53 protein-coding genes, 1 tRNA gene and 1 pseudogene (2 of these 55 only partly in view) are annotated in these 56,161 nt (G+C 68.0%); 24 read left to right on the top strand and 31 right to left on the bottom strand.

The annotated features are described in order from the left end of the window. Positions 1-492, top strand: the 3' end of a protein-coding gene (locus tag GPX89_RS38025) for a dolichyl-phosphate-mannose--protein mannosyltransferase (RefSeq protein ID WP_407939543.1). It extends 1,116 nt beyond the left edge of the window; 492 of the gene's 1,608 nt are visible here — the last part of the coding sequence; the start codon falls outside the window, past its left edge; its stop codon occupies positions 490-492. A 12-nt stretch (positions 493-504) separates the two neighbouring features. On the opposite strand, the gene GPX89_RS38020 is transcribed toward GPX89_RS38025, so the two are convergent. Both GPX89_RS38020 and arcA read right to left on the bottom strand, forming a co-directional pair. Next, on the bottom strand, positions 505-879 hold the full coding sequence (locus GPX89_RS38020; RefSeq protein ID WP_157392591.1) for a GntR family transcriptional regulator: 375 nt from the start codon (positions 877-879) through the stop codon (positions 505-507). 7 nt (positions 880-886) lie between these two features. Beyond that, positions 887-2,116: an arginine deiminase gene (gene arcA / locus GPX89_RS38015; protein WP_157392590.1), complete on the bottom strand. Its 1,230-nt coding sequence runs from the start codon at positions 2,114-2,116 to the stop codon at positions 887-889. A gap of 75 nt (positions 2,117-2,191) precedes the next feature. On the opposite strand from arcA, the gene soxR reads away from it, so the two are divergent. Next, positions 2,192-2,695 carry a redox-sensitive transcriptional activator SoxR gene (soxR, locus tag GPX89_RS38010; protein WP_328602767.1) on the top strand — a complete coding sequence of 168 codons (504 nt, stop codon included), beginning with the start codon at positions 2,192-2,194 and terminating at the stop codon, positions 2,693-2,695. A gap of 202 nt (positions 2,696-2,897) precedes the next feature. Here the strand turns inward: soxR and GPX89_RS38005 are convergent. From GPX89_RS38005 to GPX89_RS37975, 7 genes and pseudogenes are all read right to left on the bottom strand, one after another. Then, positions 2,898-3,734, bottom strand: a pseudogene (locus GPX89_RS38005) (SDR family oxidoreductase); the annotation flags it as partial. A 164-nt stretch (positions 3,735-3,898) separates the two neighbouring features. Then, positions 3,899-5,722, bottom strand: a complete 1,824-nt coding sequence (locus tag GPX89_RS38000; RefSeq protein ID WP_235949052.1) for a putative bifunctional diguanylate cyclase/phosphodiesterase — start codon at positions 5,720-5,722, stop codon at positions 3,899-3,901. Positions 5,723-5,789: 67 nt separating this feature from the next. Beyond that, entirely contained in the window at positions 5,790-7,931 is a 2,142-nt protein-coding gene (locus GPX89_RS37995; protein ID WP_157392589.1) for an Rv1355c family protein, read from the bottom strand. After that, the gene (locus GPX89_RS37990; RefSeq protein ID WP_157392588.1) at positions 7,928-8,683 is read right to left on the bottom strand and encodes a hypothetical protein; all 756 of its coding nucleotides are present in this window, start codon (positions 8,681-8,683) and stop codon (positions 7,928-7,930) included. Before GPX89_RS37990 ends, GPX89_RS37995 begins: the two co-directional genes overlap by 4 nt. Before the next feature lie 255 nt (positions 8,684-8,938). Next, positions 8,939-9,373, bottom strand: a complete 435-nt coding sequence (locus GPX89_RS37985; protein WP_157392587.1) for a GyrI-like domain-containing protein — start codon at positions 9,371-9,373, stop codon at positions 8,939-8,941. Continuing rightward, positions 9,370-9,813, bottom strand: coding sequence for a GyrI-like domain-containing protein (locus tag GPX89_RS37980; protein WP_157392586.1), 444 nt, complete (start codon positions 9,811-9,813; stop codon positions 9,370-9,372). The genes GPX89_RS37985 and GPX89_RS37980 overlap by 4 nt, the downstream gene beginning before the upstream one ends. A gap of 101 nt (positions 9,814-9,914) precedes the next feature. Next, positions 9,915-10,586, bottom strand: coding sequence for a trimeric intracellular cation channel family protein (locus GPX89_RS37975; protein WP_157392585.1), 672 nt, complete (start codon positions 10,584-10,586; stop codon positions 9,915-9,917). Positions 10,587-10,725: 139 nt separating this feature from the next. Here GPX89_RS37975 and GPX89_RS37970 point away from each other — a divergent pair, with 139 nt between their 5' ends. The 4 genes from GPX89_RS37970 (at position 10,726) to GPX89_RS37955 (ending at position 12,764) form a co-directional block, all read left to right on the top strand. Further along, a complete protein-coding gene (locus GPX89_RS37970) occupies positions 10,726-11,436 on the top strand; it encodes a uracil-DNA glycosylase (protein ID WP_328602766.1) in 711 nt (236 codons plus the stop codon). Positions 11,437-11,461: 25 nt separating this feature from the next. Continuing rightward, complete coding sequence (locus tag GPX89_RS37965; protein WP_328602765.1) at positions 11,462-12,112, top strand: TetR/AcrR family transcriptional regulator; 651 nt, start codon at positions 11,462-11,464, stop codon at positions 12,110-12,112. 79 nt (positions 12,113-12,191) lie between these two features. Next, positions 12,192-12,264, top strand: a tRNA-Ala gene (locus GPX89_RS37960). A gap of 251 nt (positions 12,265-12,515) precedes the next feature. Then, complete coding sequence (locus GPX89_RS37955; protein ID WP_328602764.1) at positions 12,516-12,764, top strand: hypothetical protein; 249 nt, start codon at positions 12,516-12,518, stop codon at positions 12,762-12,764. A 69-nt stretch (positions 12,765-12,833) separates the two neighbouring features. Here GPX89_RS37955 and GPX89_RS37950 read toward each other — a convergent pair whose 3' ends face one another. Both GPX89_RS37950 and GPX89_RS37945 read right to left on the bottom strand, forming a co-directional pair. Further along, positions 12,834-13,715, bottom strand: coding sequence for an SDR family oxidoreductase (locus tag GPX89_RS37950; RefSeq protein WP_157392582.1), 882 nt, complete (start codon positions 13,713-13,715; stop codon positions 12,834-12,836). A gap of 91 nt (positions 13,716-13,806) precedes the next feature. Next, complete coding sequence (locus tag GPX89_RS37945; protein ID WP_157392581.1) at positions 13,807-14,130, bottom strand: hypothetical protein; 324 nt, start codon at positions 14,128-14,130, stop codon at positions 13,807-13,809. Between the two features lie 150 nt (positions 14,131-14,280). On the opposite strand from GPX89_RS37945, the gene GPX89_RS37940 reads away from it, so the two are divergent. After that, positions 14,281-15,576, top strand: a complete 1,296-nt coding sequence (locus GPX89_RS37940; protein ID WP_157392580.1) for an acyltransferase family protein — start codon at positions 14,281-14,283, stop codon at positions 15,574-15,576. Here GPX89_RS37940 and GPX89_RS37935 read toward each other — a convergent pair. After that, positions 15,573-16,763 (bottom strand): FAD-dependent monooxygenase, encoded by a 1,191-nt coding sequence (locus GPX89_RS37935; RefSeq protein ID WP_157392579.1) that lies wholly within the window; start codon positions 16,761-16,763, stop codon positions 15,573-15,575. The two genes, GPX89_RS37940 and GPX89_RS37935, sit on opposite strands and share 4 nt — an antisense overlap. Before the next feature lie 28 nt (positions 16,764-16,791). Beyond that, positions 16,792-17,853: an AraC family transcriptional regulator gene (locus GPX89_RS37930; protein WP_157392578.1), complete on the bottom strand. Its 1,062-nt coding sequence runs from the start codon at positions 17,851-17,853 to the stop codon at positions 16,792-16,794. A gap of 221 nt (positions 17,854-18,074) precedes the next feature. Here GPX89_RS37930 and GPX89_RS37925 point away from each other — a divergent pair, with 221 nt between their 5' ends. After that, on the top strand, positions 18,075-20,126 hold the full coding sequence (locus tag GPX89_RS37925) for a CocE/NonD family hydrolase (protein WP_235949011.1): 2,052 nt from the start codon (positions 18,075-18,077) through the stop codon (positions 20,124-20,126). Positions 20,127-20,175: 49 nt separating this feature from the next. Here GPX89_RS37925 and GPX89_RS37920 read toward each other — a convergent pair whose 3' ends face one another. The 4 genes from GPX89_RS37920 to GPX89_RS37905 form a co-directional block, all read right to left on the bottom strand. Continuing rightward, the gene (locus tag GPX89_RS37920; protein ID WP_157392577.1) at positions 20,176-20,400 is read right to left on the bottom strand and encodes a hypothetical protein; all 225 of its coding nucleotides are present in this window, start codon (positions 20,398-20,400) and stop codon (positions 20,176-20,178) included. 190 nt (positions 20,401-20,590) lie between these two features. Then, positions 20,591-21,088 (bottom strand): nucleoside deaminase, encoded by a 498-nt coding sequence (locus GPX89_RS37915; RefSeq protein ID WP_328602763.1) that lies wholly within the window; start codon positions 21,086-21,088, stop codon positions 20,591-20,593. Positions 21,089-21,299: 211 nt separating this feature from the next. Beyond that, the gene (locus GPX89_RS37910) at positions 21,300-22,661 is read right to left on the bottom strand and encodes an aldehyde dehydrogenase family protein (RefSeq protein ID WP_157392576.1); all 1,362 of its coding nucleotides are present in this window, start codon (positions 22,659-22,661) and stop codon (positions 21,300-21,302) included. Then, positions 22,661-23,719 carry an AMP-binding protein gene (locus tag GPX89_RS37905; RefSeq protein WP_157392575.1) on the bottom strand — a complete coding sequence of 353 codons (1,059 nt, stop codon included), beginning with the start codon at positions 23,717-23,719 and terminating at the stop codon, positions 22,661-22,663. The genes GPX89_RS37910 and GPX89_RS37905 overlap by 1 nt, the downstream gene beginning before the upstream one ends. 206 nt (positions 23,720-23,925) lie before the next feature. Here GPX89_RS37905 and GPX89_RS37900 point away from each other — a divergent pair, with 206 nt between their 5' ends. From GPX89_RS37900 to GPX89_RS37880, 5 genes are read left to right on the top strand one after another with little or no spacing between them, the layout of a single operon-like run. After that, entirely contained in the window at positions 23,926-24,390 is a 465-nt protein-coding gene (locus tag GPX89_RS37900) for an SRPBCC family protein (protein WP_157392574.1), read from the top strand. Between the two features lie 34 nt (positions 24,391-24,424). Then, positions 24,425-25,393, top strand: coding sequence for a cucumopine synthase-related protein (locus GPX89_RS37895; protein ID WP_157392573.1), 969 nt, complete (start codon positions 24,425-24,427; stop codon positions 25,391-25,393). Continuing rightward, a complete protein-coding gene (locus GPX89_RS37890; RefSeq protein WP_198347782.1) occupies positions 25,390-26,490 on the top strand; it encodes an NAD(P)/FAD-dependent oxidoreductase in 1,101 nt (366 codons plus the stop codon). Before GPX89_RS37895 ends, GPX89_RS37890 begins: the two co-directional genes overlap by 4 nt. Next, positions 26,435-28,234 (top strand): carbamoyltransferase family protein, encoded by a 1,800-nt coding sequence (locus GPX89_RS37885; protein ID WP_157392571.1) that lies wholly within the window; start codon positions 26,435-26,437, stop codon positions 28,232-28,234. The genes GPX89_RS37890 and GPX89_RS37885 overlap by 56 nt, the downstream gene beginning before the upstream one ends. After that, on the top strand, positions 28,231-28,869 hold the full coding sequence (locus GPX89_RS37880; RefSeq protein ID WP_157392570.1) for a histidine phosphatase family protein: 639 nt from the start codon (positions 28,231-28,233) through the stop codon (positions 28,867-28,869). The genes GPX89_RS37885 and GPX89_RS37880 overlap by 4 nt, the downstream gene beginning before the upstream one ends. Positions 28,870-28,937: 68 nt before the next feature. On the opposite strand, the gene xdhC is transcribed toward GPX89_RS37880, so the two are convergent. The 3 genes from xdhC to GPX89_RS37865 all read right to left on the bottom strand — a co-directional run bounded on the left by xdhC (position 28,938) and on the right by GPX89_RS37865 (position 33,838). Beyond that, complete coding sequence (gene xdhC, locus GPX89_RS37875) at positions 28,938-29,792, bottom strand: xanthine dehydrogenase accessory protein XdhC (RefSeq protein ID WP_157392569.1); 855 nt, start codon at positions 29,790-29,792, stop codon at positions 28,938-28,940. 1 nt (position 29,793) lies between these two features. After that, positions 29,794-32,274: a xanthine dehydrogenase molybdopterin binding subunit gene (xdhB, locus tag GPX89_RS37870; RefSeq protein WP_157392568.1), complete on the bottom strand. Its 2,481-nt coding sequence runs from the start codon at positions 32,272-32,274 to the stop codon at positions 29,794-29,796. A gap of 73 nt (positions 32,275-32,347) precedes the next feature. Further along, positions 32,348-33,838 carry a xanthine dehydrogenase small subunit gene (locus tag GPX89_RS37865; protein ID WP_157392567.1) on the bottom strand — a complete coding sequence of 497 codons (1,491 nt, stop codon included), beginning with the start codon at positions 33,836-33,838 and terminating at the stop codon, positions 32,348-32,350. 530 nt (positions 33,839-34,368) lie between these two features. Between GPX89_RS37865 and GPX89_RS37860 the strand changes: the two genes are divergently transcribed. Together GPX89_RS37860 and GPX89_RS37855 are read left to right on the top strand one after the other, a co-directional pair. Next, on the top strand, positions 34,369-34,569 hold the full coding sequence (locus GPX89_RS37860; RefSeq protein ID WP_157392566.1) for a hypothetical protein: 201 nt from the start codon (positions 34,369-34,371) through the stop codon (positions 34,567-34,569). Between the two features lie 44 nt (positions 34,570-34,613). After that, positions 34,614-35,852, top strand: coding sequence for a hypothetical protein (locus tag GPX89_RS37855; RefSeq protein ID WP_157392565.1), 1,239 nt, complete (start codon positions 34,614-34,616; stop codon positions 35,850-35,852). 1 nt (position 35,853) lies between these two features. Here the strand turns inward: GPX89_RS37855 and GPX89_RS37850 are convergent, their stop codons facing one another. After that, on the bottom strand, positions 35,854-36,672 hold the full coding sequence (locus tag GPX89_RS37850) for an SDR family oxidoreductase (RefSeq protein ID WP_157392564.1): 819 nt from the start codon (positions 36,670-36,672) through the stop codon (positions 35,854-35,856). A gap of 181 nt (positions 36,673-36,853) precedes the next feature. On the opposite strand from GPX89_RS37850, the gene GPX89_RS37845 reads away from it, so the two are divergent. Both GPX89_RS37845 and GPX89_RS37840 read left to right on the top strand, forming a co-directional pair. Next, positions 36,854-38,257 (top strand): lipase family protein, encoded by a 1,404-nt coding sequence (locus GPX89_RS37845; protein ID WP_157392563.1) that lies wholly within the window; start codon positions 36,854-36,856, stop codon positions 38,255-38,257. Positions 38,258-38,498: 241 nt separating this feature from the next. Beyond that, positions 38,499-40,160 carry a cutinase family protein gene (locus tag GPX89_RS37840; protein ID WP_157392562.1) on the top strand — a complete coding sequence of 554 codons (1,662 nt, stop codon included), beginning with the start codon at positions 38,499-38,501 and terminating at the stop codon, positions 40,158-40,160. A 75-nt stretch (positions 40,161-40,235) separates the two neighbouring features. Here GPX89_RS37840 and GPX89_RS37835 read toward each other — a convergent pair whose 3' ends face one another. Continuing rightward, entirely contained in the window at positions 40,236-41,186 is a 951-nt protein-coding gene (locus tag GPX89_RS37835) for an undecaprenyl-diphosphate phosphatase (protein ID WP_157392561.1), read from the bottom strand. Positions 41,187-41,360: 174 nt separating this feature from the next. On the opposite strand from GPX89_RS37835, the gene GPX89_RS37830 reads away from it, so the two are divergent. Continuing rightward, the gene (locus GPX89_RS37830; protein WP_157392560.1) at positions 41,361-42,233 is read left to right on the top strand and encodes an alpha/beta fold hydrolase; all 873 of its coding nucleotides are present in this window, start codon (positions 41,361-41,363) and stop codon (positions 42,231-42,233) included. Positions 42,234-42,274: 41 nt separating this feature from the next. Then, complete coding sequence (locus GPX89_RS37825) at positions 42,275-42,556, top strand: hypothetical protein (protein WP_157392559.1); 282 nt, start codon at positions 42,275-42,277, stop codon at positions 42,554-42,556. 3 nt (positions 42,557-42,559) lie between these two features. Here GPX89_RS37825 and GPX89_RS37820 read toward each other — a convergent pair whose 3' ends face one another. From GPX89_RS37820 to GPX89_RS37810, 3 genes are all read right to left on the bottom strand, one after another. Then, positions 42,560-43,270, bottom strand: a complete 711-nt coding sequence (locus GPX89_RS37820) for a GbsR/MarR family transcriptional regulator (RefSeq protein ID WP_157392558.1) — start codon at positions 43,268-43,270, stop codon at positions 42,560-42,562. A gap of 187 nt (positions 43,271-43,457) precedes the next feature. Next, on the bottom strand, positions 43,458-43,901 hold the full coding sequence (locus GPX89_RS37815) for a GDSL-type esterase/lipase family protein (RefSeq protein ID WP_157392557.1): 444 nt from the start codon (positions 43,899-43,901) through the stop codon (positions 43,458-43,460). Positions 43,902-44,036: 135 nt separating this feature from the next. Further along, positions 44,037-45,131, bottom strand: coding sequence for a substrate-binding domain-containing protein (locus GPX89_RS37810; protein ID WP_157392556.1), 1,095 nt, complete (start codon positions 45,129-45,131; stop codon positions 44,037-44,039). A 142-nt stretch (positions 45,132-45,273) separates the two neighbouring features. Here GPX89_RS37810 and GPX89_RS37805 point away from each other — a divergent pair, with 142 nt between their 5' ends. Continuing rightward, a complete protein-coding gene (locus GPX89_RS37805; RefSeq protein WP_157392555.1) occupies positions 45,274-45,930 on the top strand; it encodes a TetR family transcriptional regulator in 657 nt (218 codons plus the stop codon). Here the strand turns inward: GPX89_RS37805 and GPX89_RS37800 are convergent. Beyond that, entirely contained in the window at positions 45,879-46,829 is a 951-nt protein-coding gene (locus tag GPX89_RS37800) for an SMP-30/gluconolactonase/LRE family protein (RefSeq protein WP_157392554.1), read from the bottom strand. The genes GPX89_RS37805 and GPX89_RS37800 overlap by 52 nt on opposite strands. Before the next feature lie 217 nt (positions 46,830-47,046). On the opposite strand from GPX89_RS37800, the gene GPX89_RS37795 reads away from it, so the two are divergent. Then, the gene (locus GPX89_RS37795) at positions 47,047-48,492 is read left to right on the top strand and encodes a family 20 glycosylhydrolase (protein WP_198347781.1); all 1,446 of its coding nucleotides are present in this window, start codon (positions 47,047-47,049) and stop codon (positions 48,490-48,492) included. Here the strand turns inward: GPX89_RS37795 and GPX89_RS37790 are convergent, their stop codons facing one another. Further along, positions 48,493-49,395 (bottom strand): C40 family peptidase, encoded by a 903-nt coding sequence (locus GPX89_RS37790; protein ID WP_235949009.1) that lies wholly within the window; start codon positions 49,393-49,395, stop codon positions 48,493-48,495. It abuts the gene before it with no gap. Between the two features lie 321 nt (positions 49,396-49,716). On the opposite strand from GPX89_RS37790, the gene GPX89_RS37785 reads away from it, so the two are divergent. Both GPX89_RS37785 and GPX89_RS37780 read left to right on the top strand, forming a co-directional pair. Further along, positions 49,717-50,463, top strand: coding sequence for a ParA family protein (locus GPX89_RS37785; RefSeq protein ID WP_157392552.1), 747 nt, complete (start codon positions 49,717-49,719; stop codon positions 50,461-50,463). Next, positions 50,463-51,407, top strand: coding sequence for a hypothetical protein (locus GPX89_RS37780; RefSeq protein ID WP_157392551.1), 945 nt, complete (start codon positions 50,463-50,465; stop codon positions 51,405-51,407). Before GPX89_RS37785 ends, GPX89_RS37780 begins: the two co-directional genes overlap by 1 nt. 95 nt (positions 51,408-51,502) lie before the next feature. Here the strand turns inward: GPX89_RS37780 and sepX are convergent, their stop codons facing one another. From sepX to GPX89_RS37760, 4 genes are all read right to left on the bottom strand, one after another. After that, positions 51,503-52,591 carry a divisome protein SepX/GlpR gene (gene sepX / locus GPX89_RS37775; RefSeq protein ID WP_157392550.1) on the bottom strand — a complete coding sequence of 363 codons (1,089 nt, stop codon included), beginning with the start codon at positions 52,589-52,591 and terminating at the stop codon, positions 51,503-51,505. 204 nt (positions 52,592-52,795) lie between these two features. Next, positions 52,796-53,446, bottom strand: a complete 651-nt coding sequence (locus GPX89_RS37770; RefSeq protein ID WP_157392651.1) for a GNAT family N-acetyltransferase — start codon at positions 53,444-53,446, stop codon at positions 52,796-52,798. Positions 53,447-53,527: 81 nt separating this feature from the next. Further along, complete coding sequence (gene glp, locus GPX89_RS37765; protein WP_157392549.1) at positions 53,528-54,787, bottom strand: molybdotransferase-like divisome protein Glp; 1,260 nt, start codon at positions 54,785-54,787, stop codon at positions 53,528-53,530. A gap of 102 nt (positions 54,788-54,889) precedes the next feature. Next, positions 54,890-55,846 carry a UTP--glucose-1-phosphate uridylyltransferase gene (locus tag GPX89_RS37760; protein ID WP_157392548.1) on the bottom strand — a complete coding sequence of 319 codons (957 nt, stop codon included), beginning with the start codon at positions 55,844-55,846 and terminating at the stop codon, positions 54,890-54,892. A gap of 200 nt (positions 55,847-56,046) precedes the next feature. On the opposite strand from GPX89_RS37760, the gene GPX89_RS37755 reads away from it, so the two are divergent. After that, positions 56,047-56,161 carry the beginning of a purple acid phosphatase family protein gene (locus GPX89_RS37755; RefSeq protein ID WP_157392547.1) on the top strand. 1,565 nt of this gene lie beyond the right edge of the window, so only the first 115 of its 1,680 coding nucleotides appear in the window; its start codon is at positions 56,047-56,049; its stop codon lies beyond the right edge, outside the window.

The following is a 56,161-nucleotide window of genomic DNA, read 5'->3' as shown; positions in this document are numbered from 1 at the left end:
TCCAATATCACCGAATGCGGCCAGCCCAACTGTGTGAAGGCCGTCATGGCGATCGGCACCCCGGCACTGTGGTGGGTCTGCTTCCCCATGCTCGTCTGGGCCATCTGGCGCAGCGCGGTCCGCCGCGATTGGCGCTACGCCGCCGTGCTGGTCGGCTATCTCGCGGGCATCCTGCCCTGGTTCCTGGACCTGGACCGGCAGATGTACTTCTTCTACGCGGTGCCGCTCGCGCCGTTCCTGGCCATGGGCGTGGCCCTGGCCCTGGGCGACATCCTCGGCCACGCACCACCCAGCGGCCGACGCCTGTCGGGAGCGCCGGGCTGGCAGAGCTTCCTGCCGCGGAGCGAGCGACAAGGCTTGGGGCTCTTGCTGGTCTGCCTCTACCTGGCCCTGGTCATCGCCAATTTCATTTGGCTGTGGCCGATCCTGACGGGCATGCCCATCACCCAGGGCAGCTGGCACGACCACCTGTGGCTGCCCAGCTGGCGATAGGACCGGCGACGCTCACAGCGGGGTGTGCGCCTCACCGAGCGCCGCGTGCAGGTAACGCACCGCGGCGTCGTCGTCGAGGCCCAGCCGCCTGATCACCGCGACGTACTCGGTCGCCGCGCGGCCGGCCAGGTCCCGGGTCGGATCGCCGGAGGAGGCGATGAAAGAGCCCAGCCGCCCGCGGGTTTCGAGCACACCGTCCTGCTCCAGCTCGCGGTAGGCGCGCGCCACCGTGTTCGGGGCCAGCTTCAGCGTCGCCGCCAAGGCCCGGACCGTGGGGATCTTGGTCCCGGCGGCCAGCTCGCCGGAGCGCACCCGGGCGATGATGCCCTGGCGCAGCTGCTCGTAGGGCGGGACCGTCGAGTGGTGGTCGACCGGGATGTCCAGCATGGCTTCATCACACCTCGTCACGCGACAGCGGGCAGGACAGGCAGCGCGGACCGCCACGGCCGGAACCCAACTCGGAGCCGGGGATGCGCAGCACCTCGATTCCGGCGTCTTCGAGCCGCGCATTGGTGTTCTCATTGCGTTCGTAGGCGACCACCACACCGGGGGCCAGGGCGAGGGTGTTGTTGCCGTCGTCCCACTGCTCCCGCTCGGCGGTGACGCCGTCCAGACCGGTGTCGACCACGCGCAGCTTGCCGATGCCCATGGCCTCCGCGGCCACCCGCAGGAAGGGATCGGGGCCGGAGATGCTCACCCCGTGACCCTCCTCCTTGCGAATGGTGAAGGCGCACAGTTCATCCTGGATGGCCGGGTACATGACCACCGCGTCGACGTCCACCATGGTGCAGACGGTGTCGAGATGCATGGTCGCACGGGTCTGCTCGATCGGCACGACGAGCACGGTGTGGGCCAGATCGTCCTCGAAGAGACTGCGCGCCAAGGCTTCCGCGCCCGCGGCCGTGGTGCGCTCCCCCACCCCGACCGCCACCACACCGGGCGCGAGCAGCAGCACGTCGCCGCCCTCGATCGGCGCCTGGTGCGATTCGTAGGCCCGCCGAACGCCCAGGAAGCGCGGGTGGAAGGCGTAAATCAGGTCGGTGAGCGAGGTTTCACGCGCCCGCGCCGGCAGCGCGAGCGAGGTGATGGCCACCCGTGGCCCGACCCAGAACGAGGAATCGCGGGTGAACAGCAGATTCGGCAGCGGGTCGATGACGAAGTCGTGCCCGTGGTGCATGCGCCGCACCAGCGAGGTGGCGTCGGGGCCGAAGGGCAGTTCGTCGAATGTCATGCCGGACATGAGGATCTGCGCCAGCTCCGGGGCGGGCACCCCGCGCAGATGAGCGGCCAGCTCGTCGGCGAGCACGTGCCCGAGCCGCCGCGCGTCCACCGCGCCCGAAATGCCCTGAATGCGCGCGGCTCCGCTGGCCTGGAGGGTCTCGGTCAGCACATCGGCGAGCAGCAACACCTCGACCCCGCGCCCGCGCAACACCCCGGCGAAGGCATCGTGCTCCTGCTGCGCGCGCTCGACCCAGGGGATGGCGTCGAACAGCAGCTGATCGTTGTTGCGCGGGGTGAGCCGGCGCAGCTCGTCGCCCGGCCGGTGCAACAGCACCGTGCGCAGCGCGCCGACCTCCGAGGTCACGGAAAACGGTCGCGCCGTGGGTGCGGCCTTTGTTCCCATGACACGACGGTAGTTCCCTTCGGCACGGATGGCATGCAATTCGCACCGGCGAAAAACCTGGAGTAATGTTCAGGTGTGCAAACCGCGTCGTGGCAAGCCAAGGAACTGACCCCCGGTCAGCTGGCCCAGCGGGCCGGAGTTTCGGTGTCCGCCTTGCATTTCTACGAACGTGAGGGCTTGATCACAGCCCGCCGAACCAGCGGCAACCAACGCCGCTATCCGCGGGAAACCCTGCGCCGGGTCGCCTTCATCCGTATCTCACAGCGTGTCGGCATACCGCTGGCCGAGATCCGCCGCGCCCTGGACAACCTGCCCGACGGCCGCAACCCGAGCCGGCGGGACTGGGAGACCCTGTCCACCGTCTGGCGCGAGGACCTCGACGACCGCATCGAACAGCTGATCCGGCTGCGCGACAACCTGACCGGCTGCATCGGCTGCGGCTGCCTGTCACTGGGCGTGTGCAAGATCTTCAACGCCCACGACCACCTCGGCGACGAGGGACCGGGCGCGCGCGTGCTCGACACCCACGCCGCCGAGAACTGCAAGAAGCCGGGGGTCTGCGCCCCCGAGTCTTCCTGAGCCTCCGCTATTCCGGCGCGCCCGCCGCCTCGGTCACTCCGGCCGTCTTCGCGACTCCGGCGGTCTCCGTGGCTCGGGCCGTCTCCGCAACCTCGGCCGTCGCCGCAACCTCGGCCGTCGCCGCGACCTCGGCTGCCTCCGTGGCCAGAGCCGCTTCCGTCATTCCGGCATGCTTTTGGCCGGAATCCACCGTCTCCCGCGGCAGGAACGTGGTGAACAGATCGTTCGCGCGGCGCATGACGAACTCGTAGGGCCAGGCCCACTTGCGCGACCACCAGTAGCCGAAGCGGATGTCGAACTGGGTGTGGATGAGATAGGTACCCTTCTCCACCCCGCGCAGAATGGATTCGGCCACCTGATCCGGCGACTTGGCGTGGCGGCGGAAACGCTTGATCCAAGCCTGGATTCGCGGATCGTCACGGTCCACGCCGACCACGTCCACGGTCTGCACCAGCGGCGTGTCGACCGCGCCCGGGACCACCAGGTGCACGGAGATGTCGTGGCGCTCCAGATCGAAGCGCAGCACGTCCGAAACACCGCGCAGACCGAACTTGCTCGCGCTGTAGGCGGCATGCCAGGGGAAGGCCAGCAGACCGGCCGCCGAGGAGACATTCACCAGCGCGCCACCGCGTTTCGCCTTGATCATGGGCGGGATGAAATTCTCGATGACGTGGATCGGCCCCATGAGATTCACGTCCACCAGGCGCTTCCAGTGCCGGTGCTCGAGGTTCTCCACCGTCCCCCAGGTGGAGATGCCCGCGACGTTCATGACCACATCGAGCGAGCCGATCCGCTCGTGCACTCGCTCCGCGAAGGCGGTGACGGCGTCGTAGTCGCTGATGTCGAGGGCCTCGGCCACCTCGACGATGCCGCCGCCGGAACGGATGGATTCGACGGTCGCGTCCAGCCCGTCGGCATTCACGTCGGTGAGCACCAGCCGCGCCCCCTTGCGGGCGGATGCCAGCGCCGTGGCACGGCCGATACCGCTGGCCGCGCCGGTAATCAATGTCTTCTTGCCGCTCAGGCCACGATCACGCACGCCGGAACCATCCCTCAAATTGACAGCCTTGTCAGACCGCACGCTACTACGCGAACAGTATTGTTCGCGAGTCGGGCACGCACCCGTTACGCCCCCATTTTCCTGGGCTCTCGAGCCACATTCCAGGATTCGGGCCACATCCCGGGAAAGTTAGGGGTCGGCCCTCAGGACGGCCCCGGCAGGAACGACCGGCTCGCGCCCGGCAGGTCCAGATCCAGCGCGATGCGACCCGCCGCCAGATGCTCCTCGACCTCCTCGGCCGGCATCGGCCGCGCGATCAGGAAGCCCTGCGCGCGATAGCAACCCAGCGCCACCAGGGTGCGCGCGGCCACGGTGGTCTCGACGCCCTCGCCGACCACCCCGAGACCGAACGAACCAGCCAGCCCCACAATGGATTTCACAATGGCCAGGTCATCGGCGCTGGCGCCCAGCCGCTGCACGAAGCCGCGGTCGATCTTCACCGCGTCCACCGGCAGCGCCTTCAGATGCGACAGCGAGGAGTACCCGGTGCCGAAGTCGTCGATGGCGATCTGCACGCCCATCCGCTTGAGCCCGCGCAACGTCACCTGCGTGCGCGCCAGATCCTGCACCACCACGTGCTCGGTGATCTCCAGGCACACCGAGGACCCGTCGATCCCGTAGCGCCGCAGAATCCCCTCCATGGTCTCCACGAAGTCCAGGCTCACCAGCTGCACCGGCGACACATTGATGCGAATGACCACGTTCGAGGCCAGCCCCCGCCGCCGCCAGCTCGCGAATTGCTCTGCGGCCGAACGGATCACCCACCGCCCCAACTCCCCGGCAAGGTTCGTCGCCTCCGCCACGCCCACGAACGCCCCCGGGGGTAACAGCCCGCGCGTCGGATGCTGCCAGCGCACCAGCGCCTCCAGCGCCACCACCCGCCCGGTCCGCAGGTCCACCTCGGGCTGGTAGTGCAACAACAGCGAACCGTCGGACACCGCCCCGCGCAGGTTCAACTCGACGTCATCCTGCAACTCGAACTGCGCCCGCATGGCATCGGTGAACACCGCCACGCCGTTCCCGCCGCTCGACTTCGCGCTCAGCAGCGCGTGATCCGCCCGCCGCAGCACGTCGGCCACCGTGGTCTCCCCCGGAATCCCCAGCGCCACACCCACACTCGCCCCGCGGCTCACCGTCTCCTCCCCCACGGTCACCCGCCGCCCGATGAGCTGCTGAATCCGCATCGCCTCCCGCTCCGCGGCCGCGGCGTCCATCGGCTTGGCCGGCACGATGACGAACTCGTCCCCGCCCAGCCGCGCGATCACGTCACCGGGGTCCAGGTTCTCCCGCAACCGCGTAGCGAGCGTCCGAATGAAGTTGTCCCCGGCTGTATGCCCGAGGAAGTCGTTGAGCGCCTTGAGCCGATCCAAGTCGAGGAAGAACGTCGCCACCGGGCCGGAACTCCCGGACCGGAGCCGATCTTCCATGTGCTCGAGCAGCGCCCGGCGATTGGCCAGACCGGTCAGGTCGTCGTGCATGGCGATATAGCGCAGTCGCTCCTCCGCCACCACCCGCGCCTGCAGCTGGGCGAACAGCGCGGCAATCGCCTTGAGCACATTGAGTTCCCGCGTACTCCACTCCCGGTCGCCCTCCTTGACGAAACCGAGCACGCCGGTCGGCAAACCACGAGATACCAGCGGGACCGAGGCAACCGATACCGAGGACAGGCCGGAAGAGTCGCGGATAGTGCGCTGATAATCCGCGAACTCGGGCGTTGGCCGGATCAGGAATGGTTCGGTCGTGTGCTCGAGGCTGGCAAACACCGGATCGGCCTCATCGAATTTGGCAACGCTGATTGGATCCGGATCCGGAATTGCCTCGCGCGGCGGCCATTCGGCGATGAGGATGGACTCCCGGCGTTCGAGGTCGGTATGCCGCAAATAGCTGAAGTCCACGTCGAAGTGCGAAACCAGCCATGACAACACCCGCTCACTCGACGCCACCATGGTTTGGGCGTCGACACCCATCAGCTCGGAGGCGACCTGTGTCACCAGCGAGTCGAGCGTCTGCCGAGGCACTCTGTCTCCGATCGCACTAGCCGAACAGTCCCGCTTGCGGTACCGGGAGCCGACGGCTTCGGACCTTGGCGGCCGCCGCGTAGCTCAGGCGTAACACCAACACCATCAACTCGTCCGGTGGCACTCCCAATAAGTCCAGGAAACGGTCCTGAAGTGAAGCTAGTGTATCGGCGAACTCCGGGGAAACAGCAGAGAGTTCATCGGAACGTCGCGCAAACAGGAAGACCGGAGATACTGGCTGTACGGCCAGCCCCTGCCGTTCGGCCTCGATCCACGCCCGCTGCAGCGCTTCGCCAGCCCTCGCGTAGGCAACGAGGTCATCTCCGTCGGTGGGCACGGGGTAGGTCAGTGCAGCGACCGCGGAACTGGTCCGGATCCGATCGAGGATCGCATCCCCCAGAGCGACGCCACCCGACCAGGCACGCAACTGCGCCATGATGTCGGCTCGGCTCGCGACCTCCAGTTTCACCATCTCGTCGGGAGCCAGTTCGAGGGTCCCTACATCTACCCCGATGCGCAGATCATCACCTGGCCAGCGCAGTTCGGCGTACATCTCCTCATGCAATCCGGGCGTCAGGTAGCGCACCCTATCCGATTCGGCGAGGAGCCGACCCGCCTGCTCGATCTCGGATCGGCCGGTTACCCAGCGCAGTCCACCTCCGCCGAACGCGGCCGCCGCGCCGATCGACTCGAGAACCTCAGTGGACACCGGTGCGCCCGTTCCATCACGCCGGTTGGTGTGACGAGCCAAGAGGCCCGAGTAATCGCGGGCCAGTCGAGAATCTGTCCCCTCGCCGAGCTCGAGCACAGCCGTGAGTTCCGCCGGATCCCGGCTCCACAACCGGCTGGCACCGAGCATGCCGTGCGCCGCTGCCGCCACCCGCGCGTTGTACAGCGCCGCCCCAACCGCCAACGCACTTCCGCGATAGCCGATATCCATGGATGAGGTCCGTTCCGGGGCAAGGGAGATCGTCACCCGGCCCTTGTCAGCCTGCAGTATCCATGGTTGTACGTTGCCACCTGAAGGTGCGCGCTGGGCCGCGTACAGCACACTCTCGATTCCCCGCTCCGGTACAGACTCCTCGAACGGCTGGTCCGCCAGCGTTGTTTCGACAACGGGCAGCGGCTCGGCGAGATCGTCCAGGCAACGGTCCACATCGATCCGGGTGCGCCCCGACGGCAGTTTTTGCGCGAGCCCGATCCTGCGCACCGCCGCCGCCACAGTGGCACCGCCAAGCTGAACATCACCGCCCAGCTGCGGCCAGCTGTTCATCGTCTCGCCGATCTCCACCATGCTGGCTGCGAGCTTGTCGGAAAGGTTGCGGCCATCGAGGATTCGGATTACGTACGGGGCTTTGTCGCGCGTCGACAGGCCACGTAGTTCGGCGGCGCGGGTATCGCCGAGCAGGCCGTGGAAGGGTCTACGGTCCGGCTCGAGGTCAAAGCGCTCCACGTCGAGCAGACCGTGGTCATTGGACTGCATGAGCACAGGTACACGGTGTCGGCGAGCTCCCTCGCGCAGGGCGAGTTTGACATCGAGTGAATCGCATTCCTCGACGACTATCGACAGCCCGTCGAGGAAAGCGTCGATGTTGTCATCGTCCAAACCCTGGCCGTAAACCTCTACCGGCAGATAGGGATCCAGTTCCGCGATCCGCCGCGCGGCGACCACCGCCTTGTTGACGCCGAGATCGAACAGGGTGGCCGGTACACGATTCAGGTTGGTCAGTTCCATCTCGTCGAAATCCGCCAGCCGCAGACCGCCGCAGATGCCTTCGAGCGCCAACGTATGGGCGACGGCGTGGCCGACGCTCAGACCGACGACGCCGATCAACTGCGTGGCGAGTGTCGCTTGTTCGGTTGGAGTAACGATATTGCGATTTCGATCGAGCCGGAGCGCCCGTAGGAGTTGCGGTCCCGGCAGAGCAACCGCCGCACGACGCCACGGATAGTAAACCCAGCGCTCCGCTTCGGGCCCTTCGGACAACTCGGGAGGATTTACCAAAGTCGCAAATTCGGCGCGCAGCAAATTGCGTTTGTCGACCAGTTCGATAGCCTTGCTCGCACGCAATTCCGCGAGCATTGCAGCATCTTCCGGATTGCGCTCATTAAGTAGCAGCGGCCGGTATTCGACCACTGCGGAGCGATCTTCCGTCATGCCTGTGCCCGACCTTGGTCAGGAAACCACGAGGTCGGCGGCATCGGGCCGACGGCGCTGAGTGTCGCCCACTCCGCATCGATCGCACGAGCCTGCTCTGCGGTCGCGAGGGATCGGACAGTCCGCAGATCCCACCACAACGGGACAGTGCGATAGCGCTCGTCGGGATACGAGGAGGCCGGAATCCACCAGGCCGCGCGCGCCCCTCCCCGGCGATAGAGCGGCAGCGCGTGCTCGGCGGCCGCACCGACCGAATAGCGGGCTCCCAGCATGGGGATGAAGTGGATGATCGCCCGCGCGACCCAATCAGCCAGCATCCGATGCTGTGGAGACTTCGGAACGACCCACCCGGTCCGGCACTCGTACACACCATCGGGAATCTGGTCGGCGACCATTTTCCGGAAGGCGGCCTCGCCGGGAAGACCCGCCCAGCTTACGACCGAGGGGACCTCGTCCACGTGCTTGAACGGCCCCTCCGCACGCACACCGGCGACGGCTTGCCCATCGGAATCCACAGCCACCGCGAACAAGGCGGTCGACGAACCATCGATGACCTTGTCATAGTCGACGGCGCTTTCCGCACCGTAGTGTCCGTACACCCGCAGCGCGCCCTCCATGTACGACCGCCACAGCACAGGGTCGGCGTGGGGCGGGCCAAAGAAAAACGTGTACCCGGATAGCGCATCCTGGAGCCGCAGCATCTCACCACCGGAACCTGTCGGCGGGACATGCGCGATCGGATCAACGGTCATAAGTTCCCACTCCATTACTGCACTGTCTGCCGCGCGTATGCCGCAGTGGGGGCTGTCGATACGATCACGTATCGGTTGCACCCGACATCGGCACCTAGGGGAGTATCCGTCAGGTGCCACAAATTGTCCAGGCATCCGGCAAATCCCTCGAAACCCGGATAAGTCTCCGGAAATCTCCCCAGGTCAAACCATTGCGAACAGTCATGAAATACAACCACAAGACCAGTTGGTTCTCGTTTAGCTAACAGACAGCAATCACACCAGGATGGAGATGAAAAGCTCCAGTTCGGCGGGGCCGGTCCAGATTTCGATCTCTTCCCGGTAGGCCCGGGTGATCTCGGCGGACGCGGTCGCGTCGTCGACCTGAGCCCAGACGTCCTCGGCCGGATCGTGGTAATCGCCGTTGGGGCGGAAGCGGGCGTAGACGCCCTTGGGGACGCGGATGAGGACGTCGCCGGTGGGGACGTCGTCGGGGCCGGGGTACTCGTAGGAGACCAGGACGTTGTAGTTGCCCGCGGGGTCGGGGACGTAGACCGTGGCCAGGGGGCGTTCGGTGCCTTCGCGGTCGCGCAGGCGATCGCGGAGGAACTCGATGAGCTCGCTGTTGGAGACCTTGAAACTGGGGCGCACGCGCGGGACCACCAGGCCGCCGTAGACGCCGCCGGTGCGGACCACGATCGAATAGCTCATGAGGGCTCGACCGCCAGATAGAGATCGATCTTGTAGGCGTGCGGGTAGGTCTCGAAGTCGCCGGTGTGGATCCGCTTGATCTGGTTGTGCTCCTCCGCGTACGCGATCTGGGTCCACAGATCGGTCATCACCTGCGGGAAGTTGCCGACCGAGGAGAAGCGGGCGTAGGTGCCGCGCGGCAGCCGGGCCACGATGTGACCGCGGGTCACCTCGGCGAGCGAGCCGCACTGGTAGCCGACGATCTGGGTGTTGTAAGTGCCCAGCTCGGCCGCGTAATCGGTGTAGGCCGAGGCCAGCGGGCCACCGAGTTCCTGATGCAGGACGGCGGCCCAGGCCACCTCCAGATCATGGTCGCGCAGTTCACCGAGGGCACGTTTCGGGCTGCGTACCGGTAGCCCGGCAACCCACGTCTCGTCCCGCTCGACGATCTCGAACTGCATTGGAAGGAACTCTTTCGGAGGTGTGATTCACTGCCGGTCGGCGAAGCCTTCGCCATGCTATCAATCACCCCGGAGCGTGCCCGGCGACACGACAGAGCCGCCTAGACCGACGAGTTGTCGTCGCGGCGGCGGTGCGGGCGGGCCATGGGGGCGTGCCAGTGGCGGAACAATGCGACCAGGCGCAGACCCACCGCGCCGGCCCCTGCCAAACCGCCTGTCCAGTACGTGTACTGGCCGTAGTGCAGCAGGGTCGCGGTGGCCGCCGAGCCGAGCAGCGCGGGCACCGCGTAGAGCTCACCGTCGGAGAGCACGCTCGGGGTGACGCCGGCCAGCACGTCGCGGATGACACCGCCGCCGACCGCGGTGACCACGCCCAGGGCGGCGGCCGAGGTGGCCGACATGCCGTATTGGAAGGCGGTGACCGTGCCGGTGACGCAGAAGATGCCCAGGCCGATGGCGTCGGCGACATTCAACGGTGTGCGGATCACCCGCACCGGGGGATGCCAGAAGAAGATGAGCACCGCTGCCAGCAGCGCGATTCCAGCATAGGAGAGCTGCACGAAGGCCACGGGCGGAGTGCGGCCGATGACCAGATCGCGGATGACGCCACCGCCGGTGGCGGTGGCGATCGACAGCACCGCGATGCCGACCACGTCGAAGCGGCGGCGCACCGCCAACAGCGCGCCCGACAGTCCGAATGCGAACACGCCCACCAGATTTCCCGCGCTCTGCGCCGCGTCGGCGGCGCTGCCGAGTTCGACGAGATCACTCATTGCGTGGCCGGTTCCCTTCCTGATCGCTAACTCTCGGCTACCGGCGCAAAGTATGCCCGGCCCGCGACATCGCCAGCCCTGGCACCTGAGATCGCCGCGTCGCCGCACGGATGTCCCCGTCGTGCGCTTGAATCTCCTTGTGTGCCGCACAATTGCCCAGCTCAACGCGGAACTTACCGCGTGCCGCGCCTGCCCCCGACTGGTGGCCTGGCGGGAGCGGGTCGCACACGAGAAGAGGGCCGCGTTCAGTGACGAGAATTACTGGGGCAAGCCGGTTCCCGGGTTCGGTCCGGCCGACGCGAAACTCTTGGTGGTGGGTCTGGCTCCCGCCGCGCACGGCGGCAATCGCACCGGGCGCATGTTCACCGGCGACCGCAGCGCGGACGTGCTCATCGCCTGCATGCACGCCGCCGGGCTGGCCAATCAGGCCACCAGCCTGTCCGCCGACGACGGGCTGCGCCTGCTCGGCACCCGCATGACCGCACCGGTCCACTGCGCCCCGCCCGACAACAAACCCACCCCCGCCGAGCGCGACACCTGCCGGCGCTGGCTGGACGCCGAACTGGATCTGCTCGCGCCGACCGTGCGCGCGATCGTGGTGCTCGGCGGCTGGGGTTGGCAGGCGCTGCTGCCCGCGCTGGCCGAATCCGGGTGGGAGATACCCAAACCCAGGCCCAAGTTCGGTCACGGCGCACACGTCGAACTCGCTCCGGCCCGCCCCGGCCGGTCCGCCCTGCACCTGTTCGGGACCTACCACCCCTCGCAGCAGAACACCTTCACCGGCCGCCTCTCCCCCGCCATGCTCGAACGGGTCCTCACCGACGCCGCCCACGCCGCGGGACTCCGGTGACCCCGCCGCCGGATACGATGCGGTCGTGAGCAGGGCCGATGACGAATCCGAGCAGGAAGCGACGACCGCCGACGGCGTGAAGGTGCGCCGCCGGCGATCCGAAACCCGCCAGCGCCTGCTGGACGCCGCCTTCGAAGCCTTCGCCGACGAGGGTTTCGGACGCTGCTCGGTCGAGCAGGTATGCGAGAGAGCCGGATTCACCCGCGGCGCCTTCTATTCGAACTTCACCTCGCTCGAGGAACTGTTCCTGGCCATGTGGGAGCAGCGATCCGGCCGCATGCTCGCCGAGGCGGCCGCGGTCCTGGACGCGCCCGGCGGGGTCGCGGTCGATCCGCGGCGGGCCGTCGAGCAGGTGCTGGCGGCAGTGCCGGTGGACGACAAGTGGTTCCGCATCACCTCCGAATTCACCGCCCACGCCCTGCGCAACCCCGCCCTGCGCCAGGTGATGGTGGCCCGCGAGGAAGCGATAGCCGCCGCCCTCACCCCCGTCGTGGTCACCCTCATGCACCGCAACGGCCGCCACATCCCCGACCCGGCAGCCCTGGGCCGCGCCCTGGTCGCCGTCCACGACGGCACCCTCGCCCAATGCCTCCTGGAGCCCGACAACCCCGCCATCCGCACCTACCGAACCGACCTCTTCCTCCGCGTCCTAGAGTCCTACAGCCAACCCACCTAAACCACCCCCAACCAGCCGATTCGTCGACTCCCCACCCCACCTGCTAAAGTTCTCCATCGCGGGCCGGAAACGTCCCCGCGGGGCTATAGCGCAGTTGGTAGCGCGTCTCGTTCGCATCGAGAAGGTCAGGGGTTCGATTCCCCTTAGCTCCACAATCGCAGTAAATGAAGGCCGGTTCCTCGTGGAGGACCGGCCTTCTTGCTTTTTGGATCCGCTGGTTGTCGTTTCGGGGTGAAACATGGTTGGGGGGCAGAACGATACCGTTCGGAAATGTTTACGACGCGAGCTGAGGGGATTCATGAGTAGGTCATTGGGTATCGCCGCGGCTGTTGCGGCCGTGAGCATTTCGGGGTTGGGGTTCGTGGGGGCGGGTAGTGCGCAGGCCGCGCCGCAGGATTGCAGCGTGACGAAGGGGGTGTTCGATGCGTCTGCGGTGTGCGGGGCCGACGGCGGCGCCAATTATGTGCTGCACCTCGACTGTGTCGGCCTGTATGCCAGTGGGCCGTTCCCGATGTATGCGGTCGGGCCCTACAAGGTGCTGAGTTATCCGTTCACGCCGTCCGGTCAGACCGTCTCGGCGGGTTGTACCGGGATGGGTCCCGGCGTCTTCGCCGTGGCGACGAATGCCTACGTCGAGATCTACAACCCCTAGCTCACCAGAGGATTGCACGAACGTTGGGCCGGTACCGCGAAAGCGGTGCCAGCCCAACGGTGTTTCTGGTCAGGGCTGAACGTTTTCCAAGTCCTCGAGAAGGCTCGGGTGCGTGGGCTGCCAGCCGAGGGCCTGGCGGGTGTGGGTGCTGGAGGAGGGCTGGTCCATGGCGAAGATCGGGCCGAAGGGGCCGAAAGCGCTCTCCGGCACCGGCTCGACCGGGAGGCCCAGTCGGCGGCCGATGACCGTGGCGATGTCGTGCACCGTGTCGCCCTCGTCGGCCACCGCGTGCCAGGCCGTTCCGGGCGGGGCCGATTCGAGGACGAGGCGGAAGAGGGTGGCCGCGTCGCGGGCGTGCACGGCCGGCCAGCGTTGGGCGCCGTCGCCCGGGTAGCCGGACACCCCGGTGCGGCGGGCCGCGTCGACCAGTAGGCCGGCGAATCCGCCGCGGCCCTCGTTGTGGACCGTGCGGGGCAGGCGGACGGCGGTGGCACGCACGCCGCGCGAGGCCAGTTCCAGTAGCGCGTTGACCGAACGGCCTCGGCCGCCCACCGGTCCATCGGTCGGTATCGGGTCGGCCTCGGTCGAGGGACGGCCGGGTACCCCCGGTGTGCCCGAGACCGTGATGATCGGGCGGTTGCTGCCGACGAGCTCGTCGCCCAGGGCGGCAAGGGCGGCGCCCTCCTGGGCAATGGCTCGCGCCAGGCCGTCCGGGTCGCTGAAGTCGTGGCTGAACGCCAGGCTGATCACGCCGTCGGACTGGGCGGCGCCGGCGCGCAGGACGTCGAGGTCCGCGAGTTCTCCTCGTAGCACCTTGGCGCCGGCGTCCTCGAGGGTCCGCGCGGAGTCGTCCGAGCGGGCCAGTGCGAGAACGGTGTGGTCGTTGGCGAGCAGTTCGGCGACGACCGCGGAACCGACGGTGCCGGTACCGCCGGTGATGAAGACCTGCATGAGCCCTCCTCGAAGTGATGGGACTGTTGTCCCGTCACCAACAGTACACCGGTGACGGGACAACGGTCCCATCACTCGCGGGCGGAGCCGTTCAAGCCGGTGTCGGCTTGATGGCGATGCTGTGCAGCGCCTGGGCAGACGGCTCGTTGTCCGCGCCGCGGACCGTCAGCCCGATTCTGCGGACGGTTCGCAACGGCACGTCGGGGAGGACGAGCGTGACCGAAGAGCGCTCGGCCCGTTGGGCGAAGTCCGGGTTCGTCGTCAAGAACGCCGGGTCGGGAGTCCAGTGGTAGCGGATGGGCACGTCGCCGGGTTGAGACCCGCAGCCGTCGAGGGTGATCGTCTGGCCGCTGTATCCCGTTGTCGGGCCGGTGATGACAGCTCGGATACCGGTGTTCCTGTCGGGCGATGCCATGAGCGCGATCGTATCGGCCGTTCACCTGGAACCGGCGGGGCCGGGTTGAACCCGTTGCTGGAGGCTGAGGCGATCTGCTACAAATCTGAAACGTTCGCCGCCGCAGCGGTTGTTCGATGACCGTATTCGAGTACGTGGCGGGACCCTGGCGTGACTGTTGATGGTGAAGTGGCGACTCCGATCGCGCCGGTCGAACGCGTGACACGGGGTCGCGGGGGCCGATTCGAGTTCCTCGACGCGCTGCGCGGCCTGGCGGCCTTGGCGGTGGTGATTCAACACGCGTCGGAACGGTTGTGGCCCGGGTATTTTCGATTCTCGGAAGCCCATTTCGGGCTCGGGGAGTTCGGAGTCTTCGTCTTCTTCCTGGTCAGCGGCTTCATCATTCCGGCATCGATGGAGCGGGGCCGGTCGCTGCGCGCCTTCTGGGTGGGTCGGTTCTTCCGGCTGTACCCCTTGTACTGGGCGTGCATCACCGCGGCCGTAATTCTGCACTCGATTCACCGCTACAACCTGCCGAAGGGTTTTCTGGATCATCCCGGGCTCGAGTTTCTTTCGAACCTGACGATGGTGCATTTCTTCCTCGGCGGCCCGGATGTCCAAGTGGTCGGCGCCTCGTGGTCGCTGTCCTATGAACTCGCGTTCTACCTGTTCCTGTCGCTGTTGTTGATCGGCGGGCTCAATCGCCGATCGGTGCCCCTGGCGGTGCTCGCGGTCTGCCTGATCGCCCCCGGCGCATTGCTGACGCCGTCGATGCTCACCGGCTCGCAGGCCACCGTTCTGACGCGCGTGCTGGTGGCGGCCGCGACGATCCTGGTGGCGCTGGTGTTCGCCCGCCTGGCCGCCGACCGGGTCTCGGCTCTCGCCGCAATCCTGCTCGCGTTCATCGCCGTTCCGCTGGTGCTCAACCAGCCCGGGCCGTCGGTGCTGACCTTCGGCTACTTCGCCACCATGTTCGTGGGCACGGTGCTCTACCGGATCACGTCGGGAGAGATCAGCGCCCGGCGCGGCTGGGCGGTGTTCGCGTTCGCCGTGTGCGTGATCTTCGGGATCAGCCTCTTCGTGAAAGATGCCCCGGACCCGATCACGGGCGTGTGGGTCACCTGGCTGAAGCAGCCCTTCACCATCATTCCCGCCTACCTGCTCTTCGCGGGCGCGCTGTTGCTGCGCCGCCGTTCGTTCCCGCGGCCGCTGCTCTTCCTGGGACGGATCAGCTACTCGCTCTACCTCGTTCACGCGCTGCTGCTCGACGGTCCGCGCTGGACCACACCGGTCCTGGGCATCCCCGCGACCTGGCTCACCCTGTTCACCTGGGTGATCGCCGCGGTGTCGATCGCGGCCGTCACCTACCGCCTGATCGAGAAGCCGTGCCATAACCTCGGCCACCGCCTGATCACGAGGATCGACGCCCGCCGTCCCGCCGACCGCGCCGGGGCGGCCGCCGCCTAGTCGTCGATGGTCATGGAGTTGTAGAGCCGGGCGCTCTTGGTAGTCAGGCGCAGGAAGGCTCGGCTGGGCCCCGGGGGCAGCGCCGAGATCAGGCGCGCGCCCTGCACCAATCCGGATACGCCGAGACGCGATGTCGGGACCAGGGTCTTCGCTGCGCTGAGCGCGACCGCGCGACTGCCCCGGACCGGAGCGGTCATGGCGCGCTCGTAGGCGGGGAAGGCGCGCTCGTGATCGCCGCCGGCCCGCGCCAACTCCCGGGCGAGAACGTAGGCGCCGATGACGGCGAGCGTGGTGCTGCCGCCGACGGCCGGGCCGGGACAGTAGCCCGCGTCGCCGACGAGTGTCACTCGCCCTCGCGACCAGGTGTCCATGCGCAGCTGGGTGATCGAGTCGAAGTAGAACGCCGGCGTGCTGTCGAGCTCGCTCAGCCATTGGTCCACATCCGGATTCATGCCGTGGAATGCGTTGCGCAGCAGCTCTTTCTGCCGCGGCACATCGCGGTAGTCGTACTCGAGCTCACGCTCGCTGTGGAACAGGAACAGCGCCCGCGCCTCGCCGGGATGCCGTGCGCCGTACATGCCCGCGGTGCGGCCGACGCCGACGTGGATCAGGAGTTCGCCGTCGACGGCGGAGGCGTCGCGCAGAGTCAGCACGCCGAGGTACGCCCCGATGAAATCGCCGCGGTCGGAGCGGTCGCCGAAGGCGAGCCGCCGCACGCCGGAATGCAGTCCGTCCGCGCCGATGACGAGGTCGAAGCGACGCGGCGCGGCCTTCTCGAACCGCACCTCCCCCTCGGGCGACAGCTCGGTGATCGAATCGTCGAACAGGTACTCGACATCGTCACACGTTGCGTCGTAATAGATTTCGCTCAGATCGTCGCGCATGATCTCGAGGTGCCGGTCCGAGGCGGCACCGAAGATCTTCGCGAGATCCACCCGTACGGGCCGCCGGCCGCCCTCCCGGCAGAGCGTCATCCGGCTCGTGCCGGTGGCCCGCTCCTCGATCCGCGCGAGAACACCCATCTTCTCCGAGATGTCCACCGCGGGCCGGAACAGGTCGACCGCATGCCCGCCGGTCTTGCGCGGGGCCGCCGCCCGCTCCACCACGGTGACCGAAAAGCCGTGTCTGGTCAGCCAATACGCCAGGACCGGGCCGGAAATGCTGGCACCGGAAATGAGAATCCGCATGGAGGCCCTCCTCGTGAACGAGCCTCCACTATCGTCCGGATACCCGCACCGAGTCTTGAAGAAAAGTTCCCCGATCGCCGCGCTGGGCACGCGCGGCCATCCGCATCCGCTGCGGGGTGGTGCCGTACCAGCGGCGCACGACCCGGGTCAGGGCGGATTGCTCGCGCAACCCGATGAGCGTGGTGATGCGGCTCATCGGCAGGTCCGTCTCACACAGCAGGCGGCGGGCGGCGTCGCGGCGGGCGGCGTCGAGGACCGCGGTGAAAGTCGTTCCCTCGGCGGCCAATGCGCGTTGCAGGGTGCGTTCGTGGATGGCGAGCATGCGGGCCACGGTGTCGATATCGGCCTTGGATTCGAGGAAGGCGCGGTCGATGGCCAGGCGGACGCGGGCGGTCATGCCGGCGTCGGGTTCGGGGTGGTTGCGCTCCAGAAAATCCAGCGCGAGCTTGTACAGCATGGGATTTCGACCGGCCATGGGACGGCTCAGCAGCTCCGCCGGAAAGCGGAACACAGTGGTCGGCATGTCGAAACGCACTTCGGCACCGAAGAATTCGGCATAGCGCGCGACCGGAGCGCGGGGTGGGTGCGGCAGGTGAACGGTCCGCAACCCATAGTCGCCCACCTCGCGGAAGAGGTTGCGGTGAATGATGCCGGCGGCATGGTCGACGCCCTGGCTGAATCCGCCGGCCTCCGCGATATCGCGGTAGTTCAGCGCGATAATGCCGGACTGCCCGTGCGGATCCGGCACCAGCCGGATCGAAATGCCCGCGTGTTGAACGGATATGAATCTCGTGGCGCACGAAATGGCCTCGCCCACCGTGGCGGCATTGGTGACCACCGCCCCCAGCAGCCCCAGAATGCCGGCGTCCTGGTGGTCCGCCAGCCGCAATCCGAGATCGGGGCAGGCCAGTTCGACCGCGGCGGATTCCAGTGCCCAGCCCAGGGATTCGGCGGGAACCAGCGCGTCGTCACTCGCGACGGCCTCGAGCGAGATACCGAACCGGAGCAGCAGCGCCGCACCGTCACCACCCAGCTCGTCGATCAGCTCGCGGCAGCCGCGCAGGCTCGCCGCACGGGCCATGATCGTCATCGCGGGTCACCTCCCCCACGGTTCCTTCTGCGATTCGGACCCGGAGCGTAATGCAGAAATTGTCTGGGACGCAAGGGCGACAGGTGCTGTCGCCCCGGGGTAAAACGATGTCGCCCTGGGGCGAGTCGTACTTACTCGCGAGTAGCAACAATCTGGCCCATGACATTTGTGAGAGGTGGGACACAGTGCTGAAGTCTCGGAGGCGAACGCTCGGATTCGCCTTGAAAGGCCTGGTGACGGTGGCCGCGATGCTCGCGTGCACGCCGTTCCTGGCACCGATCGCCTCGTCCGGCACCGCGTTCACCGGTATCGACGGGGGCGAGTACGCGGCGGGCTGGACCGCGGCCGTCGACGGCCCCCAGCCCTACAACGGTGTCTCACCCGATCTCGCGGTGCCGATCACCATGGACGACGGCACCGTGCTGAAGGCCGACATCATCCATCCCGCGCGGAACGGCCGCATCGCCGACGGCAAACGCCCGGTGATCCTCCAGATGCAGGGCTACGGCAAGCTCCCGTTGCTGGTCGGCCAGGCGGTGCTGAGCGCGGCCGACGGCCTGGGAATCAAGAAACCCCTGGAGGATTGGGCCGGTTCGCTGAATCTGCCGGGTGTCGGCCTCGACGGCCTGTTCGACCTCACCCGGCAGGCCGACTCCGGGTTCATCGAGGCTGCCGCGCAGGACTGGAAGCTCGCCGACGCCGGTTACACCCTGGTGCAGGTCGATCTTCGGGGCACCGGCACCTCCGGCGGTGACTGGCAGGTCTTCGGCGACCGCGAGAAGCAGGACATCGCCGAGGTCATCGACTGGATCACCCGCCAGCCCTGGAGCGACGGCAATGTCGGCACCATGGGCGTCTCGTTCACCGCGATCAGCGCGCTCGAGGCCACCGATCGGATGCCGCCCGGCCTGAAGGCCGTCTTCGCCTACGAGGGCAGCGGCGACATCTTCAACGACATCGCGGGCAGCGGCGGCGCGGTCGGCGTCGGCTTCCTGGTGCCCTGGCTGATCGGCGTCAACGCGCTCAAGATGATTCCCGACGTGACCTCGATGATCGTCGGAAAGTTCGATCCCGCACAGCAATTGCAGTGGCTGAAGGACCGCATCGCCGATCCGCTGACGCTGGTCGACATGGTCGTCAACGGCTACACCGCCCTGACACCGGACCAATTGACCGCGCGCACACGCCAGCTCGTGGATCCGAACTCGTACTTCCGGAAGGGCTTGAAGACCGACGTCGCCCATATCCAGGTGCCGACCTTCATGGTGGGCAGCTGGTTCGACATCTTCGGCAGCACCCCGACCGACACCTTCAACTCCATCCCGTTGCCGGAGGAGCAGAAGAAGCTGGTCATGGGCGACGGCTACCACCTCGGCACGGGTGTGGCCGGCTTCGGCCATCCGGGCATGCCGCCGCGCCTGGATGTGCTGCAGCGGGCCTGGTTCGACCACTGGCTGCGCGGAATCGACAACGGCATCGACAAATACACGCCGCTCACCGTCAAGCAGCAGGGTGGCGGTTGGACCGACGCACCGCAGTTCCCGCGATCCGAGGCGGTCTACCGCCGGGTGTATCTCGACGACATCCCCTCCGGCACCAGCCCCAACTCGAAATACGATGGCGGACTGTCGGAAACGCCTCGTCAGGTCTCAGTCAACGATCTCACGGTCGCGCCCGGCCTGCTGAGCCTGTGCGGCCGCGACGTGGCCCGCATCTCGGCGGGCGTCACCTCCCTCATCGAGGCGTGCGGCAACGATTCACGCATTTGGGAGAACGACGGCCTGACCTTCACCAGTAGCCCGGTCGTCGATCCCACCACCATTTCGGGCCCGATCAACGTGCACCTCAACACGGTGCAGGACGCGGCCGACGGCTATTGGGTCGCCACCGTGAACGACGTGTCCCCCGACGGCAATTCGCGCGAGATCGCCACCGGCCAGCTGGTGGCCTCCGTGCGCCAGGTCGACGACGACACCAGCAAGACCTCGGCCAACGGCGACTACACCGAGCCGCATTACTTCCTCGACCTGAGCAGGCGCCAGCCGACGATCCCCGGCGTCCCGGTCACCCTGGACGTCGCGGTCACCCCCATCGACGCCGTTCTCCAGCCGGGCCACCGCCTGCGGGTCGACATCTACGCGAGCAACTTCCCGAAGGGCCTGCCGCCCTTGATCTTCCTGGCCGACTCGGGCCTGAAGCCCCAGCACCTGCGCCTCGACCCCGATGCGCCGAGCTGGGTCAACATGCCCCTCACCGCCTCGATCCCCGACTAGAGCCGGAAATGCCGTGCGCGACAACGTGGTCGCGCACGGCATTCTCAGGTCAGAAGCAGTACGGGAATTTGCACGTGTTCGGGTCGTTGGGCCCGAAGATCGCGGTGATCAGGCCGTTGATGACCACATCCGCGACGCCCGAACCGGTGCTGAACGCCACCGGCTGTGCGGCCGCGGGCGACCCGGCGACCACCGCGGGCACCTCGGCGGAGGCGGTAGCGGGTGCGGCGATCAGCGCGCCCGCCGCGGCCACCAGAAGAACCTTCCGAATCATGCTGCTGCCTTTCGCTTCTCGATCATTCCCGAGACCGAGCCTAGCCAGCAGGGCAAGCGATTCGCCGAGGCAATCGAAAATTAGGGCATTCGCCCGATACGGCGAATGACCGCCGGGCGGCGGACGGCCCGATCGCCATCCGCCGCCCGGCGGCGCGGTATTCACCTGTGAGAGTGGCTATTCCGCGGTCTCAGTAGTCGATGCGGTCGGTCTTGGCCAGCCACGCCTCGAACGGGGCGTTGCGGTTGGGCAGGTCGAGGCGCTCGAGGGTGGTGGGCCAGTTGCCCTCGGTGCGCACCTCGAACAGCTCGTAGAAGACCCGGTCGTCGAAGCCCGCGGTGGCGGCGTCGTGGCGGTCGGCGGCGAAGATGATGCGGTCCACGCGGGCCCACAGGGCCGAGGACAGGCACATCGGGCAGGGCTCGCAGGAAGTGACCAGGACGCAGCCCTCGAGGGAGAAGGTGCCCAGTTCCTTGCAGGCGTTGCGCATGGCGGTCACTTCGCCGTGCGCGGTCGGGTCCAGGGTCGAGGTGACCTTGTTGTGGCCGACGGCGACGATCTCGCCGTCCTTGGCTACGAGTGCTCCGAACGGGCCGCCGCCGTTCGCCACGCTGGTGGTGGCCAACCTGATCGCCTCGTCCAGCCAGGCACGCTCGAGCTCCTGGAGGCTCACTTCTTTGACGGTCACGGTCACTCCTTTACGGATAAGGCGGGGGCTCCCCCAAATGCAGGGCCTTGGCGGCCGGCGGTTGCGTATGCAACGTGTGTGATGAGGAGTACACAGCCAACCGAACGGTGTCGGCTAGGGGTAGAAGACATGAACACCGCCGGGCCCGGGCACCGGGTTTTCGTAGGGATTTACAAACCAGGTGGAATTTTCGTGCGGTGAGAAGCGCCCATCACCGTAAAAACGTCTTCGTACGCATGAGAAATTCCGCGAGATGGCCGTCGTGTGGGAGACCGGGCGCCATCCACGGCGTGGGGTGGTCGCCGATATATATGTTGGCGATGGTCGGCTCGGCCACCAGCTCGTCGATCAGATCCACGTCCGTGGTGACCGCGGTCAGAACGAGGGTGTCGCGCAGGGGCCGGATCCCGGCGTCGCGGTCCCAGGGCGCGAGCCACACGCAGGGAAACCCGAGCTCGGCCCCGAGCTGGTCGGCGAAGGGGCTGTCGAGCTGATGGACCGCGGGCCGCAGCACCGCGGTGCCGTCACCGAGGTCGTCGATGATGCCGTCGCCGCCGAGCCACGCCTTGGTCCCGGCTGCCCGTTGCCGCAGATGCTCGTTCCAGCGGCGGGCCAGTCCCATCGGGGCCACGGGCAGGACCGCGCGTTCGTCGGTGGCGGGCAGGCTGGGCAGCGCGGCCAGGCGCTCGGCGAGCGCCGCCGCGACCGGGGTCGGGTCGCCTTCCACCAGGACGGCGGTGGCATTGACGCAGCCGACGCCCGCACCGCCGCTGATCGACTCCACCAGGGTGTCGAGGATCGGTTCCCAGGCGGTCTCGGCGGTGATGAGGATCTTCGAGCGCCCGGGCCCTTGCGGCAGGATGCGGGGATCGCCCGCGTATTTGCGCACGACTTCCGCGCCGCCGTAGACCATGCCGAGGTCGGCGTGCCGCAGGATGTCGTCGGCGGCCCGGTGATCGGTGGGCAGCAGGGCGATCCGATCGTCGCCGAGACCGGCCTCGCGCAGCGCGGTGATCAGCCGGTACGGGGTGAACGGCTCGCGGCGGGAGGGCCGCACGGCGACCCGGTAGCCGAGCGCGACGGCGTCGAGCCAGCCCTGGTGCACCGCGGGATGGTTGCCCGCCGCGTGCACGGCGAACACCTCGCCGCGCCGCGTCCACACCGCCCGGCCCGCCCGGGTCAGCGGGTCGCGCCAGGATCGCACCGCGGCACTGGGCCGGGCGTTCTCCAAGCTGTGGTGGATCCGCTGTGCGGCGCGCGCGATGTCGCCGGTGGACTCGCGCACCACGGTGATCGGAATCCCGGTGGTGGCGCTGACGGTCCGCTGATACTCGGACACCGTCAGCCCCGCGACGGTCTCCGTCGCGAAGGCCCGGCCGGCCTCGGTGAGCGCCGCGATCCGTTCGTCGAGAGGCAGGACGGGCGCCCGGCGCAGCGCCTTCATCGCGCGGGCGACATAGAGCGGGGGCGCGAGACTCAGGGTGGCGACGGGTTTTCCGGTGAATTCCTGAACGGTTTCCACCCGCCGGGATCGGTAGGGGCCGCCGGGGCCGAGCACGTCGAGGGACAGCATCAGTACACGCCCTCGATCACCGTCGCGCCGGTGAAGGACGCGACCGGGGCGACGTCGGCGACGGAATCGCCCGGCACGCCGTCGGGTGCGGGGACGCGGGTCGCGTAATCGCGCTCGATATTGTTGACCAGCAATGCCGTTCGACTCATGTGGTGCACCACGATCTGGCCGCGCTCACCGTAGGGAACGACCGCCTGGGAGTCGGGGTCGACCACCTGGAAAGTGGTGTACGGGGCGAAGGAGTCGAAGACGCACGGCTCGTCGGGCGAGAGACCGGGCCGTTCCACCGAGGTGCCCAGCATCATGGTGCTGCCGTAGCCGCCGACCAGCGTGGTGTTCGGGAAGACCTCCTCGCGCAGCAGATCCCGGGTGTCGGGGTCGAGATGCGTTCCGCCCCAGATGATCGTGCGGATCTTCCGGTTCACCAGCTCGACCAGATCGTCGTGCTGGGCGAGGCGCTCCAGCATCGGCGGGGTCGCGAAGAGGACGCCGACCTCCTGGGTGGAGAGGATGAATTCGATCTGTTCGATCAGGTGGTCGGTGTAGGCGGAGGCCATCTCCAGGTGGCCGTCGGCGATCAGCTTCTTGACCCAGCGCGGGTCCAGATCGATGCCGAAGTTGAGTCCGCCGCGCAGTGCCGCGGTGTCGACCGCCATCGCCCCGACATTGTGCGGTCCGCCGGGAACCGCGCTGAGCCAGTCCACATTCCGGGGAACGCCATGCGCGTCCAGTCGTTCGCTGAACCACTCGACGTTGCGTTGCTGCCACTCGCCGGTGAACATCACGCGCTTGGGCCGCCCGGTGGTGCCGCCGCTCTCGTAGGCGGCGGCCCGGTGCGCGTCGCCATAGCCGCGCGGAATCAGTTCGCGGACAGCGACATCGCGCAGCTCGTCCACCATATTGGGGAACCGGCCGAGGTCGTCGAAATCGCGGATGTCGGTGAGCGGATCGAAGCCGAGCGTCGCGGCGCGCCGCAGCCAGAACGGCGAGCCGGTCTCGGGATCGAAGTGCCACCGCATCATCTCCCGGACGAATTCGCCGCGGTTTTGCTGTGCCATGATAATACCTCCCGAACTGTGCATTCTCGTTGCAGCACAACATCTTTCGAGTGCAACATGCGCTTGTAGGAGTCTACGAAATACCCGCCGGTACCCCCTGCCCGATTCGTGGCTTCCATGCCTGGCCGACATCACTCGGGCGACTGTGTACTTCATAACGAAGTTCGCATTGTTGAGGCAATTGCCTTGCCGGACAAGGAGATTTCGTGGCTGTTCAGCGAAAGCACACCATGTACCACTCGACCGTCGTCGACGCCGATCCCGAAACAGTCTGGGCCGTGGTGCGCGACGCGCTGCAGCTGGTGGCTATCGTCTCCGGGCCGGCGGCCAAGGATGTGCACTGGGTCGGAGACGCTGGGCCGGAACGGGTTCCGGCGCTGTACAACTTCACGCTGGTGTTCAGCGACGGCCTGGTGCAGCAGGAGATCGCCGGGCGCGACGAGCTGAAGCGGCTGCAGACCTACCGCTCCATCGAGCCGACCATGGGCGTCGACCGCTATGTCGCCACCATTCGCGTTCGATCGATCACCAATGACCCCAATCGCTGCTTCTTCGACTGGACCCGCGAGCTGACCATCGCCGAGGACGCCGACACCGAGGTCGTCGAGACGATCATCGCCATGATGGCCAAGCAGGTCGACTCCGTGCGCGACCACTTCGCGCAGCGGTAGCAGCGGCGACATCGCACCAATGAAGGAGAACACCTTGTCAGAGTCGTCGTCGGCCCGACATATCGAAATCGCTTGGCCCGACCTGGGTATCACCGTGACCGCCGAGCTGGACGGTCGCAACGAAGAACTGGCCGATGCGCTGTGGGAGGCGCTGCCCTACCGGAGCCTGCAGGGGCACGCGCTGGTGGCCGGTGAGCACCTGTACCACGTGGCGCCGATTCCCTCGCTGCTGCACGTGCCCGCGACCACGAAGATCGCGGACCGGCGCGACGCGCCCGATGGGACGGTATTCCTTTCCGCCCTCCAGCATCTGGGCATCAAGTACGGCGCCCTGACCGAGCCGATGCCCGCCGCGCCGGTGGGTCGGATCCGGCAAGAGGACGTTCCCGCTCTCGTGGCGGCGGGCCGGGCGGTGTGGGAGTCGGTCTACTCGACCAAGCAGCCGATCCCGGTCGAGGTCCGGAAGGCGGGAACCGAAGGCGGGCACCGCATTCCGCATCTCACGGCCGCCGACGCCGACGCGAATCGCCTGATCCACGACGTACATGCCGAGACCGAGCGGATCTGGCTGACCGAACCCGCCGAGCTCGCCGAGCTGCACAGTGGCCTGATCCCTTCGGGTGCCGGCAGTTTCGAGACCGTGCTGCCCACCCTGCTGTTCGTCAACGGCGAGACCCGCCCGCTGGGCTACGCCTCCTACGGCGGCCTGGTCCGGGCGGCGGTGCAGGGCATGCCGATGGAGTCCCTGCGCCACATGACCCGCCTGCTGGTCGGCGTCCCGGCCGAGTTCCTGGGCTACTGCGGTCTGGAGCCGCTGTGGGCGTTCACCCAGCGCTTCCTGGCCTGCCTCGATCAGCTCGACCGCGACGACTTCCTGGCGGTGGTGAGCCAAATGGCGCTCTACGTCAACACTCTGGGCGCTTGGAACCTGCACCTGTACCCGTGGGAGACCGGCGATCACCTGCGCCAGCAGCGGCCCGCCGAAGTGGCCCGGCAGTCGTGAGCGAACATACCGAGGTCCTGGTCATCGGCGGCGGCGTCATCGGCACGTCGATCGCGTGCCGGCTCGCCGAGGCCGGGGTCGGCACCCTGCTGCTCGATCGCGGCGCGCTCGGCTCCGGATCGTCGGGAACCACCGCGGGCGTCGTCCGGACCTATTTTCCGGGCAATGCCCTCACCGGCGGCCTCGCCGTGCGCAGCCTCGCGGCCTATCACGACCTGGCCGACCGGACCGGGATCGATCTGGGCCTGCGGCGGGTCGGCTTCCTGGTTCTGTTCACCGAGGCGGACCAGGTCGCGGATTTCCAGCGTGAACTGGCCGATCAGCGGGCCGCGGGCGTCGAGGTCGAACTGGTCAGCGCCGCCGACGCGGTGCGGTACAACCCGCTGGTCGACCCGGACACGCTGGTGGCGGCCGCCTGGTCACCCGAGGCGTACGCCTGCGACCCGGCCGCGATCGTGCGCGGCTTCGCCGCGGCGGCCGAGCGGGCCGGGGCCGTCCTGCGCACCGGAACACCGGTCACCGCGATCGATCCCGACGGCGTGGTGCACACGCCCGCTGGCGACATCCGCGCCGGCACCATCGTCTGCGCGGCGGGGCCGTGGGCGGATCGGGTCGCCGCCATGGCCGACGTCCACCTGCCGGTGAGCACCTATCCCATCGACATGCTCCTCACCGAGGCGCCCGCGGTCGCCGCGAACCCCCTGCCGATGACCCTGCACCCGTCCAGCTTGCGCATTCGCTCCTGGGGCGACCGCATTCTCATCGGCATGGGCCGCCCGGCTCCGGACGAGTCCCGGGAAGCCTGGCTGGACAGAGTGTCCCGGCAGCTCGCCACCACCTATCCCGCGCTCGCGGGCCACCGCGTCGAGCACGGGTGGAGCGGTGACCTCGACGTCAGCCCGGACGGCACGGCCGTCATCGGACGTGATCCCTTCCGTCCCTTCGTCTACGCGGCGGGGTTCTCCGGCCAGGGCCTGTGCCAGGCGCCCGCCGCCGGCGAGATCGTCCGCGACCTGGTACTCGGCAGAGAAGGAAACAGTCATGATCGTCTTGGGGTGCAACGGTTTCACCCGAGTGGCGGAGTTCTTCGCCGATAACTTCGGCGCGGTCGGCCGGGACAAGCACTACCTCATGGGCCACGATGCGGGCGCGGCACTGCTGATCGACGGCGAGCTGGTCGCCGCCGTGGAGGAGGAGCGGCTCAATCGGGAGAAGAAGACCACCGACTTCCCGATCGACTCGGTGCGCTGGTGCCTCGACCACGCGGGGCTGGAGCTTTCCGACGTCGATCTGTTCGCCTTCCCGTGGCGGTGGGACACCGAGGTCGTGGGGCAGGTGCTGGCCGATATCTCCGCCGCGCCAATGGATCCGCTCGCTCAGCGACAGCTGTTGACGGGGATCCGTCAGCTGGCCGCCGAGGTGGTCGGCCCGGAGGCCATGCTGGCCGACTTCGCCGAGCGCACCGGCTTCACGCCCGATCCGAGCAAGGTGGTTTTCGTACCGCACCACTTCGCCCACGCCATGACGGGCTGGTATCTGGCCGGGATGCGGGACAGCGCCTTCCTCGTCAGTGACGGTCGCGCGGAACGATTCTCGGCGCTGATGGGCGAGATTCGCGGTGGCCGGATCAGCGTCTTCGACGGTTCGACGATCGGCTCGGAGAACTCGATCGGCATCCTCTTCAGCGCGATCACCCGCTTCCTCGGCTTCGTCCCCAACAACGACGAGTACAAGGTGATGGGCCTGTCCGGATACGCCGCTCCCCCGGTCCCCAACCCGTTCCTCGAGGATCTCGTCGAATTGCATGCGGGCGGCCGGTATTCGTTCCGCAGGCCGCTCGAGACGGACAACCCGCACGGCCTCGATCCCGTGTTCGAGCAGTATTTCGGCCCGTTCGAGGAGACCCTCGAATATCAGGCGAGGGTGGCCGCGGCCGCCCAGGAGATGCTGACCGTGGTCACGAACCACCAGCTCGTGGCGCTGGAGGCGGCGACCGACCTGAACCATCTGCTGTTCGAGGGCGGCGTGGCGTTGAACTGCCTCAACAACACTCCGCTGTTCGAGGGGTCGCGCTTCGAGGACATGGCCGTGAGTTTCGGTGCCAGCGATACCGGCATCGTCATCGGCGCGGCCGCGCACGCCTGGGCGAATCACCCGGACAACGCGGGCCGGGAACTGACGCCGTCATACGTGACTCCTTATCTCGGACCGGAATACGACGACGCGGCGATCGAACAGGCCCTGCGCGCGTTCGGCGATCGGGTGGGGTGGACCAGGCTCGGCGATGACGAGATCGTCGATCAGGTGTCGAAGCTGCTCACCGAGAAGGTGGTCATCGGCTGGTTCGAGGGCCGTCTCGAGCACGGCCCGCGGGCGCTGGGGCATCGCAGCATCCTGGCGAATCCGAAGTTCGCGGATATCAAGGACGTCATCAACACCCGCGTCAAGCACCGCGAACCGTTCCGCCCCTTCGCGCCGCTGGTGCTCGAGCCGGACGCGCCGCGGGTCTTCGAGATGGGCCGCAAAACCCGTTCTCCCTACATGACTTTCGTGTTCCCGGTCCGGCCGGAGTTCCGCGACGTCATCCCCGGCGCGACCCACGTGGACGGCACCTCGCGGGTGCAGACCATCACCGACGCCGGCACTCCGCGGCTGGCGGCGCTGCTGCGGCGGTTCACTGCGCTCACCGATGTGCCGTGCCTGATCAACACCTCGTTCAATGTGGCGGGCGAGCCGATCGTGTGCACCCCGGCCGACGCCCTGCGCACCTTCCTGGGCACCGAGATCGACTATGTCGTGCTCGGCAACTACCTCGTCACGAAAGCCGAACCGGCGAAATGACATTCGCATCCGGAGACCCGACGACGCTGCTGCTGTTGCGGCACGGCGAGACCGCGTTGACACCGGAGAAGCGGTTCTCCGGCAGCGGCGGATCGGACCCGCGCCTGTCCGAGGTGGGGCGCCGGCAGGCCGAGGCCGCCGCGGGCATGCTCGCGGCGCTCGGCCCGGTGGACGCGGTGGTGTCTTCGCCGCTGCGGCGCTGCCGGGAGACCGCCGAGGCGGCGGCGCGGCTGCTGGAGCTGGAGGTCCGGCTCGCCGGGGGCCTGCGCGAGGCGGATTTCGGCACCTGGGACGGGCTCACGTTCGCCGAGGTGCGGGACAAGTACCCGGACGAGCTGGCGGCCTGGCTGGCCTCTCCGGCGGCGATACCGGGCGAGACGGGCGAGTCGCTGGAATCGGTGACGCGCCGGGTGGCATGGTCCCGCGACAAGCTGCTCGCGCAGTACACGGGCCGAACGGTTTTGATCGTCTCGCACGTCGCCCCACTGCGGACGCTGCTCCGCTTGGCGCTGGGCGCACCGCCGGAATCCCTGTTCCGGATGGAGCTGGCGGCGGCGTCGGTGTCGGCGGTCTCCTACTACGGCGACGGCAGCTCGTCGGTGCGGTTCCTGAACGACACCTCGCATCTGCGCTGAATTCGACCGCCGCACAACGAAACAGGCCCAAGTTCTCCCGAGAACTTGGGCCTGTTTCCGTTTGTCGTCTACGCGCTGTCCGCGATCGAATGCACCGGAGCCACACTGTTGTTCGCGTGCCGCTCCACCTCGAAGGTCCGGATCAGATCCGCCGCCACGCTGACCGCGATGACGATGGGCTCCTTGCCGGTGATGTCCGGCAACCCGATCGGCGTCTTGATCCGCGCGATGGTGGCCGCGTCGAAGCCGCCCTCGGTGGACAGCCGCTTCTGGAAGCGCGCCCACTTCGCGGCCGAGCCGATCAGGCCGATCGAGCCGAGATCCGGTGTGCGCAAGGCGGTATCGCAGAGCGCGGCGTCCTCGGCGTGATCGTGGGTCATGATCAGCACGTGGGTGCCCGGAGGCAACTCACCGATGACTTCCTCGGGCAGCATCAGCGGCCGGTGCACGTGCACCTGCGCCACCGCGTCGTCGAGCACGGCGAGCCGCTCATCGGCGAGTTGCTCCGGGCGGGTGTCGATCAGGTGCAGGTCCATTTCCTGGCGGGCCAGGATGCGGGCCAGCTCGTAACCCACGTGTCCCACACCGAAGATCGCGACCGCCGGCACCACGGGCAGCGGCTCCAGCAGCACGCTGACCGCGCCGCCGCAGCACTGCACGCCGTGCCGGTTGGTGACCTTGTCGTTGAGGGCGAAGTCCATGATCTCCGTCTGCGGATCGGACGCCGCGAGCAGCTCGCGCGCCCGGTCGATGGCGACGGCCTCGATATTGCCGCCGCCGATCGAACCCCAGGACTCCGTCGCTCCCACAACGAGTTTCGCGCCCGGTTTGCGGGGCGCGTGACCGCGCACGGTCGCGACGGTCACCAGCACGCCGGGCTCCCGGCGTGCTCGCAATCGCTCGACCGCGGCGATCCAGGTCATGTCAGACTCCGCTCAGCGCGGTCGCGCCGGTGACGGCGTGGCCGTTACTGCCGTTACTGCCATTGCCATTACTGCCATTGCCATCACTGCCATTGCCGTTGTGGCCGTTGCCGTTCAGCGCGTGGCCGTTGGTGACGTAGCCCTGCACGGCGGGCTTGCCCTGGCGGGCGCCCTCGATGGCCCAGTACACCGACTCCGGCGTCGCGGGCGAGGCCAGATCGACACTGGTGCCGGCCGGACCGAACGCGGCGGCGGCCTGCCGCAGCGCCTCTCGCACCGAGAAGGCCAGCATGAGCGGCGGCTCGCCGACGGCCTTGGAGCCGTAGACCGCGCCCTCTTCGGTGGCGTCCTCGAGCAGCGTCACGTTGAACTCCTCGGGCATCTCCGAGAAGGACGGCAGCTTGTAGGTGCTGGCCGCCTGGGTCAGGAACCGGCCGCGGTTGGGGCCGTCGCTGGTGTCCCAGCGCAGGTCCTCCAGCGTGAGCCAGCCCGCGCCCTGCACGAACCCGCCCTCGACCTGGCCGACGTCGATCAGCGGCGAGAGGCTGTCGCCGACATCGTGCACGATGTCCACGCGGCGGATCTGGTAGCCGCCGGTGAAGCCGTCCACCTCGACCTCGGTCGCGGCCGCGCCGTAGGCGAAGTACTTGAAGGGCGAGCCCTGGAAGATCTTCGCGTCCCAGTGCAGGCCCTCGGTGCGGTAGTAGCCCGACGCCGAGAGCTGCACCCGCTGGAAGTACGCGGTGTGCACCAGGGTGTCCCAGTCCAGCGTCTTGTCACTGCCGAGCAGGGTGGCGACACCGTCGATGATGCGAACGTCGGAAGCGTTGCCGCCCAGCTGGGTTGCCGCGACCTGAACCAGCCGCGAGCGCAGCTGCTCACAGGCGTTCTTGATCGCGCCGCCGTTGAGGTCCGCGCCGGAGCTGGCCGCGGTGGCGGAGGTGTTGGGCACCTTGTCCGTTCGCGTCGGCGCCAGCCGCACCTTGTGCAGCGGGATGCCCAGCGTGGTCGCGGCGACCTGCATCATCTTGGTGTGCAGGCCCTGGCCCATCTCGGTGCCGCCGTGGTTGATCAGGACGGAACCGTCCTTGTAGATCAGCACCAGCGAACCGCCCTGGTTGAAGGCGGTCAGGTTGAACGAGATACCGAACTTGATGTTGGTGATCGCCAAGGCGCGCTTGGTGTTCGGATGCGCGGCGTTGAACGCCTCGATCTCGCGCTGACGCTCGGCCCAGTCGGCGTTGTCCTGGGTCTGATGCCAGATCTTGCCGATGCGATCGGTCTGCCCGACCGGCTGACCGTAGGGCGTGGTCTGGTTGGGCGCGTAGAAGTTGCGCTCACGCAGCTCCGCCGGATCCAGGCCCATCAGGGGGGCGCAACGGCCCATGATGTCCTCGATCACGATCATGCCCTGCGGGCCGCCGAAACCACGGAATGCGGTGTTGGAGACCGTGTTGGTCTTGGCGATGCGACCCGCGACGTGCGCGTTGGGGATCCAGTACGTGTTGTCGATGTGGCACAGCGCGCGGGCCAGCACCGGCTCGGACAGGTCCAGGCTCCAGCCGCCGTCGGCGGTCAGGGTGGCGTCCAGGGCTTGAATGCGCCCCTCGGCGTCGAAGCCGATCTTCCAGCTGGAGTGGAAGCCGTGCCGCTTGCCGGACATGGTCAGGTCCTGGGTTCGGTTGAGCCGCAGGCGAACCGGGCGACCGGTGAGCTTGGCGCCGAGCGCCGCGATGGCCGCGAACCCGTGCGGCTGCATCTCCTTGCCGCCGAAGCCGCCGCCCATGCGCAGGCACTGCACGGTCACCTCGTGGCTGTGCAGCCCGAGGACGTGCGCGACGATCTCCTGCGTCTCGGACGGGTGCTGGGTGCTGGACTGGATGAAAACCTGTCCGGCCTCGTCGATCTGGGCCAGCGCGCAGTGGGTCTCCAGGTAGAAGTGCTCCTGGCCCTTGAACTCGAACTCGCCCTCGAAGATGTGAACCGAGTTGGCGAAACCCTCATCGATATCGCCGCGGATCATGGTCGGACGGGCACCGTGGAAGCTCTCGACCTCGATGGCCTCACGCACGGTGATCAGCGAGGGCAGCTCCTCGAGCTCCACCTCGACCGCGGCCGCGCCCAGGCGCGCCGCCTCCAGGGTGTCGCCCAGCACCCACGCGACCGCGTGGCCGTTGAACATGACCTCTTCGGGGAACAGCGGCTCGTCGTGCTTCATGCCCGCGTCATTGACGCCGGGCACGTCGGCGATGGTGAGCACCCGGATCACGCCGGGCACCGCCATCGCGGGCTCGGTGTTCAGCGCCTTGATCTTCCCGTGGGCCTTGAAGACCTGGACCGGGTAGGCGTGCAGGCAGTCCTTGGTGCGGAACACCAGGTCGTCGGTGTAGAGCGCGGTGCCGGTGACGTGCAGCGACGCGCTCTCGTGCGGCATCGGCACACCGACAACCGGCTTCTCCGGGCGTTCGGAAAGATGACTCATGACTCCGCCTCGCTAGCGCTCGGCTCCGTCAAGAGCCATGGACGCTGTGTCTTCGATTCGCTCGCAAGCTCGCTCATGACAGCACCGCCTCGGTGGTCTGCGCGTACAGCTTCTTCAGGCTCTGGCCGAGCATCGCGGCTCGGTACTCGGAGCTGGCGCGGTGATCGTTCATCGGCGTGCCCTCCGACGCCAGCACCGCGGCGGCGGCCTCGACGGTCTCGGTGGACCACGCCTTGCCGACCAGCGCTTCCTCGGTGTCGCGGGCGCGGATCGGGGTGGCGGCCACGCCGCCCAGGCCGATGCGGGCCTTCGTGACGACGCCGTCCTCGATGTCGAGCGCGAAAGCGACAGCGACACTGGAGATGTCGTCGAAACGCCGCTTGGCGATCTTGTGGAACGCCGTCACCCGCGACAGCGGCAGCGGGATGCGCACGGCGCGGATCAGCTCGTCCGCGCGGCGCACGCTCTGCCGGTAGCCGGTGAAGTAGTCGGCCAGCTCGACCTCGCGCTCACCGTCGGCGGAGGCGAGCACCACCGACGCACCGAGCGCGAGCAGCGCCGGCGGGCTGTCACCGATCGGCGAACCGGTACCCAGGTTGCCGCCGAAGGTGGCGTTGTTGCGGATCAGGCGCGAGGCGAACTGCGGGAACAGCTGCGCCAGCAGCGGCACGCTGCCGTCGAGGCGACGCTCGATCTCGGTGAGCGGCACGGCCGCGCCGATCAGGATGTGATCGTCGGCGACGGTCAGCTCGCGCAGTTCGGGCAGGCGGTCGATGCCGATGGCGTAATCCGCACGGCGCGAACGAATGTTGACCTCGACGCCCCAGTCGGTGGAACCGGCGACGAGGATCGCGTCGGGGCGGTCACGCAGCAGCCGCACGGCCTCGGCCAGGGTCTCCGGGCGGCGGAAGGTGCGGCCGTCCTGGCTGTAATCGGTGGCGACGGGCGCGGGCGCGTCCTGCTCGCGGCGCTGCGCGAACGGGTCGTCGGCCTCGGGCGCGCCCAGCGCGTACGCGGCGTCCCGGATCGGGCGGTAACCGGTGCAGCGGCACAGGTTTCCACTCAGCGAGTGCAGGTCGAAGCCGTTGGGGCCGTGCTCGTGATCGTGCGACTCGGCGTCGTGCGACTCGGTCTCGGCCGACGCGGCGGCCTTACCGGCGCAGCGGTTGGGCCGGTAGTACTCCGAGGCCATGCTGCAGATGAATCCGGGTGTGCAGTAACCACACTGGGAACCACCGCGCACCGCCATCTCCTGCTGCACGGGGTGCAGTTCGGTGGGGGTGCCCGAGCCGTCGAGGGTCGCGAGGCCCTCGGCCGTCACGATCTCCTGGCCGTCGAGCGCGGCGACCGGAACCAGACAGGCGTTGATGGCGACCCAGTCGGTCTTCTCCGCCACGCCGGGGCGGGCGACCATGATCGAACAGGCGCCGCATTCGCCCTCCGCGCAGCCTTCCTTGCTGCCGGTGATACCGCGGTCACGCAAGAAATCCAGGACCGTCGTATGGGGTGCCGCCGGGGAAATCGGGGTGACTTTCCCGTTCACCGTGATCCGCGCGTCTACCATGGCACAACCTCATTTCGCTGCGCGGTGGATGGGATAATCCTAGTCGCCATTTCAGGAGCTTTCTATTTCGGTGACGCCGCCCGAGTACCCGGAGCGCGAATCGGCACGAGAGGCATGCCGAGGGCCGTGACAGAGATCGAAATGTGCCGGGGGCCGCGTTCGGGGCACGCCGGAAAAGGGCAGCTCAGAAGCCGTGCGCTACACGACCCGGAACCCAGGCGGTCCGGTGAGCCAGGTGGCGCAGATCGGCGGTGTCATCCATGGGAATGTTCGACATCCGACTCGCCTCCTTCCAGCAGCTCACATGTGTCGGTAACCCCGAAAGTACGTGGCGCGGAGCACATTGGTCAAGCCGACGAAGGGGGGTCGCGAAGAGTTTGCACGAACCTATGACCAGGGGTTCCGCGACCGAGAGGCGAATCGGTTTATCGCACAAATAAACACGCTTTTGTCAGAAGATACGAATGGGCTCTCGTATTACGTACCGCCGCTTGTGGCTTCCGACAGGAGATTGTGGGTACCCGGTCGATATGTTCGCCATCGTCGCCGCCGTCCTCTTCGCGATCGCCCTGCTGCTCGAGCTCGCCGATCGCACCACGGGCACCGCGGTCAATGTTTTCGTCATCGCCGGACTGCTCGGCCTGGCCCTGCACATGGCCGGGTTCAGCGCCCGGGTCTCGCGTCCCCGTCAATGGGGCTCCCGCTCGCGCTGGGGCCGCCGTCGCGTCTGATCGCCGACCGGCGGGAGTCGGTGCGCTCGAGTAGATTTCCGCGCATGAGTTTTCTGGGTGGGGTGTTCGGCGCCAAACGCAAGCAGGAGCAGTTCGGGGAGCAAGCGCTGGCCATGGTGCGCGCACAGAACGGGGTCGCGGAGGCCGCCTTCGACGCGGACGCGTTCAAGATCCGCTACACGATGCAGAACGGGGAATGGGGGGAGATCAATCTGACGACGGTGTTCAGGCGGACCCGGTCGGTCACGCCGCGCGAGGCCAACCGGATGCTGTTCACGTTCGTCATGGACAGCCCGGGGCTGAGCGAGCGGGAGAACCCCGAGGGCTGGGAGGCCGCGGCCCCGCTGCTGCGGCCGATCATCCGGCAGGCCACGGATCTGGACGCCCGCACGCAGGGCCTGCGGATCGGGGACCACACCCTCTGGCGGCCGGTCCTGCCCTGCTTGATCGAAACCGTCGTGCTGGATCAGCCGACGTCCATGCAACGCGTCCATCCCTCGCAGCTCGCGGAATGGGGTGTCGACGCCGAGACCGTGTTCGCCACGGCCCGAGCCAATCTCACCGGTGCGGCCCTGGACACCGTGGCCCGCTACGAACCCGGCTCGAAGGGCGGTCTGCTGCACATCCCGGACACCAGCGGGGACCTGTACGCGGGCGCGCTGCCGCTGGTCGACGGCTGGCTGGAGGGCATCGGCCGCAAGGCCGGGGCGCGGCCGATCGTCTTCGTCGCGCAGAACACCGGCGTGCTGGTGGGCGCGGAGTACTCGGCGCAGCACGTGCTGCACCTGGTGAACTCGGCTCGCGAGCTGTTCGACAACGCGGTCCGCGAGGTCTCGCCGGTCCCGTACACGCTGGACGAGGCGGGTCGGCTGGTGCCCTACCGGGTGTCGCGAGAACATCTGGCGTGGAAGGAGATCCGGTCCGCGGAGGCGACCTTGGCCGCGAATGTCTATGGCGCCCAATACAAGCACCTGCGCGCGGATCTCGACGCCGGGCGCACCGAGGACTTCGCCGCCAAGGTGATGCACTTCCGCATGAAGGACGGCACCGAATCGACGATGGCCGCCTGGACCGACACCGTCCCCACCCTGCTCCCCCGCACCCACAATGTCAGCCTCACCGACCTGAACACCGGTGAAACCATCGCCGTCCCTTGGGATTCCCTGGCCGCCGAGGTCGATCTCAGCCCGGTGGAAGGCATCTACCCCGACCGGTATCGCGTCGAGTTCCACCCCGGTGCGGAGACCATGGACCGTCTCCGCGCCGGATCGCGGATCGACTGACTCAGTTCCCCTGCGCGGCAGCCGAAATCGGCTGCCACTTGCGCCAGGTCTCCAGGCGGGACTCGTAGTCGGCGGTAGCGATGGCCAGCGGGAGCTCGCCGAGGAAGAAGCGCAGGGGCGGTTCTTCGGCGTCGACGACGGCCAGGACAGCCGGGCCGGTGGCGGTCGGCTCGCCGCGCTTGACGGCATTGCGCTGGGCGGCGCGGGCCGCGCGGGCCGGATCGTAGGCCGGGTTGGGGGTGGCGTGGCGGGCCGAGGGGCCCGCCCAGTCGGTGGCGAAGCCGCCCGGCTCGATCAGGGTGACGTGGATGCCGAAGGGGGCGACTTCCTGAGCCAGGGACTGGGAGAAGCCCTCGAGGGCCCACTTGGAGGCATGGTAGGCGCCGAGGTTCTGGAAGGCGGAGATGCCGCCGATGCTGGAGACCTGCAGGATGTGGCCGCCGCGCTGGGCGCGCAGGATGGGCAGGGCCGCCTGGGTGACCCACATGGCGCCGAAGACGTTGGTCTCCAACTGATCTCGGAATTCCTGCTCGGTGAGTTCCTCGATCATGCCGAACTGGCCGTAGCCAGCATTGTTGACGACGACGTCGAGGCGGCCGAAGTGGGCGGCCGCCTGCTCGACGGCGGCGAAGTCGGCGGCCCGGTCGGTGACGTCGAGCCGCAGCGGAAGAAAGGTGTCCGGGTACTTGGCGACGATGTCGTCGAGGGTGCTCAGGTCACGCGCGGTGCCCGCGACGCGATCGCCACGCCCGAGGGCGGCCAGTGCCCATTCCCGTCCGAAACCCCTCGAGACGCCGGTAATGAACCACACTTTGCTCATGGTCATCGACCATAACCAGTTGGAGTGCACTCCAAGCAAGGGTGCGAATCCTTCCGATCGGGCATGGACCGTTTCCGCCGTTCATGGATATTGCGAGCCAGCTCACAGCCGTGGCATAGTGAGCGCGGCATATTGAGACTGTGCAGTCTCACAAGTGGGAACAGGGTGAGGAAGTGGGTCGATGAGGACCAGGCGATTGACCGGCCGGATGCTGCGGCTCGGGACCATGGCCATCAGCGCGGTGGCGGTGACGGGGCTGATCGCGGGCCCGGCGCAGGCCGATCCGGCCACCCCGGCGCTGCCGCCGATCCAGCCCGCGCAGCTGCTGCCGCTGCCGCCCGAACTCGATCCCGGCTTCTACAACCCGCCCGCCGAGGTGGTGGCGGCCGCCGCCCCCGGCGAGATCATCGCGGCCCGGCAGGTGAATGTCGCCAATTTCGGGCTCATCCCCCTGAACGTGGACGCGTGGCAGGTTTCCTACCGCTCCAACAACTCTCGCGACGAGGCCATCCCGGCGGTGGCCACGCTGATCAAGCCGCGCGGCACCGCCCCGACGCCGCGCAAGCTGCTCTCGGTGCAGATCGCCGAGGATTCCACCGCGGGCTACTGCAGTCCCTCCTATGCGCTGCAACAGTTCTCGGCGTCCGCCTTCGTCGGCCAGATCGTCGCGCCCGCCGAGTTCCTGTTCGCGCAGGCCGCGCTGCAGAAGGGCGACGCGGTGGTGATCCCCGACCACCAGGGCCCGAACTCGGCGTACGCGGCGGGCCCGCTGGGCGGGCGGATCACCCTGGACGGCATTCGCGCCGCCACCTCCTTCGCACCACTGGGCGTCGGGGCGGGCGCGCCGGTGGCCATGTACGGCTACTCGGGCGGTTCCATGCCCACCATGCACGCCGCGGAACTGCGCAAAACCTATGCGCCGGAACTGAATATCGTCGGGGCGGCGTCCGGCGGCACCGGCGCGGATCTGGGCAACGCCCTGCTGATGGCGAACAATCAGGCGACCTCGGGCCTGGTGCTCGGCGCGGTGCTGGGCCTGGCCCGCGAGTACCCGGACTTCAACGCGCTGCTGGACCAGAAGCTCAACCCGCTCGGCCAGCTGCTGCGCGCGGTGAAGGCGCCGTTCTGCGTGCAATACCAGTCCGAGCTGCTGCCGTTCCTGAACATCACGGGTTTGATCAATTCGCCTGACCCGCTACAGGAACCGGCGATCAAGGCCATGCTCGACGACACTCGGCTCGGCAAGAGCCTGCCGGACATGCCGGTGTTCATGTGGCATTCCAAGTGGGACGAGATCCTGCCGCTCGGCTCGGCGAACCAGCTCGTGAACACCTACTGCCAGGACCCGAAGGCCCAGGTGACCTACACCCGCGACTGGGCCAGCGAGCACATCGTCGCCGAGGTGGTCGGCGGGCCGGCCGCGCTCATGTGGCTGTTCGACCGGCTCGATGGAGTTCCCGCGCAGCCGGGTTGCTCGACCACCGATTCCCCGTCCATGCTCGGCACCCCCGGCGAGCTGCAGACCCTGGGTGACACTCTCGGCGAGACACTCGCTTCGTTCTTCGGCAAGCCGATCGGGGCCTGACCGAATCGAGGGGTGCGGGCCCGCCGGATACGAATTCGGCGGGCCCGCTACCGCGATAGCACCGACTCACCGAATGTGACCCAGGCCACCATTGATGCGGCGCATTCGAGTCATGGTGCGATAACGGCTCATTCGCGAAAGTAACGCTCGGAAGTCCTGGGACGACGTGTCCGGTGGTAGATGGCCCGACCTGCACAGGGGGCCTGACGGTTCACTGTCGGGGTGAAATGGGGATTCGGGCATGGATATTCGCGACTTCTTCAAACGACATCGCATGGTGGCGTCGGTCGCGCCGATCGCGGCGCTCGGCGTGGCGGTGGCGGTCGCGGCGACATTCGCGGTGACGTCTTCACCGGACTCGAAGCAGGCCGCCCCGGCGTTGAAAGCCTCGGTCACCGAATGCCATGACATGGTGACCATCTCGGTCGCCGGCCGCAATGACTCGCCGCAGGCGGGCACCACGAAGATGCTGGTCGACGCCAATGGCAACGAGCTACCGGCGGCGCTGTCGGACGACTACCAGAGCCACTGGGTGGATCCGGTGGTGAACGCGCCGAGCGGGTCGGTCGACTCCAACTCGTACTGGGCCGTGTACGTGTCCTACCCGGCGAACCTGAACAGCTACGAGGACGCCGTGAACACCGGTGTCGCCAATACCGAGCAGGTCATGCGCGATATCTCCGCGGCCTGCCCGAACACCAAGTTCGCCATTGTCGGCTACAGCGAGGGCGCGGACGTCACGCGCCGCGTCGCCATGGAGATCGGCCACCAGAACGCCGGGGCCGACGGCAAGTACGGGATCGTGGACCCGGGCAATGTGGCCGGTGTCGTGATCCTGGCCGACTCGGGTCGCTCGGCGGGCGACGGACCGTTCATCGGGGCCAAGGATCCCAGCCACCCCGACAATTTCAACCAGAGCTATCAGAACAACAAGGACGTCGCGGGCGGTCAGGGCGCACTGGCCGACCACCAAGGTGACTTCGGCTCGCTCAACGGCCGCATCGCGTCCTTCTGCTCCGACGGCGATCTCACCTGCGCCGCGCCGCAGAACATCTCGCTGCTGCAGCTGGCCATCAACGTCGGCCGCCAGATCAATGTCGACCAGCTCCAGAACGACGGCACCGTCACCCCCGCCACCGGCATCGATGTGGCCGTGACGCTGGGCAAGATCGCGGGCAACGCCTTCGCCGACATCGCGCACAACCCCGGCTGGTGGACCAGCAAGGAAACCTTCCTCGACGTCCTGCTCAAGGTGTCGCAGCCGGATTACAAGCCCAACCAGGACAATCCGACGCCGGTGGCCGCGAGCAATATCGAGGCCCAGAACATGTCGCCGCTGGCCTACCTGCCGCAGAAGGTGTTCAACGAGGTCATCGGGCTGATCACCACCAACCAGAACACCATTCCGGTGCTGCTGAACGATCCGTACAACCTGACCCTGGGCCCCAACGGCACCGGCCACCACTTCGACTACTGGCACGACCAGAACCCGGACAACGGCAAGAACGTCTCCTCCGCGGACTACGCGGCGGCCTGGCTCACCGAGCTGGCCAAGGAGGCGCAGGCGGGCACGCTGAACCCGAAGACGCTCACCTCGACGCCGACCACCACGACCAAGGCGCCCAACGCGCTGGCCCTCGCGCCCACCACCCTCACCTCCGGAACCACCACGCCGGCAACCGGTTCCACGACTCCGGTGAGCGGCACCAGCACCCCGGCCACCACCACGCCGCCGACCACCACCACGGTCCCGCCGACCACCACGGTCACCCCGGATCCGGCGTCGACGACCACGCCGCCGGTCACGACCACCACCACCCCGCCGGTGACCACCACGACGGTACCGCCGACCACCACCACGCCGGTCACCACGACCCCGGCGACCACCACGCCCGGCCACTGACAGAACGAGAATGCGCTGGTGCCGCACCCTTTTCGGGGTGCCGCACCAGCGCATTTCTCGTTGTGAGCGACCGGCTCAGCGAATGCTGAACCAGACCAAGCTGCCCAAACCCGCGACCAGGCAGTAGATCGCGAAGGGCGTCAGGGTCTTGGTCTCGAAGTAGGCTGTGAGGAACTTGACCGAGATATAGGACATGACACCGGCCACCAGGCTGCCCGCGAACGCGGGACCGAGGATGGCGTGGTTCTCGTGCTTGAACAGCTCGGGCATCTTCAGCACGCCCGCCGCCAGGATGACCGGGGTGGCCAGCAGGAAGGCGAAGCGGGCGGCGTCCTCGTGGCGCATGCCCTTGAACAGGCCCGCCACGATGGTGCTGCCCGAACGGCTGATGCCGGGGAAGAGCGCGGCGATCTGGGCCGCGCCGATCAGGGTGGCGTCCCGAATGCTCAGGCGGGACAGGCGCACATCGGAGGCGCGGTCCGGGTCGGTCATGGGGAGCACGATGGTGTCCTCCATGGAGAGGTCGCCGGTGCGGCCGGTGGGGCTGGAGAACCGGAACTCGGGTTCGTGCTCGCGCTTGCGCATGAGCTCCGCGGACAACAGCACGAAGCCGTTGATCGCCAGGAAGATCGAGGTCGGAATCGGGTTGCCGAGGTAGTGCCGGACGAGCTTCTCCAGCAAGAGTCCGGCCAGGCCGACCGGGATCGTCGCGATCACCAGCAGGACGCCCAATCTCGCTTCGGGCGTACGGATTTGGCGCGTCGTGGCCACATCCCACAGACCGCGCAGAATGCGCACCCAGTCGCGCCAGAAGAAGATCACCAGGGCCAGCGCGGTGGCGACGTGCATGGCCACCAGCAGCGCCAGATAGGGGGAATCCTTGGCCGACATGCTCAGATCATCGGCCCACTTGCCACCGGCCCAGGCGGGCAACAGGATGCTGTGGCCCAGGCTGGAGACCGGGAACAGCTCACTCACCCCTTGCAGTGCGCCGACGACGATCGATTCCAGATAACTGATGGCCATTCAGATTCCTGTCGGTGAGGCTGCGGAGATCCGAACACCCCGATCGGGCGGGGCAGCTCGCTTGGCGAGGCTACTCGATCCGGTAGCGGTGTGCGCACACACGGTGGATCGGAGGAGGATGATGCGGCAGGATGAGAACGATCGGTATACCACTACCGGCGGGCGGAGGCGGAAATGCGGGCAGAGCTGACGGATTGGATGTCGAAGGGGAACTACTTCGACTTCGACGGACATCGGATCTTCTACGTCCGGGAGGGCAAGGGGCCCACCCTGCTGCTCATCCACGGGTATCCGTTCAATACCTACGACTGGCATCGCATCTGGCCGGATCTGACCGCCCACTACGACGTGATCGCGCCCGACATGCTCGGCATGGGGTTCTCGGACAAGCCGATCCGGCACCATTACAGCGTGCTCGAGCACGCCGATATGCACGAGGCGCTCCTGCGCCACCTCGGGGCCGGTGAAACTCTGCTGCTGGCACACGATCTCGGTGTCAGCGTGGCGCAGGAATTGCTGGCCCGCCGGCTCGAGGGAACCGAGGGGCCGGATATCCGGGCGGTGGTGCTGCTCAACGGCGGACTCTTCTACGAGGTGTACCGCCCGCGCGTGGTGCAGAAATTGCTGGGCACCCCGCTCGGACACCTCGTGGGACCACTGCTGTCCGGCACCGGCGTCACCGACGTGGCCGTGCGCGAGATGTTCGGCCCGGACACCAAGCCCGACGCCGACGACATGCGGACACTGCGCGAGGTGCTGCTGTACGGCAACGGCCGCTTCGTCAATCACCTGGTCGGCCGGTTCGTGGCCGAGCGCGCCGTCCACCGCGACCGCTGGGCCGAACCACTGATCCGCAAGGTGGTGCCGACCCGCCTGATCAACGGCCCGCTGGACCCGAATTCCGGTGCGCACCTGGTCGCCCGCTACCGCGAACTGGTGGCCGATCCGGATGTGGTCAGCCTGCCGGGCATCGGCCACTGGCCCCAGCTCGAGGACCCGGCCGGAGTATTCAATGCGGCGCACGCATTCCTGCGCACCGCGAATTAGACCCGGACGCAATCCCATTGCGCGACGCGGAGCCGGGCTGCGTGGAATACTTCGGCGATATGCAGTACAGGGGATTCGACAATCCCGACGCCGGCGAGGATCCCGAGTTAGCTCAAGCTCGCATCTTCCTGGATGAATTGGAAAGGCATGTAGTCAAACTGACCCGGCGATTGCAGACCGCACCCACCCCGGAAGCCCGGCAGTCACTCAATGCCGAACTCTCCACGGTGCGCCGGTACGTCGATCGCATTCACCGCAGATTCCCGGGAATCGCCGTCGCGCAGCCATTTCGCGCCTCGCCGCCCGGAGCGCCCGCGCTCTAGTCATCACTGGGCGAGCTGAGCACGCCAGCGTTCGGCGGAACGGACCATGTCCAGGCCCACCCGCTGCAGGTATTCGCTCATGCCCAGCAGCCGCACGCCGGCGGGAGTGGCGCTGCCCAGCGCGTCCGCGCCGTCGCGAGCCTTGGCGGCCAGCCGCTCGTTGTTTCGCGCGCCCGCGAGAGTGGTTCGGTACCAGGCTGATTCGTCGATGAAGTAACGATCGCGGCGGGTGCCCTGATCCCGGTCCCGCCGGATCAGCGCCTGCTCCTCGAGGTAGCCGACCGCCGCCGACACCGTCGCGGGACTCACCCGCAGATGTGTCACCAGCTCGGCCGCGGTGAGACTCCCCGAATCCGCGGCATACAGCCGAGCCAGCACCGCCGACGCCATCTTGGGCATCCCCGTCTGCGCGAAGAGCTCGGCGAACTCGGAGCTGAACCCGTCCAGCAGCACCGGACTGCGCCCGTATTCATCGACGCCGGAAGGCTTTTCGGCCAGCTTGGGCCGTGGCACGCGGCGGCGCGAGCGCACCGCGGTGGCGGCCTGGGCCACCTCGGCGCGATAGCGGACCGGCCCGCCGTTGCGGGTCACCTCCCGGCTCACGGTGGAGGTGGGACGGTTGAGCTGGCGAGCGATGTCGGCATAGCCGCGCCCGCGGGACAGACCCGCGGCGATCAGACGGCGATCCTCCTGGCTGAGTCTTCCTCCGGGCATCGGAGCGGCTCCTTCATCAGAATGCCGCCGAAGCGGCGCGGCTCCAACCTATTGCAACACACGACCTGCGCGATTGCATTAGGCTTCGGCCGCGTCGAACGGCGAATTCCCGTGTCCAACAGGCGTTATCCCGTTCTCTCTGGCATTCGTTCATTGCCCGCATTGTGAACGCAACGTAGCGTTCGCCCTAGTTCGAATCCAGCGCCGCCACCACCATGCGCGCAATGGCCGCGGTCGCAGTGACATTCGGATGGAAGGGAGTGGTCGCGGCGGCCGGAATCAGCGGCTCGATCCACCGCGGCCCCACGGGCTGACACATGTCGTGACCGGGCACTCCGAAGACATCGACGCCGATCGCGCCCGCACGCCGGGCCTCGTCGAGTTGAACGGCCGCCAACCGGCCGATCACCGACCGCACGTAGGGCACATCGCCGCGAGCGAAAGGCGCTGCGGGATAACAACTCCCCGACTCCGGAAGCGGGCTCGCGTAATCGATGACCACGATCCGCGCCCGCGGCGCCCGATCGCGGATACCGCGCAGCACGGCCGCGATATGCGGACGAATCTCGTTTTCCAGGCGATCGGCGAGCCGATCCACCCCACCGGATTCGTAATAACGCTTCAGCGGCAACGAAATTGGCGACATTCTCGCGGGAACGGAAGCGGCCCGGTGTCCCGTAATGGTCGAGTAGGTCGCCCACCGCCGCATAGGAATCCCCCAGTGCCACATATCTTCCGACGGCGGATGCGGCATGTGCGTGTTCACTCAGATCGAGGATCGGCTCGCCGAGAGATCCGCGAGCACGCTGAAGTCCATGACGTCCGCCGCGGCCAGGAAAACCGGCTGGGTGGTGTGCGCTCCCCGCACCCGCACCTCACCACGCGGGCCGCCGTAACCGACTCGCGCCGCGCCGCGCTCGATGACGCGCACGTCCAGGCTGCGCGCCGCCTCCGCCAGCGAGGCGAACAAGAGCAGACCCTCGTAACAGGATTCGCCGATATTGTTCAGCGTCGGGGCCAGCTGGCCGAAACGCGCGGTGTAGCGGCTGCCGAACGCCATGCCCTCGTTCGACACCAGACTCTCGAAATAGCCGGAGGCCGTGAACAATCCGCGCGCACTGTCGGGTCCGCCCGCCAGTAGTACGTCCTCGCCGATCATCATGCTCAACCGTAGCCGCCCGTCGTCCAGGCCGGACGCGGCGAACGCCGAGTTGAACGCCGCGCCGTCCGCGCCGACCATGAACATCAGCACGCCCTGCGCGGGCGAACGGCGGATCAGCTCCAGCGCGCCGCCGAAATCGCGCCCGCCCAGCGGCACGAACACCTCACCCACCACGTCGATATCCGTGCCGCCCGCGAATTCCCGTGTCGCCCTCGCAGTTTCACGCGGCCAGACGTAGTCGTTGCCGACGATGCACCAGCGTCGCACGCCCAGCTCCGAACGGAGCCAGCGCAATGCGGGGAACAGCTGCTGGTCCGGGGTCTCCCCCACCATGTAGACGCCGTCGGAGTCCTCGCCGCCCTCGTAGAAGGTGGTGTAGATGTAGGGCACCCGGCCGGCGGTGTGCGGGGTGATCACCTTGCGGGCATTGGACAGGTGCCAGCCCACCACCCCGTCGATCATGCCCAGGCTCACCATGCGGTCGATCTGCGCGGCCAGCACCGGCAGCGGGGCTCCGGCGTCGACGGTGTGCAGCCGGACCGGGCGCCCGAGAATCCCGCCGACGGCATTGATGTCCTCGACGGCCAGCGTCGCGCACGCCTCACAGGACGGCCCGAACAGGCCGGCGGGCCCGCTCGTGGGCACCACCAGGGCGAGGTCCACCGTGGCCCGGCGGGACCGGAAGGGTCGTGGCGTCATCGATTCTCACCACCGTCGTGTCTGGCCGCCCACCGTTGTGACTGGCTGTGCGGGTCCCGGTACGGCGCGGTACCCGGGAAGGGGACGATAGTACCGTTTCCGGCGTGTATCGGAATACCGGCGCGGCCCTATAGTGACCCCGATGAACAGTCCTGACGCGCGCGTGCTCATGTTGCTCGCCGGTGAGCGCACCATCGCCGAACGCGGGCCCGATGTGGCCCTGCGCGATATCGCGGTGGCGGCTGGACAGCGCAACAACTCCGCGGTGCACTACCACTTCGGTTCCCGGGACGGGCTCATCACGGCGATCATCGAGCGGCACCAGCCCGCGTTGGAGGCCAAGCGCACCGAACTGCTGGCCGCGCACGAGGCCGCGGGCGCGCCCGACAGCGTGGCCGCGCTGGTCGAACTCCTGGTGCGACCCATGTTCGACGTGCCCTACGCCGAGGGGTCCACCCATTACGCGCGGTTCCTCGAGCAGGCGCGCGCGCATCCGGCGGTGAGCGGGCCCGATCTGCACGAGAAGCGCTGGCACGCGACCCGGATCATCGTGGGGCGGCTCTACCGCGCGATGCCCGAGCTGACCCCGGCGCAGCGCACCTACCGGCTGCGGGCGATGAGCACCGTCATGTTCGCCCTGCTCGCCGACTACGAACGGCAGGACCTGCCGACCGCCGCCGAGCGAGAAGACGTGCAGGGCAACATCATCGCCATGATCGTCGGGCTGCTGACCGAACCCGTAGCCCGTCAGGGCGCGGCGGTGCGGGCGTCGGGATCGAAGCCGCCGGGGATCTCGTAGACCAGGCCGGTGAAGGTGATGCCGAACAGCCGCCCCGCCGAGAAGCCCTGGCCGCCGCGGCCGTACTGCACCTCACTGGTCATCTGCGGTCCGAAGCCCAGCACGCAGTACTGACCGGGAGCGTCGACGCGCACGACCTGACCGGAGGGGTTGAACGGCAGCACCGGGCGCTCCACCGAATCCAGGGTGAGGCCGTCGGGTGCGGCGAGGAAGTCACCGCCGGACAGGTCCAGCAGCGACTGCGGAGCCCACGGGGCATCGGTCGGGATCCGGCTGACGCCGGGATTGACGAAGGTGCGCGAGACGTACAGGTACGAGTCGTCCCGGTTCAGCACCGCGCCATTGGCGCTGGGGAAGTTCGCCCAGTCCGCCTGCACCGCACCGTTCGGGTACACCCTGCCCACCAGGGAGCCGAAATCGTTTGTGGCGTAGACGGTTCCATCGTGGGCGACATCCATGCCGTCGGCCGCGGAGAGTCCCGCGGCGAAGGGGGCCACGGCCCCGGTGTTCGGATCGACGGTGACTATCCCGGCCGAGCGGACGGTGTCGCCGACAATGACCCGCGCGTCGGCCCCGTACCCGACCAGCAGGCGGCCGTCGGGCAGCCAGGCCAGCGCACCCGCGCCGCCGCTGGGGACCCGGGCGATCGGGACCGCGGGCGCGCCGGGCGCGTCGATGCGGAAGACCTGACCGCTGACCAGATCCGTGACGAAGGCTCGGCCCGCCGCGTCCACAGTCAGCCCCTCGAGGGCGGTACCCGGCAGCGAGGCGACCACCGCGGTCGGCTGCCCCGCGCCGGGACAGACCGGTGCGGCGGAAGCGGGGGCCGCGGTGAAGGCCGATATCGCAGCGGCGGTCAATACCGCGCACGCGAATGCCGCTGATTTCCTGGTAGCCATGGCGCACCTCGAAAGTTTCGACCCGACCGTTCCGTATAACGTACGACGTTTCCGGGGCTTGACGGGTTCAATTGGCGGCGTGCCCGAATCTTCGTCTCATTTCGGTCGGCGAATCCGCCGCGCCGCGGTCTGCTTTGCCGCGGCCACAACCTGGGCAGCCGTCCACATTCCGCCGACTCAGGCCAATCCCGTTGCAGCACAACAGCTTCCGTCGACAGTGCCGAGCATCCAGCGCTGGAACCCAGCGGCGGGCGAACCGGGATTCACGCTCGACGCCGAATCCCGCATCGTCGCCGACGGCGCCTCCGACGACGCCGCGCGACGATTGGCCGAGGATCTGACACCGGCCGGACGACCGGTCACCGCGGACGCCGACCACGATCGACCGGGCGATATCGTGCTGCGCACCGGCGACACCGGCATCGCGGACGCCGAGTCCTACCGCATCACGGTCACCGACCGGCTGACCATCACCGCCGACAGCCCGGCGGGCATGGCACACGGAACTCAGACCGTCCTGCAGTGGCTGCGGCAGTCCACCACGCTGCCCGGCGGCACGGCCGAGGACTGGCCGAACTACCGCGAGCGCGGTCTCATGCTCGACACCGGACGCGAATTCTTTCCCGTCGGCTGGGTGAAGGCGCGCATCCGGGACGCCGCGTATCTGCGGATGAACATGGTGCAGTTGCATCTTTCGGACACGCAGGGTTTCCGGTTGGCGAGCACCAGTCATCCGGAGATCACCTCACCGGAGCACTACAGCGCCGAGGACATCCGGGACATCCTCGACTACGCCCGGTCATACGGCATCGAGATCGTGCCCGAGATCGATATGCCCAGCCATATGAACGCCATCCTGGCCGAGCATCAGGACCTGGTCCTGCGTCCGGCACGCACCACGACCGAGGACGCGGCGCGGGACAATATGCTGGCGGGCGGCATCGGCGGCAAGATCGATCTCACCAATCCCGCCGCCTACCGACTGATCAGCGACATCCTGCACGAGTTCGTGCCCATGTTCCCGGGCCGGTACTGGCACCTGGGTTGCGACGAGTACGTCTCGGACTACACCCGCTATCCGCAGTTGAGTGACTACGCCACAACGACTTTCGGCCCCGGCGCGACACCCGGCGATGTCATCATCGGGTTCGCCAACTGGGCCGCCGACATCGTCGAATCCTTCGGCAAGACGCCGAGGGTCTGGAACGACGGGTTCGACCATCCCGGCCTGCTGACTCCGAAACCCGAACTGGTGGTGCAGTATTGGTCCGCCAGCGCCGGTGGGCTGCCGTGGCTGCCCGGCGGTCGCACCCCCGAGGAGTTCACCCGGGCGGGGCATCCCATCCTCAACGCGGCCTTCACGCCCACGTACTTCACGACCGGCGGTACCGCCGCGGCGGTCAACGCGCCACCCGAGCTGCTGTGGGTCTGGGACCCGGGGCTCTTCGTCGACGGGCAGCGGTTGCCCGACTCCGAGCGGTCCCTCTTGCGTGGCTCCATGCTCTTCCTCTGGTGCGATGATCCGACCGCGATGACTCCCGAGCAGATCGTCTCTCCGTTGCGAACTCGCCTGGCGGTCATGGCCCAGCAGTTGTGGGCGGGCACCGGCGGGATCGGCTATCCGGACTTCGTCGGCCGCACGGGTGCGGTCGGCTGGCCCTGATCAGAAGCGGCGGGCTCCGGTCACCGGCATATTGTTCAACGGCGAGATCTTCACCCCGGACGCGTTGTCGCTGGCGTGAATGATCTGACCGTCACCGAGATACAGCGCCGAATGGCCGCCGCCGTAGTACGAGACCAGATCGCCCGGCTGCAATTCGTCCAGCGGCACCGGGGTTCCGGCGGCCAGTTGCGAATAGCTGGTGCGCGGCAACTCGACTCCGGCCTCCCGATAGGACCACTGCACGAATCCGGAGCAGTCGAAGGAGTCCGGGCCGTTGCCGCCGGAACGGTAGTAGGCGCCGAGCTTGGAGCGGGCCGCCTCGATGGCGCGCTGCCCGGTCGTCCGCTTCGGCATGGCCGCGGGCACCGGTCCGGGCGTGGCGGCCGCGCCGTCGGTCACTCCCGGAATTCCGGCCAGGGGCGGCAGGCTGCCGGGGATCGTGAAGCTGCCGAGACCCGCCACCACCACCGTGCGGGTATCCGGAGCCGGGGTGACGGGATACAGCGGCTCGGGCGAGAGCGACTGCACCGGAACGGGATCCGGTAGCGGGTCGGCCGGGGTGATGGCCACCCGCTCGGGTACCGCGACCATGCGCGAGGCGTCGGCCTCGCCCACGCCCGGCGTCCTGTCATCGGATCCTGGAATCGTCACGGGACGAAAATCCCCGGCTTCCCCAGCCGTGGATTCCGGTGCCGGAACGGGGATTCCGAGTTGGCCGGCGATCTCGTTCGGGATCTCGATCTCCCCGATACCCGGGACCGTCACCGGCGCCGCGTGCGCCTCGCCCGCCGTGAACAGCAGGGCCGCACCGACTGCCGCCGCGCCGAGGACTCCTGTCACCAGGGTCCGCAGGCTCAGCCGCGGAAGAACTCGAACCTTCTGTCTATCACCGATCGTATCCATGAGCGGTCGTCCTCCGATCAAGCCGTGAAAGCTATTCGGTATCCGTCCATCACGCGAATTTTCGGTACTGCCAGCAGATCCGAGATTGCATATTTCGCCGGAAGTGCACACGCTGCAACGAATGACATGCGTGTTATTCATTACGAAACGGTAACCATTGACGGCTGTGTCCAATTGGACACAGCGGTTTTCCCCCTTGAAACACAGTCGATTTCGAGCGATTTCCACGACATCGCGCGAGCCTTCGCGGGCGCGGGCGCGCGCCCGTGTGAGACTGATTCGCGGAAAACCCTGCCCTCCCCATCATCAGGAGGATGATCGATGACCGAATCCGGTGTACTACCGAATCTTCCCGAACCGCTCGTGGTGACCCTCGGGAATCTCAAAGGCGGCGTGGGCAAGACGACCTCCGCCTTCTTCCTCGCCTCATATTTCGCTACCGTGCACGAACTTCGAGTGCTCGTGATCGACGCCGATCCGCTCAGCCAGACCGGCTATTCCTGGTATCGGCGCTTACAGAAGGCCGAAGTCGAGATCCCCTTCGAACTGCTGGCCTTCCCGTCCCGGCACGTGAACGACTGCATCACCGACAATTCCCGGAATTACGACGTCATCATTGTCGACGCCGGCGGCGAATCGGCCGATATCTTCAAGGCCGCCGTACCGGTGAGTGACGAACTGATTCTGGTCACCAGCGTCAGCCCCTCGGAGGTGAAGCGCGTCCCGAGTACATATCGGGCCGCGGAAGAGGCCGCGGCGGAGAACGATCGCGCCATCCGGGTCCGGGTACTCATGACCAAGGTGCCGGTCACGATGAAGAACGGCGTGAACGTATCGACCGAATACCGCACCCAGCGCGGCAATCTGGAGGACGCCGGATACGAGGTGTTCGACTCCTATGTCAGCGCCTGGAAGTGGTATCGCGAAGCCGCCGACGGCGAGGTCGGCGACGGAGCCGAGAATCCGATCGAGGATCTCGGCGAATATCGCGCCGTCGGCGAGGAACTCGTGCGGGCCTATCTGAATGCCGCGCAGACCGCGCACATTCCGGTGGAGGTGTCCGCCTGATGCCGCCGCAGCGCCGCAAGAGTTCCATCGGCGGTGGAGGGCTGGGCCGCAACCCGCTCTCCGACGAGGCCGAGCACACTCCCCCGGTCTCGCCCCTGCGCGACGCCAAATGGCCGCGCACGCCGCAACTGTCGAAGGCGGCCACCGCGGTCCTGCTGTCCCCGGCGAAAACCGAGGTCGAGCCGGAAGCCGCCACCACGGCCGCACCCGCCCGGCCGGCCGTGGCGGCGGTCGCGAAACCCGCACCCACACGGCCCGATCCGGCACCGCCGGCTCCAGCCCCCTCGGTGCTCGACATGCCGCTGCCCGTCGCGGGCGGCGAGGGTCCGCTCAGCCGGTCCGAGAGCGAACAGCTCGAGGTCTGCGAATCCTCCATCGACGCCCTGCGGGTGGCCTTCTGGACCGCCGGGCGCGCGCTGCAGATCGTGCGCGACGGCCGGCTCTACCGCGCCGAGCACGCCACCTTCGACGACTACGTCGAGAAGCGCTGGGACATGCAGCGGTCCTACGCGCACAAGCTGATCCGCGCCTGGCCGCTGGCCGCGCGGCTGCATCCGGTCGCGCCGTCCATCAACGAGGGACAGATCCGCGAGCTGCTGCCGGTGGCCGCGGCCCACGGCGAGGAGGCGGCGGTCACCGTGTACACGACGCTGGCCGCCGATGTGAAGGTCACCGCGGGCAAGCTCCGCGAGGCCGTCGCGGTGCTGCCGCGCGACTACGAGGAGCACGCGGTGATCGAGCGGCTGCAGGCGTGGCTGCGCGGGGATCTGATCGAGGAGCAGCCGACCGATCCGGACGTGTTCAGCTCCGTCGAATCCCGGCTCGCCGCGCTCACCCAGAAGGTGGTCAAGGGCTCCACCGATCATCCGGTGGCGGCCCGGGAGTTCGCCGCGAAACTGCGCACCCTCGCCGAACTGATCGAGCGGCAGATTCCGGTCGGGTAGGAACAACTCTCGCACCCCTCGGGGGCTTCGCCCCCGAACCACCGAAATAGAGAAGGGGCCCCGATCGAATCGGGGCCCCTCTTCTCGTGCCTGTCCTATTCGCCGACCGCTCGGCGTTCCCGGCCGCCGGTGGCCCGCTGGCGGGTGGCCCGGGCCTCGGCCGCGTCGAAGAGCTCCAGATGCTCGAAAAGCGGGTCCTCGTCATCGGATTCGACCAGGACCGCGCGCCGGAGCTGGGTGCGGGTCTGCTCGCGGTCCGGACGCGGGCGATCGCGGGCAGGCTCCTCCTCGACCTCGGTACGCTTGCGTACCATGCGAGCGACCCGCCTGCGGCGGATGTCCTCCTCGATGCGGACCTGTCTACGTAGATAGGCCAGATACGCCACCATGACGGTGCCCGACAGCGCGCACAGCCACCAAAGGACCGACGAGATGGCGAAACCGGCGGCCGCCAGGGCGAGCGTGGCCAGGACCAGGCCCAGCACCGCGCGCTGACGGAAGGTGTAGCGGGCGGCGCGGGCCGCAGCGTCGGCCTCCGCGTCGAAGCCGCCGCGGCCACGCCGGGACGGCACGAAATCCTCGTCCTCGTCCTCGGATTCGGCGGTATCGGATTCGCGGCTCGCCGCGGGGTCTGGTCCGGGGGCGCGCAGGGCGGGCGGTCGGGCACGCCGCGGGGGTTCGGGCTTCGCCTCCTCGGCGGTATCGGTCTCTGGTTCGCCCTCGTTCGTGGCGGTTTCGGCGGGCGGCTCGGATTCGGCTGTCTCGGACTCGATCTCGGCGGCCGGTTCCGCCTCGGCGGCGGTGTCGGCCGAATCCGCTTCGGACTCGGGCGCTTCGGTGATCACCCGGGTCTCCGCACCGAGACCCTCCGCACTGAAACCCTCGGCGTCGACTTCCTTCTCGTCCGATGCTGCGGGGCTATCGTCCGATCTGGTCATCCGATCCTCCGGATCCTCGCTCGGGTGCTGAAGCTTTCTGCGAACCGGCACGTAGTCCGGGTCGGTGTCATGTCCGGTCGCCGGACCTTTCCTGGTGCGAGCCTTCGCACCACCGCGATGCAATACGCGCGTCGAGAGGGCGGCGTCGGTGTGCTGACGGATACGGGGATGACGGTTGGCCAGCATGGGGAACAGCACGAAGACCCACAGCACCACCAAACCGATCCACAAGATCGAATTCGGCATTGCCGTCACACCTCCGTCCAGCCCAGCTCATAGTCCCTTCGACGTGCACCGCAGCGCCTACCGGCAAGTAGACGGACGCACCACCGACGTCCGTAGGGTAATTCCACACCGTGAGGATTCCCCACAGGCGCGCCGACCACACCCGCAACACTAGTCACACGACTTCGGACTCGGGACCTCGATATGGCAGTGCACAGCGAGTTATCAGGCTTTCGTGGCGCGTCCCGCGCGAATCAGCCTGTCCACCACGGTCCCCGAGACCTCCTCGACCGTCATGCCCACCAGCAGATGGTCGCGCCAGGCGCCGTCGACATCCAGATAGCGCTGCAGCAGGCCCTCCTCACGGAAGCCGACATTGCGCAGAACCGCCTGGCTGGCAAGGTTTTCCGGGCGCACGGTGGCCTCCACGCGATGCAGCCCGACATCGCCGAAGCAGTGGTCCAGCCCCAGCGCCAGCGCCGCGGTGGCCACGCCCCGGCCACTCAGCTCGCTCGACACCCAGTAGCCGATCCAGGCCGACCGCAACGCGCCGCGCACGATATTGCCCACGGTCAGCTGGCCGCTGAACGCGCCGTCCACCTCGATGACGAACGGAATCATCGCGCCGCGACGGGCTTCCGCCTTGAGCGAGGACCACAGGGCCGGCCAGTTGCTGGAGTGGTTGCGGGCCTCCCACGGGCCGCGGCCGGTCGGCTCCCACTTCTCCAGATAGTCCTTGTCGCGGACCCGGATCCGGCTCCAGGCCGACGCGTCCCGCAGCCGGATCGGCCGCAGCGTGACGGTGCCCGCCGCGACCCGCACCGGTCCCAGATGCGCCGGCCAGCCCGGATGCTGGGCGGACCGGAAGACATTCATGCTGTACCCATCTGCCATGCCCGGGCGTCCTCCATGGTTACGCAGGCTGCCGCCTCCGGCCGCTGACCGATCATGGCGGGCCTACCCTCGCTGGGCCAGGAAGGCGACCCGCACCTCGTCACCGGTGCGCACCTCGGTGACATCCGGATCGATCACGATCAAGCTGTTGGCCTCGGCCATGGTGGCCAGCAGATGCGAGGACGCCCCGTTCGGGCCGCCCAGCGGCTGCACCAGATAGTCGCCGGTCTGCTCGTCACGCATGAGCTGCGCGCGCAGATAGCCGCGCCGGCCCGGGATCGAGGCGATGGGCAGGATGGTGCGCGCCCGCACCACCCGCCGCATGGGGTGACGGCGGCCCAGCGCGATCCGGATGAGCGGGCGCACCATGACCTCGAAAACCACCAGCGCGCCAACCGGATTCGAGGGCAGCAGGAAGGTCGGCACCTCGTCGCGGCCCAGCAGGCCGAAACCCTGCACCGAGCCCGGATGCATGGCGACCCGGGTGATCTCCAGCTCGCCCAGGCCCTCCAGGGCCTCGCGCACCTGCTCGGAGGCCCAGCCGCCGACCGCGCCCGCGATCACGACCACCTCGGAGCGAACCAGCTGGCCCTCCACCACATCTCGGAGCCGCTTGGGATCGGCGCTGACGATGCCGACCCGGTTCACGTCGGCGCCCGCGTCGCGCGCGGCGGCGGCCAGCGCGTAGGAGTTCACGTCGTAGACCTGGCCCGGTCCGGGGGTGCGGTCGATGTCGACCAGCTCGCCGCCCACCGACAGCACCGACAGCCGCGGCCGCGGATGCACCAGCACCTTGTCCTTGCCCACCGCGGCCAGCAGGCCCACCTGGGCCGGGCCGATGATGGTGCCCGCGCGCACGGCCAGATCACCGGGCTGCACGTCGTCGCCGATGCGCCGCACGTAGTCGCCGGAACGCACCGGCTCGTAGACCTTGACCCGGGCCCGGCCGCCGTCGGTGTTCTCCAGCGGCAGCACGGCATCGGCGAGCGTGGGCAGCGGCGCACCGGTGTCCACCCGCACGGTCTGACGCGGCTGCAGCCGGATCGGCTGGCGCGAACCCGCGGCCACCTCACCGACCACGGGCAGGCTCAGGTCGACCGAATTGCCGTCCTCGTCGCGGATATTCGCGCCCGCTCCGGCGACATCCACGCTGCGCACGGCGTACCCGTCGATGGCGGCCTGATCGAAACCCGGGAGCGGGCGTTCGGTCACCACATCCTCGGCGCACAGCAGTCCCTGGGCCTCGCTGATCGCGACCCGAACCGGCCGCGGGGCCACAGCCGCAGCGGTCACCTTGATCTGCTGATCCTCAACCGAGCGCATGCCGCCCTTCCGTTGTCTCGCCCGCCGCGTGCGTCGCGACCGATTCGCGTGTCATTACTGCCGTCGTGTACTACTGCCCGCCGTGTCCTGCGTGGTCTGTTCCTACGAGGTCAGCTGAGGATTCCAGTCCGGCCCGAGCCGCTGCTCGAGCCACTCGCGCAGGGCGGGACCGTATTCCTCGCGTTCCAAAGCGAAATCGACCGCAGCACGAAGATAACCGCCCGGGTTGCCGAGATCGTGCCGCGACCCACGATGCACCACCACGTGCACCGGGTGACCCTCCGCGATCAGCAGCGCGATGGCATCGGTCAGCTGCAGCTCGCCGCCCGCGCCCGGGGTGATGCGGCGCAGCGCGTCGAAGATGGCGCGGTCCAACAGGTATCGCCCGGCGGCGGTGAAGGTGGAGGGGGCGTCCTCGACGGCGGGCTTCTCCACCATGCCGTTGACCTTGAGCACGTCGGAGCGTTCGCCGGGCAGTTCCTCGACGTCGAAAACGCCGTAGGCGCTGACCTGTTCCTTCGGCACGTCGATGGCGCACAGCACCGAACCGCCGTGGGTGGAACGGACCTCCGCCATCGACTCCAGCACACCCGAGGGCAGCACCAGATCGTCGGGCAGCAGTACCGCGATGGCGGTCTCGTCGTCATCGAGGGCCGATTCCGCCTGTGCCACCGCGTGACCCAGGCCCAGCGGCTCCTCCTGCACCACCGAGGTGACGTCCAGCAGGCCGGGGGCCTTGCGGACCTTCTCGAGCAGATGGAACTTGCCGCGTTCGGCGAGGGTGCTCTCCAGCACCAGGTCCTCGACGAAATGCGCGACCACGCCGTCCTTTCCGGGCGAGGTCACGATCACCAGCCGATTGGCGCCGGACTCCGCGGCCTCGGCGGCGACCAATTCGATGCCCGGGGTGTCGACCACCGGCAGCAGCTCCTTGGGGACCGTCTTGGTCGCGGGCAGGAACCTGGTGCCCAGCCCCGCCGCGGGAACCACCGCGGTGCGGAAGCACGACGAATCGGCTCCCTGATTGGGCGACACGGCTCCGCCGCCATTAGCTGTCATGAATTTCACCCTATCCATCCGTCATCCGCTCCGAAGTGGCTCGTGGCCGCCTCGATATCCCCGAGAGCCTAAGGGGCGGGGGCCGCGAGGGCGCACCGAACGCCGGAGCGAGGGCCATCTGGCAGACCGACCCGTTCATTTCATATGGCGTTCGCCGCGCCGTGACCTACGTCGTACCCAGCGGTTGTTAGCTGACACCTATGACCGACCGTGAGGATCCCCACAGCGCAGATTCCGGCCCGGAGAGCTCGGCCACACCCCCGGTGAGCTCCCCCGACGCCGGGCAATCCGGTTCCGCGGGGCAGCGCGGCCTGA

Origin of the sequence: Nocardia terrae, assembly GCF_009760405.1 — a bacterium.
Classification (GTDB): domain Bacteria; phylum Actinomycetota; class Actinomycetes; order Mycobacteriales; family Mycobacteriaceae; genus Nocardia; species Nocardia terrae.
This window is presented reverse-complemented; position numbering and strand designations above follow the sequence as displayed.

Excerpts from the sequence above, each read along its gene's own strand:
- GPX89_RS38020 (WP_157392591.1), bottom strand. The coding sequence starts at position 879 with ATGCTGGACATCCCGGTCGACCACCACTCGACGGTCCCGCCCTACGAG.
- arcA (WP_157392590.1), bottom strand. The coding sequence starts at position 2,116 with ATGGGAACAAAGGCCGCACCCACGGCGCGACCGTTTTCCGTGACCTCG.
- GPX89_RS38000 (WP_235949052.1), bottom strand. The coding sequence starts at position 5,722 with ATGGGTGTCGACGCCCAAACCATGGTGGCGTCGAGTGAGCGGGTGTTG.
- GPX89_RS37995 (WP_157392589.1), bottom strand. The coding sequence starts at position 7,931 with ATGACGGAAGATCGCTCCGCAGTGGTCGAATACCGGCCGCTGCTACTT.
- GPX89_RS37990 (WP_157392588.1), bottom strand. The coding sequence starts at position 8,683 with ATGACCGTTGATCCGATCGCGCATGTCCCGCCGACAGGTTCCGGTGGT.
- GPX89_RS37985 (WP_157392587.1), bottom strand. The coding sequence starts at position 9,373 with ATGAGCTATTCGATCGTGGTCCGCACCGGCGGCGTCTACGGCGGCCTG.
- GPX89_RS37980 (WP_157392586.1), bottom strand. The coding sequence starts at position 9,813 with ATGCAGTTCGAGATCGTCGAGCGGGACGAGACGTGGGTTGCCGGGCTA.
- GPX89_RS37975 (WP_157392585.1), bottom strand. The coding sequence starts at position 10,586 with ATGAGTGATCTCGTCGAACTCGGCAGCGCCGCCGACGCGGCGCAGAGC.
- GPX89_RS37950 (WP_157392582.1), bottom strand. The coding sequence starts at position 13,715 with ATGCAGGTCTTCATCACCGGCGGTACCGGCACCGTCGGTTCCGCGGTC.
- GPX89_RS37945 (WP_157392581.1), bottom strand. The coding sequence starts at position 14,130 with ATGGCATCGCCCGACAGGAACACCGGTATCCGAGCTGTCATCACCGGC.
- GPX89_RS37935 (WP_157392579.1), bottom strand. The coding sequence starts at position 16,763 with ATGCGGATTCTCATTTCCGGTGCCAGCATTTCCGGCCCGGTCCTGGCG.
- GPX89_RS37930 (WP_157392578.1), bottom strand. The coding sequence starts at position 17,853 with ATGACGATCATGGCCCGTGCGGCGAGCCTGCGCGGCTGCCGCGAGCTG.
- GPX89_RS37920 (WP_157392577.1), bottom strand. The coding sequence starts at position 20,400 with ATGATTCGGAAGGTTCTTCTGGTGGCCGCGGCGGGCGCGCTGATCGCC.
- GPX89_RS37910 (WP_157392576.1), bottom strand. The coding sequence starts at position 22,661 with ATGCTGTCCCTCGACGTGCTCGGCCCCGGCGGCCCCTACCGATCCCGG.
- GPX89_RS37905 (WP_157392575.1), bottom strand. The coding sequence starts at position 23,719 with ATGGCACAGCAAAACCGCGGCGAATTCGTCCGGGAGATGATGCGGTGG.
- GPX89_RS37885 (WP_157392571.1), top strand. The coding sequence starts at position 26,435 with ATGATCGTCTTGGGGTGCAACGGTTTCACCCGAGTGGCGGAGTTCTTC.
- GPX89_RS37880 (WP_157392570.1), top strand. The coding sequence starts at position 28,231 with ATGACATTCGCATCCGGAGACCCGACGACGCTGCTGCTGTTGCGGCAC.
- xdhC (WP_157392569.1), bottom strand. The coding sequence starts at position 29,792 with ATGACCTGGATCGCCGCGGTCGAGCGATTGCGAGCACGCCGGGAGCCC.
- xdhB (WP_157392568.1), bottom strand. The coding sequence starts at position 32,274 with ATGAGTCATCTTTCCGAACGCCCGGAGAAGCCGGTTGTCGGTGTGCCG.
- GPX89_RS37865 (WP_157392567.1), bottom strand. The coding sequence starts at position 33,838 with ATGGTAGACGCGCGGATCACGGTGAACGGGAAAGTCACCCCGATTTCC.
- GPX89_RS37860 (WP_157392566.1), top strand. The coding sequence starts at position 34,369 with ATGTTCGCCATCGTCGCCGCCGTCCTCTTCGCGATCGCCCTGCTGCTC.
- GPX89_RS37855 (WP_157392565.1), top strand. The coding sequence starts at position 34,614 with ATGAGTTTTCTGGGTGGGGTGTTCGGCGCCAAACGCAAGCAGGAGCAG.
- GPX89_RS37850 (WP_157392564.1), bottom strand. The coding sequence starts at position 36,672 with ATGAGCAAAGTGTGGTTCATTACCGGCGTCTCGAGGGGTTTCGGACGG.
- GPX89_RS37845 (WP_157392563.1), top strand. The coding sequence starts at position 36,854 with ATGAGGACCAGGCGATTGACCGGCCGGATGCTGCGGCTCGGGACCATG.
- GPX89_RS37840 (WP_157392562.1), top strand. The coding sequence starts at position 38,499 with ATGGATATTCGCGACTTCTTCAAACGACATCGCATGGTGGCGTCGGTC.
- GPX89_RS37835 (WP_157392561.1), bottom strand. The coding sequence starts at position 41,186 with ATGGCCATCAGTTATCTGGAATCGATCGTCGTCGGCGCACTGCAAGGG.
- GPX89_RS37830 (WP_157392560.1), top strand. The coding sequence starts at position 41,361 with ATGCGGGCAGAGCTGACGGATTGGATGTCGAAGGGGAACTACTTCGAC.
- GPX89_RS37820 (WP_157392558.1), bottom strand. The coding sequence starts at position 43,270 with ATGCCCGGAGGAAGACTCAGCCAGGAGGATCGCCGTCTGATCGCCGCG.
- GPX89_RS37810 (WP_157392556.1), bottom strand. The coding sequence starts at position 45,131 with ATGACGCCACGACCCTTCCGGTCCCGCCGGGCCACGGTGGACCTCGCC.
- GPX89_RS37805 (WP_157392555.1), top strand. The coding sequence starts at position 45,274 with ATGAACAGTCCTGACGCGCGCGTGCTCATGTTGCTCGCCGGTGAGCGC.
- GPX89_RS37800 (WP_157392554.1), bottom strand. The coding sequence starts at position 46,829 with ATGGCTACCAGGAAATCAGCGGCATTCGCGTGCGCGGTATTGACCGCC.
- GPX89_RS37790 (WP_235949009.1), bottom strand. The coding sequence starts at position 49,395 with ATGGATACGATCGGTGATAGACAGAAGGTTCGAGTTCTTCCGCGGCTG.
- GPX89_RS37785 (WP_157392552.1), top strand. The coding sequence starts at position 49,717 with ATGACCGAATCCGGTGTACTACCGAATCTTCCCGAACCGCTCGTGGTG.
- GPX89_RS37780 (WP_157392551.1), top strand. The coding sequence starts at position 50,463 with ATGCCGCCGCAGCGCCGCAAGAGTTCCATCGGCGGTGGAGGGCTGGGC.
- sepX (WP_157392550.1), bottom strand. The coding sequence starts at position 52,591 with ATGCCGAATTCGATCTTGTGGATCGGTTTGGTGGTGCTGTGGGTCTTC.
- GPX89_RS37770 (WP_157392651.1), bottom strand. The coding sequence starts at position 53,446 with ATGAATGTCTTCCGGTCCGCCCAGCATCCGGGCTGGCCGGCGCATCTG.
- glp (WP_157392549.1), bottom strand. The coding sequence starts at position 54,787 with ATGCGCTCGGTTGAGGATCAGCAGATCAAGGTGACCGCTGCGGCTGTG.
- GPX89_RS37760 (WP_157392548.1), bottom strand. The coding sequence starts at position 55,846 with ATGACAGCTAATGGCGGCGGAGCCGTGTCGCCCAATCAGGGAGCCGAT.